The organism is Streptomyces sp. NPDC002054 (assembly GCF_040296685.1).
Classification (GTDB): domain Bacteria; phylum Actinomycetota; class Actinomycetes; order Streptomycetales; family Streptomycetaceae; genus Streptomyces.
Genome location: NZ_JBEOXT010000030.1, coordinates 1 through 55,166, shown reverse-complemented (window position 1 = coordinate 55,166; position 55,166 = coordinate 1). Strand labels below are relative to the sequence as shown.

The 55,166-nt window shown below is 70.2% G+C and carries 52 protein-coding genes (1 of these 52 running past the window's edge); 24 read left to right on the top strand and 28 right to left on the bottom strand.

What is annotated here, in order from left to right; genetic code table 11:
- On the bottom strand, window positions 1–384 hold the 5' portion of the coding sequence (locus tag ABT123_RS25705; RefSeq protein ID WP_351318765.1) for an SMI1/KNR4 family protein. The gene continues 309 nt to the left of window position 1, outside the view; 384 of the gene's 693 nt are visible here — the first part of the coding sequence; it begins with the start codon at window positions 382–384; its stop codon lies off the left edge, out of view.
- 231 nt (window positions 385–615) lie between these two features.
- Here ABT123_RS25705 and ABT123_RS25700 point away from each other — a divergent pair, with 231 nt between their 5' ends.
- Window positions 616–2,241, top strand: a complete 1,626-nt coding sequence (locus ABT123_RS25700; protein ID WP_351318763.1) for an alpha/beta hydrolase — start codon at window positions 616–618, stop codon at window positions 2,239–2,241.
- A 33-nt stretch (window positions 2,242–2,274) separates the two neighbouring features.
- Here the strand turns inward: ABT123_RS25700 and ABT123_RS25695 are convergent, their stop codons facing one another.
- Window positions 2,275–3,033: a metallophosphoesterase gene (locus tag ABT123_RS25695; protein WP_351318761.1), complete on the bottom strand. Its 759-nt coding sequence runs from the start codon at window positions 3,031–3,033 to the stop codon at window positions 2,275–2,277.
- An 86-nt stretch (window positions 3,034–3,119) separates the two neighbouring features.
- On the opposite strand from ABT123_RS25695, the gene pdxR reads away from it, so the two are divergent.
- Complete coding sequence (gene pdxR, locus ABT123_RS25690; protein ID WP_351318759.1) at window positions 3,120–4,544, top strand: MocR-like pyridoxine biosynthesis transcription factor PdxR; 1,425 nt, start codon at window positions 3,120–3,122, stop codon at window positions 4,542–4,544.
- Between the two features lie 28 nt (window positions 4,545–4,572).
- On the opposite strand, the gene ABT123_RS25685 is transcribed toward pdxR, so the two are convergent.
- Window positions 4,573–5,064 carry a MarR family winged helix-turn-helix transcriptional regulator gene (locus tag ABT123_RS25685; protein WP_351318757.1) on the bottom strand — a complete coding sequence of 164 codons (492 nt, stop codon included), beginning with the start codon at window positions 5,062–5,064 and terminating at the stop codon, window positions 4,573–4,575.
- Between the two features lie 109 nt (window positions 5,065–5,173).
- On the opposite strand from ABT123_RS25685, the gene ABT123_RS25680 reads away from it, so the two are divergent.
- The gene (locus tag ABT123_RS25680; protein ID WP_351318755.1) at window positions 5,174–5,929 is read left to right on the top strand and encodes a dienelactone hydrolase family protein; all 756 of its coding nucleotides are present in this window, start codon (window positions 5,174–5,176) and stop codon (window positions 5,927–5,929) included.
- 20 nt (window positions 5,930–5,949) lie between these two features.
- On the opposite strand, the gene ABT123_RS25675 is transcribed toward ABT123_RS25680, so the two are convergent.
- From ABT123_RS25675 to ABT123_RS25660, 4 genes are all read right to left on the bottom strand, one after another.
- Entirely contained in the window at window positions 5,950–6,342 is a 393-nt protein-coding gene (locus ABT123_RS25675; protein ID WP_351318753.1) for a VOC family protein, read from the bottom strand.
- Window positions 6,343–6,423: 81 nt separating this feature from the next.
- Window positions 6,424–7,416, bottom strand: coding sequence for a TrmB family transcriptional regulator (locus tag ABT123_RS25670; RefSeq protein WP_351318751.1), 993 nt, complete (start codon window positions 7,414–7,416; stop codon window positions 6,424–6,426).
- Window positions 7,417–7,553: 137 nt separating this feature from the next.
- Window positions 7,554–11,312 (bottom strand): S8 family peptidase, encoded by a 3,759-nt coding sequence (locus tag ABT123_RS25665; RefSeq protein WP_351318749.1) that lies wholly within the window; start codon window positions 11,310–11,312, stop codon window positions 7,554–7,556.
- Window positions 11,313–11,434: 122 nt separating this feature from the next.
- Window positions 11,435–12,280, bottom strand: a complete 846-nt coding sequence (locus ABT123_RS25660) for an alpha/beta fold hydrolase (RefSeq protein ID WP_351318747.1) — start codon at window positions 12,278–12,280, stop codon at window positions 11,435–11,437.
- A 217-nt stretch (window positions 12,281–12,497) separates the two neighbouring features.
- Between ABT123_RS25660 and ABT123_RS25655 the strand changes: the two genes are divergently transcribed.
- Both ABT123_RS25655 and ABT123_RS25650 read left to right on the top strand, forming a co-directional pair.
- A complete protein-coding gene (locus ABT123_RS25655) occupies window positions 12,498–12,899 on the top strand; it encodes an SMP-30/gluconolactonase/LRE family protein (RefSeq protein ID WP_351318745.1) in 402 nt (133 codons plus the stop codon).
- A gap of 78 nt (window positions 12,900–12,977) precedes the next feature.
- Complete coding sequence (locus tag ABT123_RS25650) at window positions 12,978–13,943, top strand: glycosyltransferase family 2 protein (protein WP_351318743.1); 966 nt, start codon at window positions 12,978–12,980, stop codon at window positions 13,941–13,943.
- Between the two features lie 11 nt (window positions 13,944–13,954).
- Here ABT123_RS25650 and ABT123_RS25645 read toward each other — a convergent pair whose 3' ends face one another.
- The 3 genes from ABT123_RS25645 to ABT123_RS25635 form a co-directional block, all read right to left on the bottom strand.
- Window positions 13,955–15,172: a putative hexosyltransferase gene (locus tag ABT123_RS25645; protein WP_351318741.1), complete on the bottom strand. Its 1,218-nt coding sequence runs from the start codon at window positions 15,170–15,172 to the stop codon at window positions 13,955–13,957.
- Between the two features lie 18 nt (window positions 15,173–15,190).
- Entirely contained in the window at window positions 15,191–16,426 is a 1,236-nt protein-coding gene (locus ABT123_RS25640) for a PP2C family protein-serine/threonine phosphatase (RefSeq protein WP_351318739.1), read from the bottom strand.
- Window positions 16,427–16,679: 253 nt separating this feature from the next.
- Window positions 16,680–20,711 carry an nSTAND1 domain-containing NTPase gene (locus ABT123_RS25635; protein WP_351318737.1) on the bottom strand — a complete coding sequence of 1,344 codons (4,032 nt, stop codon included), beginning with the start codon at window positions 20,709–20,711 and terminating at the stop codon, window positions 16,680–16,682.
- A gap of 243 nt (window positions 20,712–20,954) precedes the next feature.
- Between ABT123_RS25635 and ABT123_RS25630 the strand changes: the two genes are divergently transcribed.
- The 5 genes from ABT123_RS25630 (at window position 20,955) to ABT123_RS25610 (ending at window position 25,140) form a co-directional block, all read left to right on the top strand.
- A complete protein-coding gene (locus ABT123_RS25630) occupies window positions 20,955–21,797 on the top strand; it encodes a hypothetical protein (RefSeq protein WP_351318735.1) in 843 nt (280 codons plus the stop codon).
- Window positions 21,781–22,995 carry a TolB-like translocation protein gene (locus tag ABT123_RS25625; RefSeq protein ID WP_351318733.1) on the top strand — a complete coding sequence of 405 codons (1,215 nt, stop codon included), beginning with the start codon at window positions 21,781–21,783 and terminating at the stop codon, window positions 22,993–22,995. Before ABT123_RS25630 ends, ABT123_RS25625 begins: the two co-directional genes overlap by 17 nt.
- Window positions 22,992–23,417, top strand: a complete 426-nt coding sequence (locus ABT123_RS25620) for a spore-associated protein A (protein WP_351318731.1) — start codon at window positions 22,992–22,994, stop codon at window positions 23,415–23,417. Before ABT123_RS25625 ends, ABT123_RS25620 begins: the two co-directional genes overlap by 4 nt.
- Window positions 23,418–23,625: 208 nt before the next feature.
- Window positions 23,626–24,015: a cupin gene (locus tag ABT123_RS25615; RefSeq protein ID WP_351318729.1), complete on the top strand. Its 390-nt coding sequence runs from the start codon at window positions 23,626–23,628 to the stop codon at window positions 24,013–24,015.
- Between the two features lie 87 nt (window positions 24,016–24,102).
- Window positions 24,103–25,140 carry a winged helix-turn-helix domain-containing protein gene (locus ABT123_RS25610; RefSeq protein WP_351318727.1) on the top strand — a complete coding sequence of 346 codons (1,038 nt, stop codon included), beginning with the start codon at window positions 24,103–24,105 and terminating at the stop codon, window positions 25,138–25,140.
- A 15-nt stretch (window positions 25,141–25,155) separates the two neighbouring features.
- Here the strand turns inward: ABT123_RS25610 and ABT123_RS25605 are convergent, their stop codons facing one another.
- Both ABT123_RS25605 and ABT123_RS25600 read right to left on the bottom strand, forming a co-directional pair.
- Complete coding sequence (locus ABT123_RS25605; protein ID WP_351318725.1) at window positions 25,156–25,821, bottom strand: M15 family metallopeptidase; 666 nt, start codon at window positions 25,819–25,821, stop codon at window positions 25,156–25,158.
- A 7-nt stretch (window positions 25,822–25,828) separates the two neighbouring features.
- Complete coding sequence (locus ABT123_RS25600) at window positions 25,829–26,788, bottom strand: GlxA family transcriptional regulator (protein WP_351318723.1); 960 nt, start codon at window positions 26,786–26,788, stop codon at window positions 25,829–25,831.
- 122 nt (window positions 26,789–26,910) lie between these two features.
- Here ABT123_RS25600 and ABT123_RS25595 point away from each other — a divergent pair, with 122 nt between their 5' ends.
- A complete protein-coding gene (locus ABT123_RS25595; RefSeq protein WP_351318876.1) occupies window positions 26,911–27,834 on the top strand; it encodes an NAD-dependent epimerase/dehydratase family protein in 924 nt (307 codons plus the stop codon).
- Here the strand turns inward: ABT123_RS25595 and ABT123_RS25590 are convergent.
- Both ABT123_RS25590 and ABT123_RS25585 read right to left on the bottom strand, forming a co-directional pair.
- Window positions 27,809–28,201, bottom strand: a complete 393-nt coding sequence (locus ABT123_RS25590) for a hypothetical protein (RefSeq protein ID WP_351318721.1) — start codon at window positions 28,199–28,201, stop codon at window positions 27,809–27,811. The genes ABT123_RS25595 and ABT123_RS25590 overlap by 26 nt on opposite strands.
- On the bottom strand, window positions 28,198–28,734 hold the full coding sequence (locus tag ABT123_RS25585; protein ID WP_502971044.1) for a DUF5990 family protein: 537 nt from the start codon (window positions 28,732–28,734) through the stop codon (window positions 28,198–28,200). The genes ABT123_RS25590 and ABT123_RS25585 overlap by 4 nt, the downstream gene beginning before the upstream one ends.
- 139 nt (window positions 28,735–28,873) lie before the next feature.
- Here ABT123_RS25585 and ABT123_RS25580 point away from each other — a divergent pair, with 139 nt between their 5' ends.
- Entirely contained in the window at window positions 28,874–29,659 is a 786-nt protein-coding gene (locus ABT123_RS25580) for a hypothetical protein (protein WP_351318717.1), read from the top strand.
- A gap of 6 nt (window positions 29,660–29,665) precedes the next feature.
- On the opposite strand, the gene ABT123_RS25575 is transcribed toward ABT123_RS25580, so the two are convergent.
- Window positions 29,666–30,886, bottom strand: coding sequence for a cytochrome P450 family protein (locus ABT123_RS25575; protein ID WP_351318715.1), 1,221 nt, complete (start codon window positions 30,884–30,886; stop codon window positions 29,666–29,668).
- Window positions 30,887–31,141: 255 nt separating this feature from the next.
- On the opposite strand from ABT123_RS25575, the gene ABT123_RS25570 reads away from it, so the two are divergent.
- The 3 genes from ABT123_RS25570 to ABT123_RS25560 all read left to right on the top strand — a co-directional run bounded on the left by ABT123_RS25570 (window position 31,142) and on the right by ABT123_RS25560 (window position 33,575).
- Complete coding sequence (locus ABT123_RS25570; protein ID WP_351318713.1) at window positions 31,142–31,597, top strand: hypothetical protein; 456 nt, start codon at window positions 31,142–31,144, stop codon at window positions 31,595–31,597.
- Window positions 31,598–31,711: 114 nt separating this feature from the next.
- Window positions 31,712–32,269, top strand: a complete 558-nt coding sequence (locus ABT123_RS25565; RefSeq protein WP_351318711.1) for a pyridoxamine 5'-phosphate oxidase family protein — start codon at window positions 31,712–31,714, stop codon at window positions 32,267–32,269.
- Between the two features lie 139 nt (window positions 32,270–32,408).
- Window positions 32,409–33,575 carry an alpha/beta hydrolase family protein gene (locus ABT123_RS25560; RefSeq protein ID WP_351318709.1) on the top strand — a complete coding sequence of 389 codons (1,167 nt, stop codon included), beginning with the start codon at window positions 32,409–32,411 and terminating at the stop codon, window positions 33,573–33,575.
- 66 nt (window positions 33,576–33,641) lie between these two features.
- Here ABT123_RS25560 and ABT123_RS25555 read toward each other — a convergent pair whose 3' ends face one another.
- The 4 genes from ABT123_RS25555 to ABT123_RS25540 all read right to left on the bottom strand — a co-directional run bounded on the left by ABT123_RS25555 (window position 33,642) and on the right by ABT123_RS25540 (window position 37,040).
- Window positions 33,642–34,148: a hypothetical protein gene (locus ABT123_RS25555; protein WP_351318707.1), complete on the bottom strand. Its 507-nt coding sequence runs from the start codon at window positions 34,146–34,148 to the stop codon at window positions 33,642–33,644.
- Entirely contained in the window at window positions 34,145–34,384 is a 240-nt protein-coding gene (locus tag ABT123_RS25550; protein WP_351318705.1) for an amphi-Trp domain-containing protein, read from the bottom strand. Before ABT123_RS25550 ends, ABT123_RS25555 begins: the two co-directional genes overlap by 4 nt.
- 121 nt (window positions 34,385–34,505) lie before the next feature.
- The gene (locus ABT123_RS25545; protein WP_351318703.1) at window positions 34,506–35,864 is read right to left on the bottom strand and encodes a diacylglycerol/lipid kinase family protein; all 1,359 of its coding nucleotides are present in this window, start codon (window positions 35,862–35,864) and stop codon (window positions 34,506–34,508) included.
- Window positions 35,865–35,909: 45 nt separating this feature from the next.
- Window positions 35,910–37,040, bottom strand: coding sequence for an endonuclease/exonuclease/phosphatase family protein (locus ABT123_RS25540; RefSeq protein ID WP_351318701.1), 1,131 nt, complete (start codon window positions 37,038–37,040; stop codon window positions 35,910–35,912).
- A 222-nt stretch (window positions 37,041–37,262) separates the two neighbouring features.
- On the opposite strand from ABT123_RS25540, the gene ABT123_RS25535 reads away from it, so the two are divergent.
- Together ABT123_RS25535 and ABT123_RS25530 are read left to right on the top strand one after the other, a co-directional pair.
- Window positions 37,263–37,940: a macro domain-containing protein gene (locus ABT123_RS25535; RefSeq protein WP_351318699.1), complete on the top strand. Its 678-nt coding sequence runs from the start codon at window positions 37,263–37,265 to the stop codon at window positions 37,938–37,940.
- Between the two features lie 44 nt (window positions 37,941–37,984).
- Window positions 37,985–39,604, top strand: coding sequence for an ADP-ribosyltransferase domain-containing protein (locus ABT123_RS25530; RefSeq protein WP_351318697.1), 1,620 nt, complete (start codon window positions 37,985–37,987; stop codon window positions 39,602–39,604).
- Between the two features lie 86 nt (window positions 39,605–39,690).
- Here the strand turns inward: ABT123_RS25530 and ABT123_RS25525 are convergent, their stop codons facing one another.
- The 3 genes from ABT123_RS25525 to ABT123_RS25515 all read right to left on the bottom strand — a co-directional run bounded on the left by ABT123_RS25525 (window position 39,691) and on the right by ABT123_RS25515 (window position 42,392).
- Window positions 39,691–40,461, bottom strand: a complete 771-nt coding sequence (locus tag ABT123_RS25525) for a CAP domain-containing protein (protein WP_351318695.1) — start codon at window positions 40,459–40,461, stop codon at window positions 39,691–39,693.
- Between the two features lie 408 nt (window positions 40,462–40,869).
- The gene (locus tag ABT123_RS25520) at window positions 40,870–41,781 is read right to left on the bottom strand and encodes an SDR family oxidoreductase (RefSeq protein WP_351318693.1); all 912 of its coding nucleotides are present in this window, start codon (window positions 41,779–41,781) and stop codon (window positions 40,870–40,872) included.
- Window positions 41,778–42,392 (bottom strand): TetR/AcrR family transcriptional regulator, encoded by a 615-nt coding sequence (locus tag ABT123_RS25515; protein WP_351318691.1) that lies wholly within the window; start codon window positions 42,390–42,392, stop codon window positions 41,778–41,780. The genes ABT123_RS25520 and ABT123_RS25515 overlap by 4 nt, the downstream gene beginning before the upstream one ends.
- Window positions 42,393–42,589: 197 nt before the next feature.
- On the opposite strand from ABT123_RS25515, the gene ABT123_RS25510 reads away from it, so the two are divergent.
- Window positions 42,590–43,237 (top strand): RNA polymerase sigma factor, encoded by a 648-nt coding sequence (locus tag ABT123_RS25510; RefSeq protein WP_351318689.1) that lies wholly within the window; start codon window positions 42,590–42,592, stop codon window positions 43,235–43,237.
- Window positions 43,234–44,370: a CU044_5270 family protein gene (locus ABT123_RS25505; RefSeq protein ID WP_351318687.1), complete on the top strand. Its 1,137-nt coding sequence runs from the start codon at window positions 43,234–43,236 to the stop codon at window positions 44,368–44,370. The genes ABT123_RS25510 and ABT123_RS25505 overlap by 4 nt, the downstream gene beginning before the upstream one ends.
- 73 nt (window positions 44,371–44,443) lie before the next feature.
- On the opposite strand, the gene ABT123_RS25500 is transcribed toward ABT123_RS25505, so the two are convergent.
- Window positions 44,444–45,481 (bottom strand): PucR family transcriptional regulator, encoded by a 1,038-nt coding sequence (locus ABT123_RS25500; RefSeq protein WP_351318685.1) that lies wholly within the window; start codon window positions 45,479–45,481, stop codon window positions 44,444–44,446.
- 118 nt (window positions 45,482–45,599) lie between these two features.
- On the opposite strand from ABT123_RS25500, the gene ABT123_RS25495 reads away from it, so the two are divergent.
- Together ABT123_RS25495 and rox are read left to right on the top strand one after the other, a co-directional pair.
- The gene (locus ABT123_RS25495; RefSeq protein WP_351318683.1) at window positions 45,600–46,499 is read left to right on the top strand and encodes an alpha/beta hydrolase; all 900 of its coding nucleotides are present in this window, start codon (window positions 45,600–45,602) and stop codon (window positions 46,497–46,499) included.
- Window positions 46,500–46,655: 156 nt separating this feature from the next.
- Complete coding sequence (gene rox / locus ABT123_RS25490) at window positions 46,656–48,083, top strand: rifampin monooxygenase (protein WP_351318874.1); 1,428 nt, start codon at window positions 46,656–46,658, stop codon at window positions 48,081–48,083.
- Here the strand turns inward: rox and ABT123_RS25485 are convergent.
- A complete protein-coding gene (locus ABT123_RS25485) occupies window positions 48,080–48,646 on the bottom strand; it encodes a dihydrofolate reductase family protein (RefSeq protein WP_351318681.1) in 567 nt (188 codons plus the stop codon). The genes rox and ABT123_RS25485 overlap by 4 nt on opposite strands.
- A gap of 319 nt (window positions 48,647–48,965) precedes the next feature.
- Here ABT123_RS25485 and ABT123_RS25480 point away from each other — a divergent pair, with 319 nt between their 5' ends.
- Together ABT123_RS25480 and ABT123_RS25475 are read left to right on the top strand one after the other, a co-directional pair.
- Window positions 48,966–50,069, top strand: a complete 1,104-nt coding sequence (locus tag ABT123_RS25480; protein WP_351318679.1) for a radical SAM protein — start codon at window positions 48,966–48,968, stop codon at window positions 50,067–50,069.
- 6 nt (window positions 50,070–50,075) lie between these two features.
- Window positions 50,076–51,230, top strand: coding sequence for a hypothetical protein (locus ABT123_RS25475; protein ID WP_351318677.1), 1,155 nt, complete (start codon window positions 50,076–50,078; stop codon window positions 51,228–51,230).
- Between the two features lie 18 nt (window positions 51,231–51,248).
- Here the strand turns inward: ABT123_RS25475 and ABT123_RS25470 are convergent, their stop codons facing one another.
- Genes ABT123_RS25470 through ABT123_RS25455 form a run of 4 tightly spaced genes read right to left on the bottom strand, consistent with a single transcriptional unit; the run spans window position 51,249 to window position 54,197 of the window.
- Window positions 51,249–52,424, bottom strand: a complete 1,176-nt coding sequence (locus tag ABT123_RS25470; RefSeq protein WP_351318675.1) for a UDP-N-acetylglucosamine--N-acetylmuramyl-(pentapeptide) pyrophosphoryl-undecaprenol N-acetylglucosamine transferase — start codon at window positions 52,422–52,424, stop codon at window positions 51,249–51,251.
- Window positions 52,425–52,478: 54 nt separating this feature from the next.
- Window positions 52,479–53,207, bottom strand: a complete 729-nt coding sequence (locus ABT123_RS25465; RefSeq protein WP_351318673.1) for a hypothetical protein — start codon at window positions 53,205–53,207, stop codon at window positions 52,479–52,481.
- On the bottom strand, window positions 53,204–53,521 hold the full coding sequence (locus ABT123_RS25460; RefSeq protein WP_351318671.1) for a PadR family transcriptional regulator: 318 nt from the start codon (window positions 53,519–53,521) through the stop codon (window positions 53,204–53,206). Before ABT123_RS25460 ends, ABT123_RS25465 begins: the two co-directional genes overlap by 4 nt.
- Before the next feature lie 52 nt (window positions 53,522–53,573).
- A complete protein-coding gene (locus ABT123_RS25455; protein ID WP_351318669.1) occupies window positions 53,574–54,197 on the bottom strand; it encodes a class I SAM-dependent methyltransferase in 624 nt (207 codons plus the stop codon).
- Window positions 54,198–54,505: 308 nt separating this feature from the next.
- On the opposite strand from ABT123_RS25455, the gene ABT123_RS25450 reads away from it, so the two are divergent.
- Entirely contained in the window at window positions 54,506–55,015 is a 510-nt protein-coding gene (locus ABT123_RS25450; RefSeq protein ID WP_351318667.1) for a lamin tail domain-containing protein, read from the top strand.
- Window positions 55,016–55,166: the final 151 nt, after the last annotated feature.

Sequence of the window (55,166 nt, the reverse complement as noted above, 5' to 3'; positions counted from 1 at the left end):
GATCAGCCGATCGAGCCAGTGCGGCAGCGAATCGGCCTCGACGAAGAGCCCACCCTCGCGGTACTGCATCAGCACCTGGCCCCACCGGCCGTCGGCCTCGATGTCGACCCAGGTCACACCGCCGCCGCCATCGTCGGTCACCAGCCAGTGGGGGTGCGGGAGGCCATGGTCGCCGGCCTGGCGGGGGTGGCCGGTCAACGCGAACTCCACCGGCGGCACCGCGAAGCCACCCAGTCGGCCCAGCAGTTCGCGAGCCTCGGCCGGCACCGGAACGGGCCACCGGTCGAAATCGGCGTCCGTCGCACCGGGTTGTACGGCGATATCGAAGGGGACTCGGGCGGCCAGCGCCCGCAGCCGCTTGACGAGGGCGTCACCGGAGATCATCCGACCACGCTACCGGAGCGGCGCCGGTCCGCCGAAGCCGCAGCCGCAGCCGCAGCCGCGCCGGCCGGCAGGGCCGCCTGCCCGGCTACCCGGCACCCGCTGGATGGGGCATCGGCCGGGGCGCGTCTGCCGGGAGCGTGCAACGCTGGGTGTTGCCGGTGGGCCGACTCGGGTGGCGGCCGGCGGCTTCGTTGTCGTCCGTTCCGCAGCACCCCGACGGAGGATCGCCGCATGCAGACCCGTTCGGCTGATGACGCGCAGAACCGAGTGGTGTGGGGCATATCCCTCGTCCTGATCGCGGTCACCGCGCTCCTCGGGGCCGCGCCGCCCGGGGCCACCACGGCGACCACCCCGGCCGCCCCACCCGTCCCACCCGTCCCCGTCCTGTCCTGGGGTCCCTGCGACGGCCCGGGCCCGGGGGACGGTTTCGAGTGTGCGACCGCCCGGGTGCCGCTGGACTACCGCGAGCCCACCGGGCGTACGATCCCCCTCTCCGTCACCCGGCGGCTCGCGGCCGACCGGGCCCACCGCACCGGTGTCCTGCTGCTGCACCCCGGCGGACCCGGCAACTCCGGCGTGGACTTCGCCCGTAACAGCTACGACGCGCTCCCCGCCTCCCTCCGTGACGCCTTCGACGTCGTCGGGTACGACATGCGCGGCGTGCAGCGCAGCGGACAGGTGGAGTGCTGGAACGACGAGGAGTACTCCGCCGCCGTCGATGGCGCCCGTGGCGCACCCGGCCCGGGAGCCCTCCAGGGCGCCGTCCGGCAGGGCCTCGACTTCGCCACCGCCTGTCGGCAACGCTCCGGAGACCTCGTACCGTTCGTCGGCACCGGCTCGAACGCCAAGGACATCGACCTGCTCCGCCAGGCCCTCGGCGAGGAGACGCTCTCCTTCTACGGCCGTTCCTTCGGCAGCTATGTCGGCACCGTCTACGCCGCGCAGTTCCCGCGGCGCGTCCGCGCCATGGTCCTGGACGGGGCCTACGATCCGCGGCTCTATGCCGACGTCCCCTACGCCTACGACGCCGAGCAGTTCGTCGCCCTGGACGCGGCGGTCGGCCGGTTCCTGGACTGGTGCGCGCAGAACGCCACCACCTGCGGATTCGGCGAAGGCCGGCCGCGACAGGCCTTCGAACAGCTCAAGCGGGCACTGGACGCCGATCCGGTCATCACCGCGAGCGGACGCCCGGCCACCGGCTACACCCTCGCCTACCGCCTGATGTTCAACATCAACGCGGGCAAGGTGATCTGGCCCGGACTGGGACAGGCCCTGCGGGCGGCCCAGGCACGCCAGGGTTCGTTCCTGCTGTCCCCGCCCTCGCCCGCGTCCTTCGACTTCCTCAACGTCAACATGGCCGTCGAGTGCGCCGACCGCGTCTATCCCACCAGCCCCCTGCTCCTGGACAAGCGGGTCAGCTCCCAGGCCGCCGCCGCTCCGCTGCTGGGACCCCCCATCGGTCTCGGACCACCCACCTACGACCACAACCACGCGCCCACCTGCGCCCAGTGGCCGGTGGAGCGCTCGAGCCGCTTCGAGGGCTCCTACCGGGCGGCCGGTTCCGCCCCGATCCTGGTCCTGGGGACGACCGGGGACCCGGACACCCCGTACCGGGACGCTGTGACCCTCGCCGGGACGCTGGACAACGGACGGCTGCTGACCTTCGCCGGTGAAGGACACACCGCGTACAACCGGAGCGCATGCGTCAGCGCCCTGGTCACGGACTACCTCGCCACCCTGGCGCTGCCCGCACGGGGCACCGTCTGTGCGGACGAGAAGCCTCCGGGATCGCTCGGCCGCAGCACCGCGGGCATCGAGGTCGACGAGACGCGCGATGTAATCCCCGTCCTCCGCTGAGCACTGGCACCGGCACCGGCACCGGGCTCTCCGTCAGCTGACGGCAACGCTCCGGTAGTGGGTGGTCAGCCGTCCTGCGTCGTCCAGAACGTGGAAGGCGAGGGCCGGAGGCAGGTCGAGGTGAACATGATCTGCCGGGTGGGAGTAGCGCTCCCAGGGGAGTCTGAGGGTGGAGACGACACCGGGTGCGACGACCAGAGGCTTGCCTGCGAAGGTGGTCGTTGCTGCGGTGTGGGCGTGGCCGCAGATGAGTGCGGCGATGTTGGGAAAGCGGTCGACCAGGGCGGCGAGCCGGTGTTCCTCGAACTGGCGGAGGCTGTCGATGTAGGGACTGTGCAGCAGGGCCGGCGGGTGGTGGAAGCCGAGGAGTACGGGCACATTGCCCGGCGTTCGGGTGAGAACGTCCTCCAGCCAGAGCAGGGTGTCGTCCTCGATGAACCCTTCGTCCTTCCCCGGCACTGAGGAGTCGCACAGTGCGAGGACGAAGGCGGTCGTGCGATGAACCCGGTTGACGGGAGCCGTCGAGGCGGGCTCCCCGAGCAGGTACCGGCGGAAGGCGCTGCGCTCGTCGTGGTTTCCCGGGCACACCAGGACCGGGTGCCGGGAGTTCAGCAGTTCCCGGGCCTGTTCGTACTCGGCCGGCAGTCCGTGGTCGGCAATGTCGCCGGTCACCACGACGGCGTCGAGATCGTAGGGAAGGGCGTCCAAGTGGTCCATGACCGCCCTGGTGCGGTCGATGCTGCGCTGCCGGCCGTCGATATGGGTGTCGCTGAGATGGGCTATCACGATCACGGGTCGGGCCTGTCCCTTCCGAGAGGCGGTCTGGGCTGGTCCGGTGAACCTAACCGGCGACTGGACCACACGTAAGATCCGGTTTCATGCCGAATGATTGGTCCAGTTTCGGATTCGACCTCCATATCGACATCGCCATCGGCACCGGCACCGGGGGCGGCCGGCGTTCGGGGTTGGAGTCCGCACTGCGCCAGGCGGTTCGATCGGGACGCCTGAGACCGGGGACACCCTTGCCGTCCACCCGTGGGCTGGCCGAGGAGCTGGGGCTCTCGCGCGGCACGGTGAGTGCGGCCTACCAGCAGCTGGCCGAGGAGGGTTACCTGGCTGTGCGCCCCGGGTCGGGCACGCGCGTCGCCGACGTACCCGGTGGCGATCCTTCCCCGGCCGTCCCGGCCACCCCGGCCACCCCCGAACAGCCGCCCCGTTACGACCTGCGACCCGGGCTTCCCGATGTGAGCGCCTTCCCCGTCCAGGCCTGGCTCCGTGCGTGCCGCCGCGTACTGGGGTCCGCTCCTGCCCGGATCTTCGGTGCCGGGGATCCTCAGGGGCAGTATCGGCTGCGTGCCGCGGTGGCCGACTACCTCGGCCGGACCCGGGGAGTGCTGACCACACCGGACCGGGTCGTGATCACCTCGGGTTTCCACCAGTCCGTGGGACTGCTGAGCCGAGTGCTGAAGGCGAGCGGCATCACTGCCGTTGCCATGGAGGACCCGGGCCACAACGCCTATCGCGAGGTCGTCCAGCGCTCCGGACTGGCCACCCCGGCTCTGACCGTCGATGCGTGGGGGGCCCGCGTCGGCTCGCTCGGGCGGGACATCGGGGCAGTGGTGGTCACTCCGTCGCACCAGTACCCGACCGGAGTGCCGCTGCATCCCGACCGCCGTCAGTCGCTGTGCGAATGGGCACGGACCACCGGCGGCCTGGTCGTGGAAGACGACTACGACGGAGAGTTCCGCTACGACCGGCAGCCTGTCGGGGCCCTCCAAGGCATCTCTCCCGGCCAGGTGGTGTACTGCGGCACCGTATCCAAGACCCTCGGTCCCGCCCTCCGGTTGGCGTGGCTGGTTCTGCCGCGCCACCTGGTCGGCCCGATCGTGAAGGCCAAGGCCGAGGCCGATCTGTACACCGAGACCATCGGCCAACTCGTCCTCGCCGAACTGATCACCACGCACGCGTACGAGCGCCATATCCGCGCAGCCCGCCTGCGGTACCGGCGCCGCCGTGCACTACTCATCGAACGGCTGGCCGACTTCCCGGCCCTCGTCCCCCACGGCGTCCCGGCCGGCCTGCACACCCTCGTCACCCTCCCGCCCGGCGGAATCACCGAACGCCGGCTGCTGGCCGACTGTGCAGATCGGGGCATCGCATTGAGGGGCCTCACCGAACTGCACCACCGGCCCACGGCAGACACACCGGAGGGTCTGCTGATCGGCTTTGCCGCTCCCTCCGAGCACGGGTACCCCATCGCCTTGGGTGCCTTGTCCTCGGCCTTGGCGGACGCCTTGAGCTGACGCTCATCTGACGCCGCTGTGCGGCGGCTCAGGAGGTCCGGGTGTGGTGGTCCAGCAGGCGGGTGAGCAACTGCACGAGCTGGTCGCGTTCGACCGGACTCAGCGGCGCGAGCAGTTCGTCGTGGAGGTCGTCCACGACCTTGTCGAGGAGGCGCAGGTGGCGGCGGCCTCGGGGGGAGATGGTGATGATGTTGCGGCGCCGGTCGTCGGGATCCGGTGCCCGCTCGACGAGGTCACGCTCGGCCAGTTCGTTGAGCACCCCGACCATATCGCTGCGGAAGATGCCGGAGCGCCTGCTCAGCTCCGCCTGGCTGCCCGGCCCGAGGTCCTGCAGTGAGGCGAGCACGGCGTAATGCCAATTGCGGGCGTCGGCCCGGGCCAGCCCCTCGGCGATCAGGCGGTCCGACCGCATGGTCAGCTGCGACAGCAGTCGGCTCGCCCGCCGGCGCAGCCTGTCGGGCGTCCCAGGTGCGCCGGGCGCGCCGGCGTCGGGCCCGTCCGCGGCTTCGTCTCCGATCATGGCACCCACTCTACCCGTTGCGTTAGTTCGACTAACGATATACGTTCACTCGTGCCGAAAACGTTAGTGGAATAAACGTTTATCGAGCGAACTCCAAGGAAGGACGATCTTGCCCACCAAGACCAAGCCCGTGCAGATACCCACCGCAGACGGCCAGGCCGACGCCTTCGCCGCCTTCCCCGACCGTGCCGAGCAGCACCCGGGGGTGCTGATGTACCCGGACGCCTTCGGCCTGCGGCCCGAGCTGGAGGCGAAGGCCCGCGAACTGGCCGGGCACGGGTACTACGTGCTCGTCCCCAACCTCTACTACCGGCACGGCCCCGCACCGGTGACCGAACTTCCCGAGCACATCGGAGCAGAGGTCCGGCCCGCGGTCTTCGCCCGGCTGATGCCCCTGGTCGAGGCGCACACCACCGAACGCGTCCTGCGCGACGCCGACGCCTACCTCCGGTTCCTCACAGCCCAGCCCGAGGTCAGCGCGGGACCGGTCGCCACGATCGGCTACTGCCTGGGCGCCGCCCTGGCGATGCGCACCGCAACGGCCCACCCCGACCGGGTGGCCGCCGTCGCCGGATTCCACCCCGGCCTCCTGGTCACCGACGCGCCCGACAGCCCGCACCGCCTTGTCTCCGAGCTCACCGCCCAGGTCCACCTCGGTCTCGCCGAAGGAGATCTGACGCCCGAGGCCATCAGCGAGCTCAACAAGGCCTTCGACGCCGCGGGGGTCGGCTACTCCACCGAGGTCTACCCCGGCACCGTCCACGGCTTCACCATGTCCGACACCGACGCCTTCAACCCCGCCGCGCTGCAGCGCCACTGGGACCGTCTGCTCGCCCTGCTGGACCGCACCCTGGCCACCGGCTGACGTACCCCGACGGCGACGCGCTACTGCGACAGGGTCGCGATCTGGATCAGGTTGCCGCAGGTGTCGTCGAAGACGGCGGTGGTGACCGGGCCCATCTCCATGGGCTCCTGGGTGAAGCGGACGCCGAGGCCGCGCAGGCGCTCGTACTCCCCCGCCACGTCGTCGACGGCGAACTGGGCGAGCGGGATGCCGTCCTTGACGAGCGTGTCGCGGTAGGTCCTGGCGGCCGGGTGGCCGGCGGGCTCCAGGAGGAGTTCGGTGCCGCCGGGCTCGTCGGGCGAGACCACGGTCAGCCACCGGTCCTTCTCGCCCACCGGGACGTCGTGCTTCTTCACAAAGCCGAGGATCTCGGTGTAGAAGCGCAGGGCCTCGGCCTGGTCGTTGACGAAGACGCTGGTCAGACGGATCTTCATGGGGTGCTCTCTCCTCCGGTCCGGACGGTCGTGGCACTGTAGCGGCCCTCCCGGCTCCGGACCCTCAGTGGCACAGGACCGTCAGTGTGACTCTGTCCAGCCGTGCCGGACGGCGTAGCCGCCGAGCTGCATCCGGGTCCGGACTCCGGCCATGTCCATGAGGCGGCGCAGGCGGCGGTGCAGTGTGCGCGGTGACAGGCCGAGTTGGGTCGCGGCCGTCTGGTCGGTCAGGCCGGCCAGGAGGAGGGCGAGGATCCTCCGGTCGAGGTCGGTCGGGCCGTTCCGGCCGACCTCGACGGTGGGTTCGGGTTCTCCGCCGGTGCCCGACAGTTCGAGCGGGTGGGCGGATCGCCATACCGTCTCGAACAGCGCATCCAGCGCGTCCAGCAGGCCGCTGCGGTGCAGCAGTACGGCGCCGGGCTCGCCGCCCGGTGTGACCGCGAGGGGGACGAGGCCGAGGTCGGCGTCGGCCAGTACGAGTTTCATCGGCAGCTCGTCGGCGACCCGCAGCTGCACTCCCTTGTGCAAGGAAGCGATCGCGTCGGCGATGATGCCCGGCTCTGCCAGCACGGCCCGGTCCAGGACCGCCCGGAATTGCACGCCGCGGCCGAGGGCCACGGGCTCGGCCGTGTTCTCGTCGGGCGGCAGAGCGATGAACGGTGCGGTGATGAAGGAGCGGACCTGCGTGCGGGCCGCCTGCTGCACCTGGAGGAAGCGATGCCGGATGGCGTCGATGCCCGTCACGACCTCGATCAGGTCGCCGATGCTGTTCCCGGTCATCGCCGCCCGGTGTTCCTCGGCGAAGGTCACCAGCGCCTGCTCGGCCATGCGCAGCCCGTACCGACGCTCGCTGATGAGGGCGCCGAGGGCCATGGCCGGCGGCGCGGCGGTGAACTCCCCGTCCGCCGACCTGGTCACGAGGCCCCACCCGACCAGGCGGGACAGCGCCTTGTCGAGGTGGGCCTCCGACAGGGCGAGCAGGTCCGACAGCAGGGTCGCGGTGGAATTCGGCCGTCCGAGCAGCGCCCGGTAGACGCACTCGTCATCGGGTTCGAGGCCCAGTACATCCAGCATCGGCGACCGACTCTCTTCCGCTTGCCGCTGCGGGAAGACTATCCGCCATGGCGGCAGACCCTGAAGAGTGCCTGCTGGGAGCGGGTGCGACGGGAAGGGCCCCGGGGAGTCGCCGCCCCGGGGCCCAACGGTGTGGTTCATCGCAGGCCGTACGCCCGGATGATCTCGTTCTTGACGCTGAAGCCGCGGTCCGTCCCGGCGCTCGCGCGGAGGGAGACGAAGCCGCCGGGCTTCCCGGCCGTTCGGAACGATCCCTTCCAAGTGCCCTTGGGGCCCTTGGTCAGGGTCACCTTCTGCCAGGTGCCGCCGTCGTCGTAGGAGACGTCCAGCTTCACCGTGGTGACCTTGCCCGGCACGGTGCCGCGGTCCGTGGACACCGGCTTGAGGGCGATCTCCTGGGGCGCGTTCGCCTTGACGTCGCCGCGGAGGTCCGACTCCAGCTTGTAGTCCAGGTTCAGCGCCGAGAAGGGCTCGAAGGAGTCCGAGTCGACGGTGTCGGACATGAAGGTCCACTCGGTGTGGGTGCGGGTCGACAGCCGGAAGACGTCACCGGGCCGTTCCACGTCGAGGACGGCGCGGTAGGGCAGGTTGCCCGCCGGCACCTCCTGCCACTGCATGTCTCCGCCGACCCGGTTGTCGTGGATCAGCCGGTCGCCCTGGAAGACCTGCAGGCGGGACGGTGTCTCACCCCACGGCAGGTAGCCGCCGAGCCGCATGGAGTCGCTGGCGGAGGCCCATGCCTGCACGTTCCAGGTCATGTAGTTCTGCCAGCGGGAGTTGTACACGCCGAAGGCCTCGCTCTGGCCGGGCCGGATCGCCGGGGCGAACCAGTCCAGCCGGGTGGTGCTGCCCTTGGCGTACGTGTTGTCGCCGGACACCATCGACCACGGCAGGGCTCCGTCGATGCCCTGCGTGTGGAACTCCCGCCAGACCTGGCCCGGGGTCACCCACTCGGTGCGGGTGCCCGGGTGCCACTCCAGCTCGGGGATGTTGACCGACGGGCTGAGGGTGAAGTCGGCCCGGTAGCCTTCCGCGAGCCGGCCGCCCGCGGCCTCGTAGTAGCGGGCGTCGATCCGGGCGAGGTCTGCCTTGGACGGCTTGTAGACCAGGGCCCGGTCCGGCACCTGGCCAGGGTAGTTCCGGGTCAGGTCGTAGACGAACGGCGTGTGCTCGGTCTGCTTCGCGGTCAGTTTGACGACGCCGGCCTTGGCCATCGCGATGAGGGCCCTGCCCTCGCCGCGGTGCACGGTGGCGACCGGGATGGCCGACTGGCCGACGTACTCCATGAGGACACCGACACCGTCGTTGACCACGATCAGCGCCTTGGCGCCGGCCGCAACCGCGGCCTCGGTGCGCTCCTGCGGCGAGACCTCGTCGCTGCGCTCGATGACGGCGATCTTGCCCTTGGCGTTGATCTTCTCGTACGCGGCCTTCGCGCCGTTGCCCGCGTAGACGGCGTGCACCGTGTCCGTGGCGGTGCCCAGGGCGCTGCCCGCCTGCACCCGTGTCTCGAAGTGGACCCGGCCCGCCAGTGCGCTCAGGCCGAACTGCGGCTCGCCCTTGCGCCAGCGGGTGGTCAGCATGAACTCGCCCTGCTTCATCGCCTCCGTCGGGGCGACGTAGACGTCGTCGTACGTCGGCGGCAGCACGTACGCGCTGCGGTAGTCCAAGTACGGGTCGAGGCCCCGGTAGTGGACGTTGAAGTCGACCTTGCGCTGGCGGTCCTCGGTGCGCTCCGGCGCCTCGGTCTGCAGCAGGCGTGCCTTGCTCGCGTCCAGCACGACGTCCGCGGAGCGGTCCTTGAGTACGGTCTCCGGGTCGACCAGCACGGCCACACCCGAGCGGTCCGCCTGCTCGCCGGCCACGTCGAGGTGCGCCGCGACGGTGTACAGGCCGGGTGCCATGCGCATGGTGGTCGAGCCGTTGACCTGGACGGACCACGGCGAGCCGTCGCCGGCGAGGTTGATGGAGACCCGGCCGGTGGCGGGCTTGCCGTCCCGGCCGACCAGCTTGATGTTCAGGTCGTAGCGCTCGTCCTCCTCGATCAGTGCCAGGGAGGTGCGGGTCACCGGCTGTCCGGTGGCCGCGTCGGCGGCCGTCACGTAGCCGACCTGCCGGCCTGTGGAGGCGGCCTGCGGGTCACCGGTCACCGGGACGACGGCGGTGCCGCCCGCCGGGACGGTCACCGTGGTGGCGCCGACTCGGAACGGGCCGCCGCCGGTCAGCGCCAGGTTCAGCTTGACGTCGGCGGAACCGGTGTTGGTGAAGGTCAGGTCCTTGGTGACGGCGACGTCGCTCGGCTCGTGCGGCCAGGTGTAGTTGCCGAAGAAGAGCGATCCGGTGCCGCGGACGGTGGCGCGCACGGCGGCGGCCACGTCGAGACGGCCGGTGCCGACCTCGTACGGCGAGTAGCCGGCGTCCAGGCCCTTGGCCGTGCTCATCAGGTGTTCCTTGAGCTGTGCGCCGGTCCAGTCCGGGTGCTGCTGGGCCAGGATCGCCGCCGCGCCGGCCACGTGCGGGGTGGCCATCGAGGTACCGCTGATGGTGCGGTAGGGGCCCGTACCGCCGTCGGTCATCTCCTGCGAGCGGGCCGCGGTGATGTCCACGCCGGGCGCCGCGATGTCCGGCTTCATGCCGCCGGAGTGGGCCAGCGGGCCGGTGCTGGAGAAGTTCGCGAGCTGGTCCTGCTTGTCCGTGGCGGCCACGGTCAGCGCCGCGGCGGCGGCGCCCGGGGCGGAGATGCTCTCCGGGCCCGAGTTGCCGGCGGCTATCACGAACAGCGTGCCGTGCTTCGCGGACAGCGCGTCGACGGTCTGCGACATGGGGTCGCTGCCGTCCGTCGGATAGGAGTCGCCGAGGCTCATGTTGACGACGTCCGCGCCGGACTCGGCGGCCCACTGCATGCCGGCCATGACCCAGGAGTCCTGGCCGTAGCCCTCCTTGCCGCCGAGCACCTTGCCGACGAACAGGTCGGCGCCGGGGGCGATGCCCTTGTTGTCGCCTCCGGAGGCGGCGCCCGAGCCGACGATCGTGCCGGCCACGTGGGTGCCGTGCCCGTTGACGTCGGTGACGGCCTCGCCCGGTACGAAGCTGGCGGTGCCGTCGATCAGGCCGGCGAAGTCGGGGTGGTTGACGTCGATGCCGGTGTCGAGCACGGCGACCTTGACGCCCTTGCCGGTGTAGCCGGCCGCCCATGCCGCGGGCGCGCCGGTCAGCGGCACGCTCTCCTTCAGCTGGGCCTTCACCCGGCCGTCGAGCCACAGCTTCGCCACTCCGGCGCCCAGCGTTGCGCTGCCCTGCGGCGCGACGGAGTTCCAGAAGGTACGGGCCTGCCCCTTCTCGGTGCTGAGCACGGCGCCGTGGATGTCCTTGAGCTTCCGGGTCAGCTTGCTGCCCCGGGGTGCCGTCGGCTCGACGGCCGCGCGGGACTTCGACGGGGCGGGGTACATGGCGATCAGCGGGACCGCGGGCGACTTCGCGTCGTCGTAGCCCATCTCGATCAGGTCGGTGACGTTGAACAGCCGCCGGTCCAGCTTGTCCGTGCCCAGCAGCGGCGCGGCCTCGTCCGGGATGACGAACAGGTCGCCCTTGATCTCCTGGATCTTCACGCCACCGACGGCGCTGTCCGGCCGGTCGACGTCGGCCATCTGCTTGCCGTCGGCCATCGTGGTGACCGTGACGACGTCGCCGGTGACCAGGGTGACCTTGTGGGTTGCCGAGGGCTGGGCGGGCTGGGCGGGACGGGTGGGCGGGGTCGGCTTGCCCGGGGCGGCGTGTGCGGGTGCTTGCAGAACTGCGAGCCCCGACGCCAGCAGCGGAACCGCGGTGGCGGCCGAGATCAGCTGCCGGCGCCAGCGCCTGCGCCCGGAGGCGGAAGAGTGTGAGGAGGAGAACATGCCATGGGTCTATCGACCCGGTGGCGCCGACGTGAAGGCCAGACGGTGGCAAGTCTCCGCCATGGCAAGCATTTGTCAGCCGTAAGACCGAGAAAAGCCGACATAAAGGCAGAATTCGGGTGTCAGTCGAGGAACCTCGTGGTGGTCGACACAAACCGGTCCGCGTCATCCAGCCACGGGTAGTGGCCCGCGCCCGGCTGGACGACGAACTCGGCGCGCGGGAACAGTTCGGCGAAGCGGGCCAGTACCTGCGGGGGTGAGGCCAGGTCGAACTCCCCGGCGAGGACCAGGACCGGCGCATCGAGCGCGGCGATGGACGCCCGGGTGGCGTCCGGGGCGAAGGCTCCCTCGGATCCGAAGACTTCGGCCGCCGCAGCGTTCCACTGGACCTCTTCGGCGGCCCGGTGGGCCTGCGCGGCCTCGTCCCAACGGCCGTAGAGGAAGGGTGCGATGGTCACCCAGTCCTCGGCCTTGGCTTCGCCCGCATCGATGGCGTCGAAGGCTGCCGATGCCGCGGCGAACCAGGGCTCGTCCTTGCGGAGCAGCCCGACCTCGCGCCGGTCCTGACCGGTGACCGTCAGGCCGACGGCGTCGGTGCCAGGCGTGATGAGGGCGAGCCGGCCGATGCGGTGCGGGTACTGCTCCGCGTACCGCACCGCGAGGTTGGCGGCGGCGGAGTGCGCGAGCAGGTCCATGCGGTCGAGGCCGAGGTGTACGCGCAGCAGCTCGACATCGCCGACCAGGCGGTCGCAGCGGTAGCTGGCGGGGTCCTCCGGCGTCGCGGACAGTCCGGCGCCCCGCTGGTCGGCCACGATCAGCCGGCGGCGGTCGGGGAGTCCACCGAGGTCGCCGAGGTAGACGGAGTCCCGCATCGGTCCACCGGGCAGGCAGACCACGGGGGCGCCGGCGCCCTCGCCGAGGACGCGGTAGGCAAGCTCGGTGCCGTCGGGCGCGGTGAGAGTGGGCATGGTTGTGCTCCCAACAAGGTGTGCGAGGTCGCCAGAAACCTACTGGCCGTCAAGATCACTTGGCAACCGTTCAAGGCTCAACTGGCCATGTTCCAGGGCGAACTGCTGCGCGGCGGAGTCGAACACTCGGCTGAAGCCAGCAGGCAGGGCCCACGTCGTCAACTGGACCGACGGACAGCTGATCCCGGTCGACCTGCCGGGCGGTCAGAAGGGCACTATGGCCACCGGTCTGGGGCAGGGCATCGCCGGAGTGGCTCTGGACGGGCGCGGCAAGGCGTACGTCGGCCGGAAGGACGGCGGCGGCAAGCTGCACGAGGTCGACCTGGCCGACCGCACCCACCGCGTCGTGACGAGCCTTGCCGGGGCGAGCACCATCCGCGTCGCCCTCGACGGCGTCGGCCGGGCGTACACCATCGACCACGCGAGCGGGAGCCTGTACGAGAACACCCTGGCGGACGGCGCGCAGCGCGTGGTGGCCACCGGCCTGGGGACGTGCGAGGGCCTCGCGCTGGACACCGTCAACGGCTGGATCTACGTCAGCAACCGTGAAGGCCAGCTGTGGCAGATCGACCAGCGCGCCGCCCAGGCCCTGGGCGGCGTCGGCAAGGTCGTGCCCTAAGCCCGGGGCCGGGGCCCGTCTGTCGAGGCTCCACCGCTGCGGTTTCTCAGAATGCCGGTTTCAGCCGCTTCGCGCATCATGACTGCTGTGCAGGACACACGCAGGGAAGCGATCGCTCTGTCGGTCGTGGTGCCCATCTTCAACGAGGAGGAGGTCCTGCCTGTGCTGGCGGAGCGGCTCCGGCCGGTCCTGGACGCGTGCGGCGAACCGTACGAGGTGCTCGCCGTCGACGACGGCTCGACCGACCGGACTCCCCCGCTGCTGGAGGATCTGCACACGGTCTGGCCCGAGCTGCGCATCGTGACCCTCCGGCGCAACAGCGGCCACCAAGCCGCCCTCACCGCCGGATTGCACCGTGCCCGCGGCGCCCATGTGATCAGCATGGACGCGGACCTCCAGGACCCGCCGGAAGTCATCCCCGACATGCTTGCCCTCGCCCGCGCAGACGGTCTGGACATCGTCCACGGCGTCCGCATCGACCGCTCCACCGACACCGGATTCAAACGTCGGACGGCCTCCGCCTACTACTGGCTGATGCGCCGCCTGGCCGGCACCTTCGTCCCCGCCCACGCCGGTGACTTCCGCCTGCTGTCCCGCCCTGTCGTGGAAACCCTCAAGACCCTCCCCGACCAGCAGCAGATCTACCGTCTGCTCATCCCCTGGCTCGGCTTCCCCAGCGGCCAGATCGCCTATCGGCGCGGAGATCGGGTGGCCGGCACCACCAAATATCCCTTACGCAAAATGACCCTGTTGGCATGGGACAGCATCACCAGCTTCTCGGCAGTCCCCCTGCGCCTGTCCACGGTCATCGGAGCGTTCAGTCTCGTCGTCTGCCTCGCGTTTCTCGTCTGGACCCTCGTCGTCTACGCCACGGGAAGCACCCTGCCCGGCTGGACTTCCTTGATCATCACGGTCCTGTTCTTCGGGGCTGTCCAACTCTTCTGCCTGGGAATGCTCGGCGAGTACGTGGCCCGCATTTACACTGCCGTCCAGGCCCGGCCCACCTATTGCGTCGCTCGCGACACAGACGAAGACCAGCAGTGATCGGTTACCGGTTACACCAGCACACCGGCGAAGAACATCGCCCCCAAGAGCGCATACTGGATCGAGCAGAACCCCAACAGTGTCACCTGAATCCACCGGTGCATGTGCCTGACCAGAATCAGCGCGACGAACATCTGCGCATGGTTGCGGTACCAAGACATTTCCGCACCGGCGAAGAACGGCAGCGAGAAAATTGCCACCGTCAGGATCAGGGCGGCCCATTCCTCGACGGCGAGCCGATGGTTCCGGATGAGCAGAACCGCGGCCGTCGCCAGGACGAGCAGCAGGAAGGCGATGTTCAGCCAGAGCTGGGTCCGGTGCGCGGCAAGAGCGTGGTCCACCAGCCACGGCAGGTGCCCCTCGGGCCTGTACCAGTCGCTGAACGGGAACTCGTAGGCCTTCCGCATCTCGTCGAAGGGTTGACGCAGATCGCCCTGCTGGTAACTGGACTCCTGGATGATCTCGTACGCGTCCCAGCGGCCCGTTGCCTGCCACATCAGCCATTTGGCCCAGAACACGCCGCAGCCGGCGAGAGCTGCCGACGACCCGGCCTTCACGAACCGTACCGGCCACGTGTCCCTCTGCCAGGCGAAGAACGCGCTCAACAGCAGCATGCCGACAGCGACCGCGCCGACAGGATGGCAGGCAGTCGCCACAAAACCACCGGCAGCAGCCAATAACCAGGAACCGCGCTTCACTCCGGCGATACAGACGAGCAGCGCCAACGTTCCGGTGGCAATCGGGAACATCGCATGGAGATAAATACCGCCCGGGAATACGGTACCGATGGCGAGGGTGAGGCCGGTGGCCCAGCCGAGCCGGGCGCCGAGCAACCACCACAGCACCGCGAACATGCCGAACAGGGACACTTCGGTGACGACAACCGCAGATATCTCGTAGGAAAGCCCGGTGGCAGAAACCGCCCGGACGGACATGGGGTACCCGGGAAACCAGGCGACATTTCCGCACATGACATCGCGAAAATCCGGGTGGCGCTCCCGGCACCAGTACATCTCGTAGCCGGTCTTGGCGATCGACAGGTAATGTCCGGAATCCCAGCGGTGGCGACCGTCCGTGGACCAATAGGCCACATTGGCTGCTTTCGCGACCATCCAGGTGATGAGGTTGGTGACCACCCACGCGGCAACGGGCGGCAGCAGGCCACAGCGCCAATCGCGGCGCGCCGGCCGGGTGGGTTCCGCCAGTTCCGCCAACGCAGAGTCAGACATCGAAGAATCCCCCCGGGGTCAGAGGCGCACGACGACCAGGGCGATGTCGTCGCGGGCGCCGCCGGCCACGCCGAGGTGGGACAGCAGGGCGTCCGCGAGCTGTATGGCGCTCATGCCTGCATAGCGGGACAGGGCTTGGGTGAGCCGGTGCAGGCCGGCGTCGATGTCCTCGCTGCGGCGTTCGATGAGCCCGTCGGTGTAGAGGACGAGGGTGTCACCGGAGGCGTACGGCAAGGAGGCCTGGGGGCGAGGGACGTGTTCGGGGCGGGCACCCAGGGGCGGGTCGGTCGCCTGGTCCAGCAGGTCGAACGTGCCGTCGGGGTGCACCAGGACCGGCGGGGGGTGGCCGGCGCTGCTGTAGGTGATCCGGTGCCGACGGGTGTCGATCACGACTTTGACGGCGGTGGTGGCCAGTGCTCCTTCGACCGATCGGGCGTACAGCCCGAGGACCTCCAACGATTTGGCAGGCTCGAGGAGGGCCCTGGTGGCGGCGCTCAGTGCGCTGCGGAGCATGCCCATGACGGTGGCGGCCTCCAGGCCGTGGCCGACGACGTCGCCGACCGCGACACCGAAGCAGTCACCGGGCAGGTCGACCACGTCGTACCAGTCGCCGCACACATTCAGCGACCCGACCGCGGGCAGATAGCGCACCACCACGTTCCGGTGCCGGTCCAGGTCGGGCGAGTGCAGCATGGCCTCTTGCAGGGTCACGGCGACCTGGCGTTCCCGGGCATGCGCCTGGCGGAGTTCCTCGTTCAGTCGTTGCAGCTCCCGGGCGCGCGCGTACAACTCGGCTTCCATCACCTGCCGCTTGCCCGGCACGCCGCCGCGTAGGTGGCTGGGGCGGGAGAGGACAAAGTCGGTCACGTCCTCCACCCGGTGGATGATCCACGTCACCTGCCCGTCCGGCCCGAGCACAGGGGTGTTGATCGGGGACCACCAGCGCTCCTCGAAGGTCCCCGGCCGGGCAACCACGGGAATGTCGTACTTCTGCACCGCCATCGTGTCCGCATCCTTCGACCGCAGGACCCGGTGCAGTGAGGCCCCCAGGTTCCGTACCCCGTCCGCTTGGGGGTCCCCCGGATTGTCCGGGAAGGCATCGAACAGGTACTGCCCGACCAGCTCCGGCCGGCTCCGCTCGGTCGCTCTCAGGTAGGCGTCGTTGACATCGACGATCACCAGTTCGGGATCCAGCACCAGATACGGGCTGGGTGTGGCCGCGAACAACGCCTGGTAATCGATCTGCGCTACCACGGGCCCGTGCCGGTCCTTCCGCTGGTCGCGGGTGTTCCTGCCAATTTAGGAGTCCCGCGGCGTGCCTGCCTGCTGTCCTGGGCCATTGGTGCCGCGATGCACGGCGGGTGCGAGCTCGCGCCACTCCTGCTCCGGCAGCGCGGCCACCGCCTGCGGCACCGGCACCGGCACCGGCACCGGCACCGAGAAGACAGGTGCCGCCGGATCACAAGGCAAGCCCGCCGGCGCCGTCGGCGCCCAGCACCGAACGCATTCACGACCTCAAGCAGTCCGGCGCGACCAAGCGGTTCCTTCTCGACCTGCGCATCGACGGTGGCCGGCTCTGCCTCGAGGGATCGGCGGCCGGCGAGGAGACCACCGTCGACAAGTGCGTGGCCCCCGAGTCCGGACCGTTCACCCCGGGCAAGGGGAAGCAGTGAGCAGGCCGTGCTGCGGCGTCGCCGGGGCACGGTGGGACCGGGTCCGCGGGCCGTCGTACCGGCCGGCACGTGTCGCGATGGGGGACGTCGTGGATGTGGTCCGCCCATCGGTCCCGGGAGAGCGGTCCGCCGAAGCGGGTGCACAAGGCAGCGGCGATCGTCTCGGGATGGACGTCGTAGGCCAGCAGGGGCGTGTGCGCGCCTTGGACGTACAGGGTCCCGCCGTCCGCACTGAAGCCGAGTCCTCGAATGGGGTCGCCCGGGGTCGGCAGCGGGCCGCCGAGCGGGCGGAGGGTTTCCGTGTCCCACAGCCGGACGCGGCCCAGGCTGTCGCCGGTGGCGAGGGTCCGGCTGTCGGCCGAGAAGGCCAGCTCTTCCACGGCGGCGCGCCGTCCTGACAGTGCGTCTGCCGATTCCGGTGAGAGGATGCCCAGCACTCGATCGACCAGGCCGCTCCACATCATGACCCGCCCCGTGTCGTCGGCAGCCGCGAAGGAGCTGCGGTCCGGGCTGAAGGCAGCAGCCCCGCCGGGATTCACTGACTTCGGTCTTCGGAGCATGGTGCCGGTCGGCAGACTCACCATCGCCCCGTTGCCGAATGCGGCCAGATGGGAGTCGAAGGTGACGGCGAACGTGCCGGTCAGGGACAGCTCCGCGAGCCGCTTGCCGGAGGCGAGCTCCCACAGGCCCGAGTCGGTTGTTGCGTAGACGCCCGGTTTGCCGTCCCTCCAGAAGGGGTGGAGGCCCCCTGTCAGCGCCCCTCCGTCGGGGACGGGCAGTTCTGCGACGGTCCGGCGGGCTGTGAGGTCCCACAGGAGCACAACCCCCCTCTCCTGGCCGAACCCCTCGATGCCATAGGCAAAGAGCCTGCTGTCCGGGCTGAACCCGGCAACGACAGGCTCGTGCACCCGCCCGGTCCCGGTCACCAGAGGAAGCGCCGCCAGCTGCGCTCCGGTATGCAGGTCGTACAGGCCGAGGGTGACCGTCGCCCCCTCTTTCGCCCCGCGTATCACGTGCCGGCCGTCCGGGCTGACCGAGGCGAAGGGCTGCTGTCCCGTCAACCAGGGCGCGTTCAGCACCGAGCCGATGTCGACAGTGGCGACGGTCAGGCCGTCGGTCCGCAGGTAGCGCAGCGCCTGTCCTTCGGTGTCGATGGCGAGCCCGGACGGGGTCTCATTCGGCAGGTCGAGCGCGAATACGGGCGCGTCCTCCTGGTCGTCGGCGCCGTTGCCGTTGCCGTGCGAACGCCAGACGAGTACCGCGTCCTTTTTCAAGGCGGCGATGAAGTGCGAGTCCGCGCTGAAGACGAACTCCCTCAGCCCGTGTTCGGTGAACTGCCGGGAACGGCCTGAACTCAGGTCGATTCCCAAGATGCCGGAGTCCAGCATGACGGCCAGCATGCTCCCGTCAGGGCTGAAGACCAACCGGCCGCCCTCGCACTGCCGCGGATCGATGGCCAACGCGGCGTCCCAGTCCCCCCAGCTGAGTCTCCTCCGGTCGGCTGCCGACCAGACCTGGATCCGGCCGTCCTTCCCGCACAGCGCGATGCGACCGCCGTCGGCACTCACCGCCGCGGCACGCGCGTGCTCGTCCCCCTCAACCGCAAACGTTCGCTGCCCGGTGCCGGCGTCCCACAGCTCGACCCTGCCGTCCACGTTCAACGCCAGCCATCTGCTGTCGGCACCCCAGCTCACGTCGCCGAAGTTCGAGCTGTTCGGGCCCGGATGAAGCGTACGCCGTTCGCCCGAGGCCACGTCCCAGACGTGCACCTCCCCGGGCACCAGTACGTCGTTGCGTAACACGCCGCCCACAGCAGCGACGGCCCGCCGCCCATCGGGACTCAGCCGCAGCCAGTCGGTGAGGTCCTTGATGCGTCCGTCGGGATGACGGCGCGGGGCATTGGGGGCACCGGGCAGCACGCGGGAGCCGGTGCGGCGGTGCGAAGTGATGTCCCACTGCTCGAGGCGGTCCTTCTTGTGCAGGGTCAGGGTCCTGCCGTCCGGGCTCAGCATCCCGCCGTAGTCGCGGGTATCGCCGTCGAGGGGGGCGAAGTCCGGCTCCGGGCGGTGTGCCCGTGAGCCGAGGAGCGCGGCGCGGGTCTCGGTGGTGTCGGCCAGGTTCCAGGCCGCGATGCTGAGGCGGCCGGCGGTGACCGGGTCGGTTCCGCGCATGCTCTCGGCGAGGGCGGCCGTGCGGAGTGCGGCGTTCTGCACCCGGCGCCGGTCTTCGGAGCGGCTCTGCTGCCAGGCCGCGGTTCCGGCGAGGATGGCCAGTACCGCGAGCAGGGAGATCACGGTCCGTGCCGTCCGCCGACGGCGGATGGTACGGCGGTGGGTGGCGCTGCCGGCGGCGATGAAATCGGCTTCGAGTGCGGTGAGGGCAGTGCGGGCGGTGTGTCCGCTGCGGCCGGTTGCCGCCGTGGTGAACTCGGCGAGCCGGGCGAGGCGGACGGGCGGGATCCGCACGCCGGGGTCCCGGCCGACGGAGTCCCATGCGGCGGCAGCCTCGGTCAGCCAGCGGTGCAGGCGCAGGGTCTCGCGGTCCTCCTCGATCCAGTCGTGCAGCCGGGGCCAGGAGGTGATGAGTGCCTCGTGGGCGAGGTCGGCGGTGTCCTCGTCGAGGCTGATCAGGCGGGCCCGGGACAGGATCTCCAGGACGGTGTTCGCCTCGCGGACGGTTCTGATGGCTTCGAGTTCCGCGCGCGGGGTGGGGCGGCGGGTGTCGGCGACGCCCACGCCCGGGGTGATCATCCGCAGCATGATCTGCCGGGCGGTCTCGGCCTGGGCGGGGCCGAGCCGGGTGTAGGCGGCTTCGGCGCTCTGGGCGATGGCCCCGCGGATGCCGCCGGCCCGTTCGTACGCCTCCAGGGTGAGGGTGCGGCCCCGTCGCCGGCGCCAGGTCTCCAGGAGGGCGTGGGAGAGCATCGGCAGCCCGCCGGTGTGTGCGGAGACCTCTTCGACGAGGGCTTCGGTCAGCGCGCGTTCGACGATGAGCCCGCGGGCTGCGGCCGGCTTGGTGATCGCCTGGCGCAGCTCGGCCGGGGTCATCCGGCCGACGGGCAGGCTCGCGTCCCGGATGGCCGCCGCGAGGCCGGCGTGCTCCAGACAGCGGGCGTAGAAGTCCGCCCGGACGCCCAGGACGACACGCAGCCGTCGGCCCGGTGCCCCGGCTTCGAGGAGGGCGTCGATGAACCGGGTCCGCTCCGTGGCGTCGTGGCAGAGGGTGAAGAGCTCCTCGAACTGGTCGACGATGAGCCACGTGTCGCCGTCGCCCTCGGCGCCGGCCGGGGCCAGGAGCGGACCGTGGGTGTCGAGCGGGTGCTCGCCCGGGGTCAGGATGCGGATCGCGGCCGGGCGCGGCCGGCCGGGCCCGGTGTCGCGCAGCTGCGGGATGAGTCCGGCGCGCAGCAGGGAGGATTTGCCGCTGCCGGAAGCGCCGAACAGGGTGACCACCCGGTGCTCGCGTACGAGGGCCAGGAGGTCGGCCACCGCTCGGTCCCGGCCGAAGAACAGCTCGCTGTCGCCGGGCTCGAAGCGGGCCAGGCCCCGGTAGGGGGACGGCTCGTCGGCCTCGTCGTCGGCCGGGGCAGCGGTCAGTTCCTCCGACACCAGCCGCCACCGTGCCGCCCACTCCTGCGGGTCGCCCCCGCATGCCGCGACGTACGCGAGCACCACGGGCAGGGTCGGCAGCAGCTCACCGCCCGCCGCCCGGGACAGCGTGGCCACTGAGTACGCCCCGGCCCGGCGAGCCATCGCGCTGTAGGTGGGGCCGCCCGCCTCCTGCCGGAGCTTGCGCAGCGCGAACGCGAACTCCGCCACCGGTCCCGCCGCCGGATCCAGCGGCTTCTCCCGACGCCCCACACCCACCCCCGTGGCTGCTCCCCCACCGCGCCCGACCGGGCGCAGCCACAGCGACCCAACCGTCCCGCCGCCGTGCGAACAAGACGGTTTCGCGACGGGGCAGGGCGCGTATCCCGCCGCTGGCCCGCCGCTCGCAGGATTGTTTCGTCGCCCGGCCGGGGCCGCGCAACAACGGAGCAGCTGCCAAGACTCGTCCTCGGCGTGGACCACCACGGCCCACGACTGCAACCCCCGAAGGGAAAGAGGACCATGAGAATCACTGCGAAGGCCGGTACGACAGCGGTCCTGGCCGCTCTCCTGCTCTGCGGGCTCACCGCCCCGCAGGTCGCCTCGGCGGCCGGCCACCCCGGCGCCGGCCCGTCCGCGGCCTCCGGCACGGCGGGCACGGCGGGCACGCTGTCCGTGCAGGAGCTCGGCCTGGCCAAGGCCGCTGCGCACCGGCCGGACGACACCTCGTCGGACGGCTGGGGCTCCTGGAAGCCGAGCGCCGCCGAAGTCAAGCGGAAGAACGCGTTCCTGACTTCGTCCGGGCAGCGGTCCCGGCTGGGCACCATGGCCTACCCGAACACGTTCATGCTCCCCAACACCCACCAGGGGCAGTGGTACAACAACTACTGCGGCCCCGCGACCCTGGTCGCGGCCATGGGCATGCGCGGCAACTGGCTGCACGACCAGGGCTACTACGCGCGCCGGGTCGGCATCACCCCGAACAACGGCGGCACCGGCGTCGACATCATGACCAAGCTGCTGACCGAGCAGTCCGGCGACTTCGAGTACGTACGCGCCAACCTCCCCTACACGCCCAGCAGCAGCGACGTGAGCACCTTCAAGTCGCGGCTCCGCGGCAACATATACGGCTACCGCACCCCTGTGGTGGGCAACTCGATGGAGGTCCACAACGGCCCGCACCTGGTGGGCCACCCCAACAGCACCACCACCCTGTACCACTGGTTCACCTTCCAGGGGTACGACGGCGACTGGGCGGCCTACCTCGACTCCGCCAACACCGTGTGGTCCTCCGTGCCGCCGCGCTCCGGGATGCCCATCAGCACCCTGGTGACGATCATGGGCGGCCGTGGCTACCAGTGGTAGAAGACTGCTGATCGCAGTGCTGGGTGTGGCGCTGGCGAGCACCCTCGGGTGTTCGTCGGCGCCGCACCTGCCGACCGCGACAGCAGACTCTTCTGCCTCTCCCTCCCTCCATCCTCGGCCCACCCGGCCCGGGCCCGGAACCGGAACCGGCCCCGACGCCACCACGTTCTGCCGGGCAGCGCTGCCCGCAGACTGGCAGCGGGCCCAGACCTCCGGCGCACTGACCGCGGCCTCCGGCGAGACCCTGGATCCGATCGCGGTCGCCCCCGACGGGAAGTCGGTGTTCGCGGTCAGCCGGGCCGCAGGTGCGCCGGCACTGGTCTGGCTGCGTGAGCACGGCACCCGGCGTACGACCGTACACACCGCCGCCCACCCCGAGCGGGGCGGCTTCGGCCTCGCCGACTTCGACGGCCGGTGGCTCGTGTTCAGCGTCCTGCACTCGAACGACATCGCGTCCAAGTGGGACCTCTACGCCTGGGATTCGGTCTCCGGCGGCGCCCCCAGGAGGATCGCGCAGAGCGCCCTCGGACCGGACGGCGCCGTCGTCCCCGGGCCGTTCCTCTACCCCTGGGTCCACCGGGGCCGGGCCACATGGGTGCAGGCCGTCGGCGACGGAACCCGCAACCAGAAGCTCAGCGACATACAGCGCCAGGTCCACCTGTACGACCTGGCGACCGGCAGCGACCGGATCGTCCGCAGCGGGCACATGGCACCGTCGTTCTTCGCCGGCGAGACCGTGGTGTGGCCGGAGGCCTTCGCGATGGACACTCCCGTGAAACTGGCCGCGGCGGACGCGGCCGGCAACCCGGTGCAGCTGCCGGCCGCCCTGTCCGCCGCCGAGGGCTCACCGTCCCCGGCGAGCGACGGCACCACCTGGGCCTGGACCGGCGCGGACCGCCGGACCCTGTACGCCTGGCGGGCGGGCTGGGCCGCGCCGGCCGTGGTGGTCCGCGGCGAGAGCATCGACTGGGTGCGGGTCGCCAGCGATGTGATCACCTGGACCGACCCGGTCGCGACCTGGGGCGCGGACGTCCGCACCCGCGCCTACACACAGCTCACTGCACAGCACGGCGGAAGCATCAGCCACGGCCGGGCCGTTGCGGTCTCCCAGCCGGCGGCCGACGGCCGGCCCGCCGGCTACGTCCTGTCCGGCGCGGATCTGGCGCCGCTCTCCTGCGACGATGCGAGGACTCCATGACGAAACGACTGCGGCGCGGCCTCACGGTGCCGGCCGCCCTCGCCACCCTGGCCGCAGCGGGCGCGGCTGCGGCCCCGGCCTCGGCCGCCGGATACAACGGCGCCTGCGGCACCGGCTACACGGTGATCGACTCCCGCTCCCTGGGGGACGCCACCACGGTCTTCCTGACCTGGAACCGTGCCACCGGCAAGAACTGCGTGGTCCACCAGATCACCACCGACAACGGCGGATGGCCCTGGTTGATCGGCGCCTGGGTGCAGCGCACCGCGGACGACAGGAAGTCCCAGGACCACGGCGAGTACACCCGCTACGCCGGCCCGGTCTACGTCAACGGGCGCGGCACCTGCATCAACTGGGGTGGCCGGCTCGGCAGCGATCCCTCTCAGCACAACGTGGCCGAGTACGCCAGCCACTGCGGCTGACCCTGCGGTCCGGTGGTTTCCCCCGCAGCACATGCGGGGGAAACCCGCAGCGGCAGGAGGCGGACAGCTCGAGGACCGCCGTTCGGTGCGCGATCCGGGCGGGATGCCCGACGGTCGGCGGATGATCCTGGACCGGCCGGCGGTGAGGATGGCCCGCATGGATCCCGAACTCGGGATCGAAACATCACCGCAGAAAGGACGTCGCGACATGACGGTCGCCCCGATCGACCTCTTCGCCTCCTTCATCCAACTCCAGCAGGATGGCCAGGTACACGCCGTACAGCCTGTGTTCGACATGGAGTGGAACGGCTGGCAGGTGATGGCCTTCCGTGTGGAGACCGACGCCGACGTCCACGCCGACCACTGGGAGGTCCACTCCGAGGCGGACGAGGTCGTCTCATGTCTCACCGGCGGGATACGCCTCTACTTCCGCCCGGAGCAGCCGGGGGAAGAGGAGGAGGAGATCAGGCTGGCGGCCGGAACCGCGGCCATCGTCCCGCGCGGACGATGGCACCGCCTCGCACTGGACGGCCCCAGCGACATCATGTCCGTCACCCGGCCGAGTGGCAGCCGCCTGGAGAAGCGGACCGAAGCCTGAGGCACATCGGCTCGTTTCGGTCTGCCCCCGAAACAACGGCAGCGGGAAGCATGGGGCCCGGGGGCAGGTGGGTGGGGGGAGGCTGGTGTGCTGCGTCTGCACTTCACCGCGGAGGACATGGCTCAGGTGAGAGTCTATGTGCTCGGTCCGCTCGCGGAGACGTCCCTGAGCCTGTGGAACCTTCAGCGGCGTGACGGCAAGGCGCTGTTCGGCGGCTGGCGTGCGCGCACGGGCCCGCTCGTCACGGGCGATGGTCCGCTCACCGCGCGGTTCCTCAGCTCACCGGCCGGGGGGCTGGTTGATCTGTTCACCCTGGTGGGCGCTGCCGGCTGCATGGGCGAGGGGCTGGAGCGGCTGCTCAGTGCGCCGGAAGGCCGGCTGCGCGAGGAGTTTGCCGTGTGTACGGGCTCGAGCAGGCAGCGGGCGCAGTGGCTGTCCGAGGTGATGACGGCTGACCGGCGCTCCGTACAACGGCTTGCCGCGGCGCTGCAGGACTGCCACGAGGTGGCAGTCGCCTCGTACTGGGGGCGTATCCACCACCACCTGGACGGCGAGGTGGCGCGCCGGGGGCGCCTCATGGTGCAGGGCGAGGTGACGGCGCTGCTGGAGATCCCAGGCTATCGGCCGCTCCTCCACCCGGCCGCCGACTTCCACTTGGCGGGTCGCCCACTGATCCTGGCTCCGTCGGTGTTCTGCGGGCCGGTTCCTCAGCTGTTCGCCGGCCCGCAGGCCGATGCCGTGGTCATGGTGTATCCGGCTCTGCACAGTCCGGTCGACGCGGCCGGCCTGTGGGCTCCCCCTGCTGATGCACGCCGGGTCGATGCTCCGGTGCCACCGGCTCTGTCCGCGCTTCTCGGCCGTACCCGGGCGGTCGTGCTGTGTGTGATAGCCGACCATCCCGCGTGCACGACGACGCAGCTCTCCCAGCAGGCGAGGATCTCACCGGCGAGCGCCAGCGAGCACGCCGCCACACTGCGCAGCGCCGGCCTGACCACCGTCACCCGGGAGCGCAAGACCGCCCTTCACACACTGACCCACCTGGGCCTCACCCTGCTCAACACCAACGGCTCGGCTCCACCGCGCGCCTGCGAAGCGGCCCGGAGGGCGGCAGGCGAAGGCTGGTGACGGCTTGGCCGCCGGTCAACGGGACGGGGAGAGCTCCTTCGGGCCGTAGCGGGCTGCGGCCTCCTTGGTGATCAAAGCCCAATAGCGGTCGCCGAAGGACCAGTGCCACCACTCGGTGGGGTAGTTGACCAGCCCGGCGGCGGTGAGCACAGCCCCCAGCAGCTTCCGGTTGGCGCGGGCGTTCTCGCTGATGTTGACGGCATGGGTGTAGCAGGCGCCGTTGCTCTCCTCTGGGTCTGCGTTCATCCGTGTACCCAGGTCCAGCTCGCGCCCGCCGGCGTCGGCGAGGGTGAGGTCGACGGCCGCACCGGCGCTGTGCGGAGCGATGTCGGGCGGCGACACGTACCGGCTCGCCGCCGCGTGGATCTGCTCGTCGGACCATTGGGTATGGATGTCTCGCAGTCGGCCGGCGTACTCCTCGAAGTACTCACGCTGAAGCGAGGGGGGCCGGTATCCCTCGACAAACAGCAGCCGCAAGCCCGGCGGAAGCATCGCCTGGGCCGTGAGCAGTCGCTCCAGCACTCCCTCCCGGAGGTGGGCGAAGGCATCGGCCGGGTCCTGCTTGCGCGTGTCGACGAGCAACGAGCCGCCATCGCGGCGGACGTCCACGAGACGCTCACCGCACTCCGCAACGGGTATGGCGGCAACCTTCGGGTCCGACATCAGGACGATCTCATTCATGACGCGATCATCCCGCACGGCCGGGTTTCGTGAGTGTGAAGGCAGCGCGGTAGGCGCTGGGTGTGAGTCCGGTTCGTCTCGAGAGGTGTTGGCGCAGGGAGTCGGTGGTTGCGAGGCCGCTGAGACGCGCGACCTGCTCCATCGGCAGGTCCGTGGTCTCCAGTAGCTCCTGCGCCCGGTTCACCCGCTGGTGGAGGAGCCATTGCAGGGGGCTGAGGCCGGTCTCGGCATGGAACCTGCGCGTCAGGGTGCGGACGCTGGTGCGGGCGTGGCCGGCGAGCGCGGTGCGCGTGACTGGTTCGTGGAGTCTGCCGAGCGCCCACGCGCGGGTGTCGGCCAGTGAGGTGCCGTTCTCGGGTGGCATCGGTGTTTCGATGAACTGGGCCTGTCCGCCGGGGCGGACCGGTGCCGCGACGACCAGTCGGGCGACGGCGTTGGCTGCCGCAGCACCGTAATCCGTACGGACCAGGTGCAGGCACAGGTCGATGCCGGCGGACAGTCCGGCGGAGGTCAGTACCTTGCCGTCTTCGACATACAGCACGTCGGGGCGCAGGCTGACCTCGGGGAAGCGGCTGCGGAATTCCTCGGACTTGGCCCAGTAGGTGGTGGCCGTGCGGCCGTCGAGCACTCCCGCCCGGGCCAGGACGAACGCTCCGGTGCAGATCGAGGCGACGCGCTTGCCCGCGGCCGACGCGCGGCGCAGGGACGCCAGTACGCGTGGGTCGACGTCCTCCCGGGCGCCGGTCCCGGTGACGATGACGGTGTCGGCGTCCTCGACGGCGTCCAGCCCGTGCGGGATGGCCACCTGCAGGCTGCCGCTGGTGGCGACGGGCCCCGGCCGGGCCGTACAGATGCGTACCTCGTAGCCGGGCCGGCCGTTCACGGTCGTCTCGCCGAGTACCAGTTCGGGGATGGACAGGTCGAACGTGGTGGCCGGTGGGACCGCGATGACGGCGACTCGATGCATGGCCCGAACCTCCGGATGTATGGCATTCGGGCCACTACCTTACGGATCACTCCGCGGGCAGGGTGGTGAGACCTCACCGCACCTCACCTCACCTCAACGCTCAGGGAGAGAACACCGTGTCCATGCACGTCATCATCGGTGCCGGAGCCACCGGTTCGGCGACCGCCCGTCTGTTGGCCGACTCCGGTGAGCAGGTCCGTCTCATCACCCGCCGCGGCAGCGGGCCGGTACACCCCCGGATCGATCGGGTCGCCGCCGACGCCACCGACACCGCCCGCCTTGTCGGGCTGGCCACCGGGGCCGGCGTCCTGTTCAACTGCGCCATGCCGCCCTACGACCGCTGGCCGGCCGAGTTCCCGCCCCTGGCAGCCGCTCTGCTGACCACTGCCGAACGCACCGGCGCGGACTACGTCATGCTCGGCAACACGTACGGATACGGGGCGGTCGACGGCCCGGTCACCGAGGGCCTGCCCATGGCGCCGACCAGCGAGAAGGGCCGCGTCCGCGCACAGATGTGGCACGATGCCCGCGCCGCCCACGAAGCCGGCCGGGTACGGGTGACCGAGGTCCGCGCCAACGACTACCTCGGTGCCGGCGCGTACTCCCCGTTCACGCTGATGGTGGGGGCGCAGGTGCTGGCCGGCGCGCCCGTGGCGTACCCGGGTGACCTCGATGCCCCGCACAGCTGGTCCTACACCGTCGACGTGGCGCGCACTCTCATCGCCGCTGCCCGGCACGACGCATCCTGGGGGCGGGCCTGGCACGTGCCTTCCGTCTCCGAGGCGTCCGTCCGCGAACTGGCAGCGCGCCTCGCCGAGGCATCCGGCGCGCCTGCCCCGCAACTGCGCCGCATGACCGTGCACGAGCTCCAGGACATCGGGCGCACCGATCCGGTCATGGCGGAGTTCCCCGAGATGCTGTACCTGTACGACCGGCCCAACATCCTGGACGCATCGTCGGCCACACAGGCCTTGGGCATCACGCCCGCCCCACTCGAGGAGGTTCTGGCCGAGATGACACTCAGGACGCCCGGATCGCCCGGGTGATCGCTTCCCCGGTCGACGCGACGACGACAGACCACTCGTCTCGCATGTTCGGCGGCAGGTGCTTGCCGTCCTCATCCCGGTTGATGAGCACTGTCCCGCCCGGAAGCAGGAGAACGGCCTCCAGCCGTTGGAGCAATTCGGAGATGAGGTCCATGATCCTCTCTCCGCCGAAGTGGCTGATCATAAAGCTGCTCTCGGTGCCGAGATAGACATCCGCTTCCTGGTACTCCCCCGCGGCAAGCTGCAGGAACGTGCCCTCAGGATCACGCGCCGTCACGTACGGACCGAGAACCTCGAGAGCGATATCCCTGTCCAGCGGCGCCGGCTCGCCGTTCACGTACCGGCAGGGAAATATGTCGTAGCTCATGTGTCTCTCCAGGACCGATGGGCGCGATCCGGCTCCGCGGTGGCGCCGTCAGCCGGCGGGGGTGCCGTCCAGGTGATGTGGGGCGGTACGACCCGGGCGCACAGGGGTTCGCCGCAGGCGTCGGTCAGGCTCAGGCGTCCGACCAGCAGACCGCTGTCCGCAGCGGCATCGAGGATCTGTGTGGGGACGGCGTCGAGCATCAGCTTGGCGCGGCGGAACATGGTGAAGGCGCCCGAGCCGTCGACCGTGCCCCATGAGAGGTAGATGAACCGGCTGCCCGGGCGGCCCTGTACGTACGGGCCCTTCACATCGGTCCCCGTCGCGGAAGCGGTGGTCGTGCACTCCAGGGTCCAGGTGGCGCTCGTCGCGTCACCTGGCTGCGGATCAAGGAGTTCGGCCGGGCGGTCGCGGCGCTGGACCGCGACATGAACGTTTCGGTAGCCCGGCTCCGGCTCACTGCCGTCGACAGTAGACACGGGCGGGCAATTGGAGCCGGGCAGGTCGACGGCGTCGATGCGGATGCTGATGCGCATGGTGGCCATTCTTCCGCGTCGGCGGGGGCAGGGCTGTGGCGCAACCCGTGCGGGCCGGAAGGTTACCTCCCGCTCTTCGGATGGGGTAGGCATGGATGACGGGCCGTTGGCCGATCGCCCCACGAGAGACGGAGCAGTCATGCCCGACTTACCGCGCCTCTTGCTCCTGCCGGCGCTCCTGATAGCCGGCATCTGGTTCCGAAGCCAGAACATGATGGCCTGTTTGATTTTGACCGTCTTGCTCGGAGTGGGGCTTGTGTCGTCGGTCCTCCGGAGACGGCTGGCCGCTGATCCGTCGGCCGCTCAGGTGGCTTCGCCCCGTATGACCTTCTTTGACATGGGATGCATGGGACTGGTGGCGGCAGTCGTATTCGTACCGATCATCCTGGTGGCGGACCGGCCGTGGAACGCCCCCTGGTGGCCCGGACGCCATGAGGCCTCGCAGCTGCCCGATCCGTGCGCCGCAGGAGCAGCCGCCGCCGTGCGGCTGACACCGGCCGGCATTGCAGAGCGCAAGGACGGCAATGGCGGCTACGGGCCCGGTTCATCATGCGTGTGGCGGGACGATGAGAACGGCGGCACCTTGTGGCTGGAGTACGTCCGTGGCGAGTGGGAGGGGTCCTTCGGTGGCAGTGCAACCGCCAAGGCACGCAAGCAGCACGCCTTGAACCTGCGCGGTGCCGAAGGCCGTACATCGCGCACCATCACCCTGGACGGACTGGACGGAGTGAGCGACGAGGCCCTGCGGGTATGGCAGCCCGGTGGTGATGTGACCGTACTGGCCCGCCGCGCCAACGTGACGGTGAAGGTGTGGTACTTGCCACCACCCAGCACCGGTCAGGACCCCACCCGGGTGGACTCTTCGTCGTTCCCTGCGGCAGAGCAGGCTGCCCGAGAGGCCCTCGCCTCCATAAAGGTCGATTGACAGATGTCAGCCGCCGGGGGTGAACGTCACCGGCAGGCTCTGGGGGCCGCGCAGTCCGCCGGGACGCCAGCGGATCTCCTCCGGCGCGACGGCGAGAGCCAGCCCGGGGAGCCGGCGCAGGGCGGTGCCGATGGCGATCTGCCCCTCCAGCCGGGCCAGCGGCGCACCCAGGCAGTAGTGGATGCCGTGCCCGAAGGCGAGGTGGGCATTGTCCTGCCGGGTGATGTCCAGGCGGTCGGCGTCGGAGAACCGTGCCGGGTCGCGGTCGGCGATGGCCGAGGCGATCAGCACGGTCGCCCCGCGCGGGATGGTCACGCCCGCGATCTCGACGTCTTCGCGCGCGAACCGGGCGATGCCGGGGCTGACCGGGCCGTCGTAGCGGAGGAACTCCTCAATCGCACCCGGCAGCAGCTCGGGGTCGGAGCGCAGCTGGTCGAGCTGGCCGGGGTGGGCCAGCAGCATGGCGATGCCGCCGCCGATCAGGTTGACGGTGGTGATGTAGCCGGCGGCCAGCAGCAGGAACACCATGGCGATCAGCTCGTCCTCGCTGAGCTGCTGTTCCTCGTCCCGGGCGGTGATGAGGCCGCTGAGGAGGTCGTCGCCGGGCGCCGCCCGTTTGGCGTGGATGAGGCCGGTGACGTAGGCGCGCATGTGCTGCCAGGCCTCGTTGACCACGGCGGGGTCCGGCGGCTCGGCGCCGCGCATGATCATGCGGTCCGTCCAGCGCTGGAAGTCGTGCTGGTCGTCGACCGGTACGCCGAGGAGTTCGCTGATCACGGTGACCGGGAGCGGCAGCGCGAAATCCGCGACAAGGTCGGCGCGGCCGGCCGGGACGACCGCGTCCAGCAGACGGTCGGTGACGGACTGGATCCGGGGCCGCATCCCGGCCACCCTGCGGGCGGTGAACGCCTTGGAGACCAGGCGGCGGAGGCGGGTGTGGTCGGGCGGGTCGCTGCGGAGCATATTGCTCAGCATCGACTCGCGCTCTGTCTCGGGCAGCTGCCGCAGGAGCCGGGTGTCCGAGGCATCACGGATGTCACTGCTGAGGCGGGGGTCGGACAGGGCCGCGAGTCCGTCTTCGTAGCGGGTGACGAGCCAGGCGTCCAGGCCGCCCGCGATGACGGCGCGGTGCACGGGGGCGTCCTCGCGCAGCTGCCGGTACAGCGGGAAGGGGTCCGCGACGAAGGCTGGATCGGCGTAGGGCAGAAGGACCGGGCGCTCGCTCATGTTGCCTCCAGGAGTACTTCGCCCTCGCTGTGAAGAGTGAGGATATATGCCTAAGCCTCCAGGAATGCCGCTTTTCGGCCATGCCTCCGGCGGCATCTGCTGTCACACAGCGTCACCGGAGGCTGCGCGTATGTATGGCCTATGTAAACCGGAGGGCGAAAAGCGCAGAATCGTTTGTGTCACATCACTCACTGCTCTCACCCCGGTGGGGGCCAGGAGGTGGGATCGATGTCCGTTCCCGTTCGCTTCCGGAGGATGGCTGTCGCGACTGCCGCCGCGGGCGTCCTCGCCGGTGGCACCGCCCTCGGGGCTGCGGCCCCCGCCATGGCGGCGCCCCCGCAGGGGGCCGTGACGGTCTCCTCCTTCGTCGAGGACCCCGGCAAGCGGTGCGAGTGGAAGAAGGGGCACTGGCAGAAGACGTGGGTCAAGGGGCACTGGGAGAAGAAGTGGGTGAAGGACCATCGCGACGGCCGGCACGACAACAGGAGTGACTGGAACAGGAGTGACTGGAACAGGGGCGACTCCCACAGGGGCGACTCGCACAGGAGTGACTGGAACAAGGGCGACCGGAACAACGGTGACCGGTACGACGGCGGGGGTGGCCGGTCGAGTGACCGCGACGGCCACTGGAAGTGGATCTACGTTCCCGGGCACTGGGAGAAGCACTGGGTGAAGGGCCACTGGGACTGCTCCTGGAAGAGCCGCTGGTAGCGGACGGCGGCCGTAGCCGCCCCTGATCGGGCGGGCAGACGGGCGCAAACGGGCGCGGCGATGATTTCGGCGCGGGTATCCGGTCTATATGGGTGGAGACGAAGGAGATCCGCCATGCCAAGACAGGGATCCGCAAAGCAACCCACGACCGAACTCGACGCCCGCTACAGCTCCGCGCTCAATCCCCGCCCGGGCGCCGAGGACGTCACCGCCACCGAGTGGGCCGACGCCCAGCGGCAGCTGGCGGCTGCCGAGATCTTCTGGGTGTCCACGGTGCGGCCGGACGGCCGACTGCACGTCACTCCCGTGATCGCCGCCTGGCACGACGGAGTGCTGTACTTCTCCACCGGCAAGACCGAGCAGAAGGCGAAGAACCTCGCCCATGACGGGCACTGCGCGCTGACCACCGGGGGAAACTCCCTCACCGAAGGCCTCGACCTGGTGGTCGAGGGCACGGCGGAGCCGGTCGCCGAGCCGGCGGTGCTGGAGGAGGTGATCGCGGCGTACGAGGCGAAGTACGGGGCGCACATCACCTCGCCGGAGGGCACCTTCCACGGGATCGGGGACGCGTTCCGGAAGGGCGACGCGGTGGTCTTCGCGGTGGCCCCGGACACGGCGTACGGCTTCGGCCGGGACGACGGGGTCTACTCGCACACGCGGTGGGTGTTCTGAGCAGGCAACCGGCCCATGGAGAGCCGGAGTGCTACTCCGGGGTGCTACTTCTGAGGGGTAGGTGCCTCTGGGGTATGAGGGCTTTGATCGCTCGCTATGGGGACGACGGGGTGGGTGGGCCCCGCATAGCTTTGGGTGCATGAAGTCATCGCGAACTGTCCTTGCGGCAACTGCTGTTGCCCTTGTCCTGCCGTTGGCCGGTGCGGTTGCGAGTCCCGCCGCGGCGGCGTCCGCTCCGGCCGTCTCCGCCGTGGACCAGAAGTCCGGGCTGAGTCTGCCGGCGCCTGCGGGGCGCTTCGGCGTCGGGCTGGAGACGCTGCACCTGGTGGACCGGGCGCGGACGGATCCCTGGGCGGGGTCGGGGCCGCGGGAGCTGATGGTCACCCTCCGGTACCCCGCGCACCGCGGTACCGGTGCTCCCGTGGGGTACCTGCGGACCGACGAGGCCCGGTTGCTGATCGAGGACCGTGGGCTAGAGGGGGTGGTGGCGCCCGAGGTGCTGGCTGCCACGAAGTCGTACTCGCGGGCGGGGGCGGTGCCGCGCGGCGGACGGTTCCCGCTGGTGGTGCTCTCGCCCGGGTTCACGGTGCCGCGGGCGACGCTGACCGCGCTCGCTGAGGACTTGGCCTCCCGCGGCTATGTGGTGGCATCCGTGGACCATGCGTACGAGGCGTCCGGCGTGGCCTTCCCCGGCGGGCGGGTGCTGACCTGCCGGGCGTGCGAGCAGATCAAGGAGAAGGCGGACTACCGGAAGGTCAGCGACGGCCGGGCCCGGGACGTGTCCTTCCTGCTGGACCGGCTCACCGGCCGTCACCCGGCGTGGCGCCATGCGCGGATGATCGACGAGCGGCGCATCGGGATGGCCGGGCATTCCATAGGCGGGGCCTCGGCGGCAGCCGCCATGGCCGCCGACCCGCGGATCCGCGCCGGGGCCGATCTCGATGGCACCCTGTTCACCCCGGTGCCCGGGAACGGGCTGGGCGGGCGGCCGTTCCTGCTGATGGGCACGGCCGAGAACGATCCCGAGCACGACAAGAACTGGGCGGAGAACTTCGGCCGGCTGGACGGCTGGAAGCGCTGGCTGAAGGTCGAGGGGGCCGGTCATTTCACGTTCACCGACCTTCCCGTCCTCGGTGACCAGTTGGGGCTGCCTGATCCCGAGACCCCACTGCCCGGTCAGCGTTCCGCCGCCCTGACCAGGCAGTACGTAGCGGCCTTCTTCGACCTGCAGCTGAAGGGGGTGCCACAGGCGGTGCTGGAGGGTCCCACGGCGGAGAACCCGGAGGTCCGCTTCCATACGCCGTGACGCCTGGCGGGGGCGCGGTGCGACAGCCGGGGGCCCGGCCGCGCCCCTGGCCCTGTCCCCCGGCCCTCAGTGCTGGAGCGCCACCTTGAGAAACACGATGATCAACCCGAGGAAGAGGTTGATGGCACCGGCGATCGCCATCAGACCTCGTGAGGCGCCGGCGCGGCCGGCGGCCACGGTCGCCCAGCCGACCTGTCCGACCAGGGCGACCGCGAGCGCCAGCCATGCCGTTTCTTGCTCGCCCATTCCGAAGAATGGGCTGATGGCCACGGCAGCGGCCGGTGGGACGGCCGCCTCGATGATCGGGCGCTCCTCCTTACCCGTACGGCGGACCGCGCCCCAGCTCAAGTGGTGCACCATCCGGAGCCCGAAAAGGCGGGAGAAGACGTGTGCGGCCCAGAACACCACACCGGTGCACAGCAGCAGCGCGATCAGGTGCAGCCGTGGAAAGGAGCCGGCCGTCCCGGCGCCGACCACCACGGAGGCGGCGAGCAGCGAGCCGTAGATGGCGCCGGTGTAATCGGCATGGGCCTCCGAGGTCACCGGGGCATACTCAGAGCTGCTGCCGTTCATGTCTCCGTCCGTGCGGTGGGCCACTTGAGTTCGATCTCCAGCTCGATCTCCCCGTCGCCGACTTCGACCTCGATTTCGGTGCGGAGTTCGTCGGGGATCCGGAGACTCAGCGTCCCGGGGCCGAGTTCCAGTTCGGCATTGCCGCCGTGCCTCAGCGCCTCCGCGAGCGCGGAGAGCTGATCAGCTGCCTCAAGGCGTGACAGGGATGCCTTCTGCTCAAACTTGAGGTCCTTCACGGTGTCTCCATTCCGCTACGAACACTACGAACAGGGGGAACACCAGGTAAGGCTCATTGTGACCCCGCACGGCAGGTCGGGCATCCAGCCGGGCCCGGGCCCGGTGTCCGGGAGTCCGGAGTCACGAGGCGCGCGCCCGGCCGGCCCGGTTGAAGGCCAGTGCGAAGATCTCACGCCATTGGACCGGCGGGAGGGACGCCGGAGAACCCGGGCGGAGCCTGGGTACCCGGACCCGCAGCACGCCCGGGCGGATGGAGCAGACGACGGGTGCAGGCATGATCAGCGCCTCTCCGTCCACCGCGACGGGGATGCTCTCCGTGTCCGATCCGATGCTGACCCGGTGGGAGGTCAGGGACCGGAGGCCGGCCGACCTGGCGCCTCGGAGTGCGACCGCTGCCGCCTGGGCCGCGTTGTTCACCCGGATCCCGACCACACCCAGCACTCCGAGGTCGAGCCGGGGTCTGCGGCCACCTGCGGCCATCGGCTCGGGGGTGGCGTAGGGGTTGTTGCTGACCAGCAGCGCCTGCTGAGCCTCCAGACGCGTCTCGTCCGTCACCACGTCGAGCCGGTGGCCGGCGTATCCGAGCAGCAGGTCGGGGAGTGCGTCCAACGCTGTTTCCGCCTGTGCATCCCGATATTCCGGGCGCTGCACGACCTCGGCGTACACGCCGAACGAGGCCGTGTTGACGAAGGCGCGACCGCCCACGACGCCCAGGTCGATCCTGAGCTCCTCCCCGTCGGCCAGCGCGTCCAGGCACCCGGCCGGGTCCTCGCGGTCCAGCCCGAGGTCCCGGGCGAAGTGGTTCCTGGTGCCCGCGGAGACCACCAGGAACGGCAGGTCGTACTCGGCCGCCACCTCGGCCACCCGGGCCTGGGTGCCGTCGCCTCCCGCCACCCCGAGCAGGTCAGCGCCTTCGGCCACCGCCTGACGGGCGATCGCGGCGACGTCCACCCTGACCGAGGTGTCCAGCAGCACGACCCGGGCACCCAGCGCCTCGGCCTTCTCGACCAGGCCGAAACGGCCCACCTTGCCGCCGCCGGACTTCGGGTTCATGATCAGCACCGGGTTCCGGGGCGGGGAGCACGCGACCGCCTGCATCCGGTCGGGTTGCCGTACGCTGCGCAGCGCCAAGCCCGCGCACACCACGGCGGCACCCCACAGCGCGACGGCGGCCAGCGCCGGGGGCCACAGGTCCTCCCGCGCATAGATGACCAGCACGGCCACCGGTACCCCCGCCATGAGCAGAGCCCCGGCCACCCGCACCACCCCGTGATGGGACAGGGCCCACCACGTCCCCATGGCCGTGAGCACCACGCCGGCCACGCCGACCACAAGGATGAGCAGACCGCCGCGGCCGGTCGCGGCCCCCAGCGCGGCCAGTGCGCCCAGGGCGCAGGCCAACGCCAGCCGGGCCAACCACCGGGCCGACAGCCGAGACCGTGCCGGTGCGCCGGAAGGATGCGACTGCGGCAGTGACATCGTCCTCACGTCCTCTGCCAGTTCTCGAGGATGCGGTCATACCGATCATCTCGTGATGGGGAGCTTGAGCACACTCCGGACACCCGCGTGGTCGGAGGGCCACAGTCCTGACGGGGTGCGGTCGGCCGGGATCTCTCCGACGCGCTCGGCCTTCACGGCCGCCAGGCCGTTGCGGAAGAGCACGTAGTCGATGCGCTGGCTCAGGGTGGAGGTGGCGTTTCGCAGGTCGGGGGCCTGACCGAAGGTGAAGCCCGGGTCGATGGAGTGGGTGTCCGTCCAGGCGTCGCGGAAGCCGGCGGCCCGGATGTTGGCGTACGTGGGTGTGTTGGTGCTGCCCGGCACGGCACCGACGCCGCCGGCAGCAGAGTTGAGGTCGCCCAGGAGCACGGTGGGGAGCTCCGTGTTGAGCGGGTCGGCGAGCAGTTCGCCGCCCTGCTGGACCTGAACCCCCGGATTGGCGCCTTCCAGGTGCGTACTGACCACGCGCGTGGTGCGGCCTCGTACGGTGGCATCGACGGCGACCCAGCCGCGCAGGAGGGTGAAGGATCCGCCGGGGACCGGGACGACGAAGCGGGCCCGGTAGCGGCCTTCCTGCGGGTTGGCGACGGAGAAGGCCCTCTTGGGCAGGTCGGTGCGGGCCAGGAGCACGTCCCGCTCGGTGAAGCGGATGTTCTGCAGGCCGCTGGGCGTGGACCGGGGGGCGACGTGGTCACCGTTGATGACGGTTGCCACGGGTGCGTAGTGCTTGCCTCGTGCGGCCAGCTCGCGAAGCAGGGTGGTGAGGAAGTCGTACTCCACATGGGTGGCGCTGAGCGTGCCGGGCGTCTGGCTGCGCCAGAGCACGGCCTCCTGGAGACCGACGAGATGGGGATCGGTGTCGGCGATCTCGTCGGCCAGAGCCTTGGCCCGCTCGGGGAAGTTCGTGGCTTGGACCTGGGCGAACACGCTCGTGACGGCGGCGATGAGCGACGGGCCGTCGGTGGCCCTGAGGACGGGCGCGAGGTCGGCGCCCAGGTACAGGTTCCGGGTCATGACCTTGAGCTCGACCGACGGGTTGTGGGGCGTGGTCGTGGCGGTCGCGGTGACCGGCCCGGACGCAGCCAGCAGGAGGGCCGCCAGGACGGCCACGAACCAGGCACGGGCCTGCCGCCCACCGCTCGGGATGGCTTCGGGCATGGCAGAGCGGACCTTTCGGCAGGAGGGAAGTCAGGCAGGCGTCGGGAAGCCGTGACGCTGCGGGTGATGCTGACACGCGGCCCCGCCATTCCTGCGGCACCACGCCCGCGCCGGGCCCGCTCAGCATGACGTTGGGTCACAAACTGCTGGTCACAGCCGCGTTGTCAGTGGGTCGCTATAGCGTCGTGGGCAGTGGAAGAACCGCCTCTCGACTGGAGTGTCATGACCGTGAACCGCGTGCAGTCGCCGCTCAGGGTAGTGCTGACTGACATCAACCCGGACGTGGTGGAGGCGTGGCGGGCCGCGTTCGCCGACAGCCCCGGGATCGAGATCCGCAAGGGGTCGATCCTCGATGAGGAGGTCGATGCCTGGGTCAGCCCGACCAACTCCCGGGGCCGGATGGACGGCGGGGTCGATGCCGTGATCAAGCGGTATCTCGGAGCGGGCATACAGCTGCGCGTGCAGCGGGCGATCCGCGATGGGTTCGCGGGAAGCCTCCCGGTAGGGAGTGCGGTGTGCGTTCCGTCCGGGGCGACCAACCCGAAGTTCCTGATCTCGACGCCGACGATGGAAACGTCCGTGCAGAACGTGAGCGAAACCCTGAATGTGGCGCTGGGGTGCGCCGCCTCGTTCCAGGCGATCCACCGACAGAACAAGGTGGCGCCGGGCAGCATCCGGTCGGTGGCCCTGGTCGGCATGGGCGCCCGGACCGGCAAGGTGCCGGCGCGGGTGTGCGCCAACCTGATGTGGACGGGCCACACGTTGTTCACCGAGCACCACTTCGAGGACTACGACGACCTGCGCAGCACGATCGTTGCGCAACTCGACGACATCGAGAACGCGCCCGAGGAGACGCGGGTCCGCATCGCCCCGCCCAAGCGGCCCGCCGCCCGTCGCTGAACCCCTGAATCCCTGAATCCCTGAGCCACGGAGTTCCCTCCAGAATGAGCGATTCCAACACCCCGGCCACGTTCGACCCGAATGACCCGCTGGCCCTCGCCGATCTGTTCAAAGGTGGCGGTGAACCCTGGCTTCCGCTGCTGAAGCCGGTCATCGAGGCGCAGCCGGACGCAGCCTCGTTCATCGGCTCGGGCCGGGCAACGGATGTCGTCCCCGTCCGCGAACTGACCTTCCAGGCGCTCAAGCCCCACCCGCCGCACAAGTGGAAGGTCGTCGTCTTCGGCCAGAACCCGTATCCGCGGCCGGAGAGCGCCACCGGCATCGCCATGTTCGACAACACCTTCCACGACTGGAAGGACAGCCAGTTCGGCCGGGTTGTCAGCATCCGCTGCATCATCAAGGCAGCAGCGATGTGGAAGTACGGCATAGCCAAGAAGACCCCGATTGCCGACATCCGTGCGCTGTTGAAGGAGCAGGACACCGTCCAGCCGCCGGAATGGTTCCAGGCGATGCTCACGCAGGGCGTGCTGCTGCTGAATGCGGCACTCACCGCCAGCAGCGGCGGGGCCACCGGGCCCGACCGGCACACTTCTTTCTGGCGGCCGGTCGCCGAGCGGATCGTCGAGGACATCCTCAAGGCCAAGCAGAACGCCGACGAAGAAGACCGTGGAGTGGTCTTCGCATGGTGGGGCGCGCACGCGCGCAGCCTGAAGAAGGTCGTCCTCCGGCTGGAGAAGAAGTACCCCGAGGTCGAGGTCCGGCACATCGACCACGCCAATCCCGCGGCGCAGGGTGACATCTTCTGCGAAGGCGACCACTTCTCCATGGTGAACGCCGCTCTCGCATCACTGAGCGCGGATGAGATCGACTGGCTGCCGAGCAAGGGGTGGAAGGCGTCGCCGACAGAGGGCGGCGGGGCGGACAGGGACGGCACTGCCGAGCGCATGGGCGCCTTCATCGCGTCCACCATGGAGCTGCACCAGCTCTACCTCGAACGGCTCGCCAGCGTCAAGGACGAGGGGCTCGTCCTCCCCGCGATCACGGGTGTGTTCGACACCCCGCTCTGGGACTTCCGGGACGCCGTCAGCCCGGTTGCCGATCTGTTGTCGGGTCTCGACCGGCACGTCAAGCGGTCGCATGATTTCGGCAAGAGGCGGGCGGACGAAGCGGCCGACGGCCTGTCCGCCGACGCCATTGCCGCCCTCTACCTCTACACCTGCGAGTCCGCGTTCTACCGGGAGATCAACGCAGTCCTGCGCTCCCCGGACCGGGCCAGAGTCGTCCCGTACCTCCCGTATCTGCGGCTGCTGTTCTCGGCGGTCTCGCAGCTTCCCGCCCGCACGGAGCCGCTGTGGCGCGGGGTGTCGCTGGACCTGCGCGCGCAGTACCCGCTCGGCCGGACCGTGACCTGGTGGGGCGTGTCCTCGTGCACACCCGATCTGGGCGTGGCACGGACATTCCTCGGCAGCCGCGGCAAGCGGACGCTGTTCGAGGTGGTACCCCGCCGGGCGGTGGGCATCCGGAACTTCTCCGCGTTCACCGACGAGGACGAGTTCATCCTCTCACCGGGCACGCAGCTCAAGGTGACGGACGTCAGGGCCGAGCGCGGCGGTCTGTGCACCGTGCGGCTGACCGAGCTGGAGGAGCAGCCCCTCGTGTCCTGAGCAGAAGCGAGCCGGCCCCTGGTAGGTCCCCTGGTGGGGCCGGACCGGACCGGTCGGCCCCACCGGGCGTGGACGGGGCGGTTCCGTCAGCGGGCCGCGCCGAAGGCCTGCGTCCAGTAGGAGTTCGGCTGCGCGAGGCCGACGCCGATCTCCTTGAACGAACAGTTGAGGATGTTCGCCTTGTGGCCGGGGCTGTTCATCCAGCCCGTCATGACCATCTCGGGCGTGCTGTAGCCGTAGGCGACGTTCTCGCCGTACGTGCGCCAGGTGTAGCCGGCCCGCGTGATGCGCTGGCCCGGGTCGGAACCGTCGGAGCCGGTGTGCGACATGTTGCTGTTGGCGGCCATGTCCTTGCTGTGGTTCTGGGCGGCCGTCGTCAGCTTCGCGTTCACCGTGAGCGGCGAGCACCCGACCTTGGCGCGCTCCTTGTTGGCGAGGGCCACGACCTGGGCGGCCACGCCGGTCGGCACCGCCGGGGTGGTGGGCTTCTTCGTGGCGGTCGGGACCGTCGGCTTGGGCGCCGGCGGGGTGCTCGGGTTCGGCTTCGGCTTCGTCGTTGCCGTTGGCGGCTTCGGCTGCTGCGGGGTACGCGTGGCCTGCCCTGCGGGCGGCCAGGTCCGGTCACGGCGGTCCGTGACGGTCGTCTGGCTCTCCGTGCCCGTCAGGCTCGGGGCCTGCACGTCCAGGGGGGAGGCGCCGTCGTAGGGGCGCAGGTTCTCCTGGCTGCTGACCCGGGAGGCGCGCGGCTCATCCGTGTCCAGGCATGCCATTGCGGTCGTGGGGATGCCCACGATGCCGACCGCGACTGCGCCGATGGCTATTTTCTTGTAGTGAGTCTTCTTGCGGTGCTTTTGCATGCGTGACCTCACTCGGTGTCTGCGAAGCGTCGACGCCCGTGCCGCTCCAGCGCCGGGCGGGCCGCCATTCTTAGAAGCCTCCTCATGGCCTGGCAAGTCGCGGTGCGAGTCCGCACAGCAGTGCCCGACGCACCACTTGAAAACGGCGTCCGGTCGTGCCGAAGGCTCGGCAGTCACCGGCGGGAGCACACGTGACGACCCTTCAGAATCTCTCTGACCTGGCATGTTGCCGATTGTCGCCACGCCCGCTTGGTGGACATTTCGCCGGATAGGGGCATGTCGAAGCCCAACCGACAAATCCCGAGATGTCGGCGAGGCATTAGCGGTCGTGATGGTTCCGTAACCCGCTAAGCCGCCGTGATGCATGTCACTGTTTCCCGAGGGAACCACTGGTCTGCGGGCAGGTGCTCAGAGGGGGTCTCCGAGCGGCCCGTACTCCTGTTCCAGGTTCTTGGCCCAGTGGGCCGCGAAGTCCGGCTGGGTGCCGTCGGCGTCGGTGAACCCGTACTCCCGGTACAGGCCCCAGGTGGCCAGCGCCCGTCCGGTCTTGGCCATGATCTCGGGGTCGGCTGCCAGCGCCGCCACCGCCCGGCCCAGATAGGCCGGGGTCTCGGAGTGGGCGAAGTTCGGGTCCTGGGCCGCCCCGTCCCGCCAGTTCGCCTCGGTGACCCCGAAGTGCTCCAGCAGTGCCTCCGAGCACAGGAAGCCGGGCGTGATCGCCACGGCCGCGACACCGTGCGGCTTCAGCTCGGCGGCCTGGGCCACGGCGAGACGGATCACCGTCGACTTCGCCAGGTCGTAGAAGAACGAGCCGCGGTAGCGGGCGGTGTTGCCGTCGGTGACCTCCACGACCAGACCGCTCTTGCGCGCGACCATCAGCGGCAACGCGAACCGGCTGGTGATCACATGGGTCTCCACCGCCTGCCGCATCAGCCGAAGCCCGGTCTCCAGGTCCTGCTGCCACAGCGGACGTTCCCAGTCGGTCAGGGGGTCTCCACCCCACACGGAATTGACCAGGACATCGAGCCGTCCGTCCTGTTCCGCGGCGATCCGGTCGACCAGGGCCCGGACCTCGTCAGGACGGCTGTGGTCGACCCGGACAGGGATGCCGAGGCCGCCGGCTGCGGTGACCTGCTCGGCGGTCTCCTCGATGGTCTCCGGGCGGTCCAGGGCGGAGCGCCCGGCAGTGCTGCTGCGGCCGGTGACGTACACCGTCGCGCCGACTGCCCCGAGCTCGACGGCGATCCCCCGGCCGCCGCCCCGGGTGCCGCCGGCGACCAGGGCCACCGTTCCCGCCAGCGGGCGTGCGCTATTCGTCATGATTCCTCCGGGTTGTGGCCGTGTTGGGGCTGGATATGCGGGGACAGCACGGCGTGGAGTTCCTGGCGGAGCCGCTGCTCGAGAGCGCCCTCGCGTTCCAGGGCCCAGGTCAGGCCTGCACCGGCGGTGATCGCCTGCACGGTGCCGGCCAGCGCCGCGAGGTCCGTTCCCACCTGGAGCTCGCCCGCCTCGGCCGCCTCCGCAAGGAGTGCCTCGATGGCCCGTTTCCGGGCCCGGTGAACGGCCAGGGCGCGTTCATAGAGCTCCGGATCATTGAGGTCCATGCACAGGAACGCCAGATGATTGGCGAAGCTCTCCGGTGTGGCCATCACGGCGGCCGATTCCACCGTCAGCGCCTCCAGGGCCCCGAGCGCCGACTCGTACGATGCCCGCACGCGCCCAGCCGGCTCGATCGCGTCCTGCGCGGACCGGTCGGCGAGCGCCAAAAGCAGGCCGCGCTTGGAGCCGAATCGCTGCACCAGGGTGCCGGGCACCAGCCCGACCTCGCGCGCCACGGCGGCCAGCGTGAGCCCCGCGGGACCCACCCGGCCCATGACCTCGACCGCCGCACGCAAGATCGCCGCATCCTCGATCCCCCGGGGACGTGCCATCACCGCCACCTACTCCCATTAATAAATGCACGTTCATTTATTACAAGGGCGCGGCTCTGCCCACGTCAACCTCGACACGGGTTCTGCGAGAGACTCCAGGGGCGATCACGCATCCCGGGTCCCGCCGCTCGCAGCTGTGATGCGCGTCACGGGAACCCGCCCCTCGCCCCGGACAGCCGACAGGAGTGACCACAGATATGCGAACCCGGGTGCGGGCCGGGGATCCCGATGCCTTCGCGGAGCTCTTCGACAGCTACGCCCGCACCGTCTACAACCATGCCTTCCGGCTGACCGGGGACTGGTCCGTCGCGGAGGACGTCATGTCGGCGGCCTTCATGGAGGCGTGGCGGCTTCGCGACAGGGTGGAACCCGAGGGAGGTTCGCTCCGGCCGTGGCTGCTGGGCGTTGCCACCAATCTCGCCCGCAACCACTGTCGCGGCAACCGGCGCTACAAGGCCGCCGCTGCTGCCGCCGCTTCCGCAACCACCCCCGTGCCCGACCACGCCGACGAGGTGGCCGGCCGCTTGGACGACCGGCGGCGCATCACCGTCACGCTGACGATGCTGGGCTCGTTGCGTCCGGCCGAGCGCGAAGTCCTCCTGCTGTGCCTGTGGGAGGGACTGGAGTACGCCGATGCCGCCCAGGTCCTCGGCATCCCGATCGGCACCGTCCGCTCCCGGCTGTCCCGGGCGCGGACGAAGCTGCGCAAGCTCACCGACGCGGAACTGAAGGCGGAAAGGAAGGCGGAACTGAGGAAAAACAGACGGGAACTCGCCGCCCGCCCGCGACAGACACATGGCGACCGCACGAACGCGGTCCGGTCCGCCCAGGAAGGAATCCGATGAACGCCAACCCCTCCCAGCCCCACCCGGCTGAGCAGGAGGAGACCGTGCGTCTCCTCCCGCCTCTGGAGCGGGAACTGCCGGCGGGCCGCCACCAGTTCCACAAGGAGCGCCTCATGTCCACGATCCGCGACGACCTCCGCGCCGCCGACACCACGTCCGTCCCCGCCCGGCCCACCAGCAACAGCAGCAGCAGCAGCAACAGCACGAAGCAGCGCAACCCGTTCCTGCGCCGTGCGATCCTCCTGCCCGCCCTGGCATGCGCTGTGGCCGGCACGATCGCGACCGGCGCCTACCTCTTCGCCGACCAGGGTGCCACCGGCGGCACCGGCTCCGGGATCGCCACGGGCCCGGTCCTGACCACCCGTATCGGCGCTGCCGACCCCGCCGGCGCGACGCAGCTGCTGGACCGCATCTCCCTGGCCGCCGCCGATGTCTCCCGACCGTCCGTGCGCGCGAACCAGTTCGTCTACATCGGCTCGACCACGGCCGGCACGTACGTGAAGACCGTCAAGGGCAAGAGCACCCTGGTCAGCGAGAAGCCGCACCTGCGCGAAACCTGGCAGTCCCCGGACGGCACCAAGGGCTGGCTGATCGAGCCTGGCAACACCGGCCCCGAGGGCATCACTCTGGAAGGGCTCACCGAGACGGGCCAGGTCCCCACGGCGACCATCGGCGCGCCCACGTACGACTACCTCGCCGCCCTCCCCACCGACCCCGACGTACTGCTGCAGAAAATCTACAAGGAAACCGCGGGCCAGGGCAGGAGCCGCGACCAGCAGGCGTTCACCACGATCGGTGACCTGCTGCTCGAGAGCTACCCGCCGGCCGGACTCTCGGTCGCCCTCTACAAGGCCGCAGCGAAGATCCCCGGCGTGGTCGTGGTGGACGACGCGGTAGACGCCGCGGGCCGCCACGGGGTCGCCGTTGCCCGGCTGGACGAGACCTCCGGCGAGCGCACCGAATGGATCTTCGACAGGAAGACCTCCGCGTTCCTCGGCGAGCGCACCGTCCAGGTGCAGGGCAACTCCGGCGAGAAGGGCCTGATCACGCCCGGTACGGTCGTGTCCACCCGCGCCGTCATGACCCGTGCGATCGTGGACGGGATCAAGCAGACCCCCGCCCAGGCGGGTTGACCGACCGGTCCGTGGAGCTGGCGTGCGCGCCGGCTCCGCGGACGGGTGCCCGTCGCGAGGCGGGTGTTGTTCCTCAGTCCTCGAGCAGCCGCCATGCGGTGAGCGCGAGGGCGGCCCGTACCAGTCCGGTGGGTTCGGTGAGTTCGATGCCCAGGGCCTTTGCGATCTGCTCCAATCGGCGGGCGACGCTGCTGTGGTGCAGGTGGAGGAGGTCGGCGGCCCGGCGCAGGGAGCCGGTGGCGCAATAGGCGTCCAGGGTCTCCAGATCCTCCGGGTTGCCTGCGACGCGGGCGATCGCGGCCACGTCGGCGTTGTCCCGCGCCGTCTCCCTGGGCACCTGGGCGAGCAACGCCAGCGCCCCCAGGCCGTCGTAGTGGACGACCGGCCTGCGTGGGGTGGTGAAGCGGAGCGCGGTACGGGCCTGCTGCCAGCATCGCTCGGGGCTGTCGGCGGCGCCGATCCCCGCGCGTACGCCTGCCGGAAGCCGGGTCCGGTCCACGGTGGTCGCCAGGATGACGCCCACGTCGGCGAGGAGTGCCGCTTTCATCGGGCGGGCCGGGCAGACCAGGGCGCCGACCTGGTCGAGCGGCAGTTGCGAGCGTACGGCCACGACGCGGACGGGCAGGTCGGCGGCGAATCCGAGGAGCCGTAGCGCCCGGGCTCTGGCCGCCTCGTCGCTGTCGGCGCTGATCACCAGTTCGACGAGGGCGGGGTCCGCCATGGTGGTGCGGGCCGGTCCGTACCGCTCGGCGACGGCCGCGGCGGCGATGGCGAACCGCTCCAGGAGGGCTTCGTCGAGCGGGCTCGGCGGGCCGGGGCGTTCCAGCCACACCGTCCCGATCTCCTCCTCATCGAGCACAACGGGCGCCGTACTGGACGCCGGTGCCGGCGGAACCGAGGAGGCCGGCCTGCCGTCGGGGAGGACGCGGACCACCTGCCCGGTGCCGTGGAGCCGGACCCCGGCCGCGCACTCGGCCAGGCCCGCCGAGGCCCGGGCGAGCGCCGGGAGGTCCACCCGCCGGCGCATCAGCGTGTCGTAGAACGAGATGACGCGGATCACGCCGTCGACGTACGGATCCAGTCCCGACAGCCGTACCGCCAATGCCTCCATGCCTGGAGGATACGGCGCCACGGCGGGGCGGTCAGGCGCCGATCGGTGCGCGATCCGGGCGCGATGCCCGACGGTTGGCGGATGATCCCGTGGGCGGCCGGCGGCGAGGATGGCCGGCATGGATCCCGAACTCGAAGCATTCATCCCCCTGCTCTCCCGTACCGACCTGACGGACCCGGTCGCCTACCGCACGATGTACGCCCAGCTGGCCGCAACGAGGCCGGCTGCGGACACCACGGGACTGGAGATCGAGGACCGTACGGTGCCCGCCGGTCCGGGCGTGCCGGTGCGGATCAACCGTCCGCAGCAGGCAGTCCAAGGCGCGCTCATCTGGCTGCACGGCGGCGCATGGGTCGTCGGCGACCTGGACGTCGAGCAGCACTGGGCCGCCCCGATCGCACAGCTCTCCGGCGCGGTCGTCATCACCGTCGACTACCGCCTGTCCCCCGAGAACCGGTTCCCGGCCGCTCTGGACGACGCGTACGCCGTACTGGCCTGGACATACGAGCACGCGGCCGAACTCGGCGTCGACCCGGCCCGGATCGCGGTCGGCGGCCACAGCGCCGGCGGGAACCTCGCAGCCGCGGTGGCGTTGCGGGCCCGTGACGAGCAGGGCCCGCCGATCCGCTTCCAGCTGCTCAACGAGGCCATCCTCGACGACCGGCAGCAGACCTGGTCGGCGCGGAACTTCACCGATACCCCTTGGAACACGCGCGCCGTTCGGGCCGCAGCCTTGGACCACTACCTGGGCTCCCAGGCCGCCACGCCGTACGCCGCCCCGGCCCGGGCCACCGACCTGTCCGGCCTGCCACCGGCCTATATCGCCACCGCGGAGTTCGACCCGAACCGTGACGAAGGCATCGACTACGCGCTGCGCCTGCTCCAGGCGGGCGTGTCGGTCGAGTTGCACCAGTGGCCCGGCACCTTCCACGGGTCGCAGGCGATCACGTCCGCCGGGGTGTCACAGCGACAGATTGCCGCACTCGGTGCCGCCCTGCGGCGCGCACTGGCCGACTGAGGCTGAGTAACAAAGGCCGAATGACAAAGGCAAGGAGGTTTCCCACTCCTTGCCACTCTCAACTTATAGCGCACCGGGGGGCTTGCGGCAAGGCCCTGGTCGTACCGCAGAATCACCGACCTAAGCCAAATCTGCGGAAGTCAATGGGGGAACATGATGATCGACGTGATCGTCGTCGGTGGTGGACCGACCGGGTTGATGCTGGCCGGCGAGTTGCGACTGCATGGTGTGCACGTGGTCGTGCTGGAGAAGTTGACCGAGCCGACCCGGCAGTCCCGGGGGCAGGGCCTGCACACGCGCAGCGTCGAGCTGATGGACCAGCGCGGCCTGCTGGACCGGTTCGTCGCGGTCAGTGAGAAGTTTCAGGTCGGCGGTCTCTTCGGCGGCATCATGAAGCCGTGGCCGGACCGGATGGACACGGCGCACCCGTACGGCCTCGCCACTCCGCAGCCGGTCACCGAACGGCTGCTCAACGAGCGTGCCCTGGAACTCGGTACCGAGATCAGGCGCGGCTGCGAAGTGGTCGGGCTGAGCCAGGACGCGAACGGGGTGGGCGTCGAGCTGGCGGACGGTACGCAGCTGCGTTCGCGCTACCTCGTCGGGTGCGACGGCGGACGCAGTGCGGTGCGCAAGCTGCTCGGCGTCGGTTTCCCCGGCGAGCCGGCCACGGTCGAGACGCTGCTGGGGGAAATGGAGGTCACCGAGGACCCGGCGACGATTGCCGCCGTCGTCGCGGAGGTCCGCAAGACCCAACTGCGGTTCGGTGTCGTCCCCAACGAGGACGGGGTGTGCCGCGTCGTCGTGCCTGCCGACGGGGTGGCCGAGGACCGTGCGACCGCGCCGACCCTCGAGGAGTTCAAGCAGCAGCTGCGGGCGTTCGCGGGCACCGACTTCGGTGTGCACTCGCCGCGCTGGCTGTCCCGGTTCGGCGATGCCACTCGGCAGGCCGAGCGCTACCGGGTCGGCCGGGTGCTGCTGGCCGGCGACGCGGCGCACATCCACCCGCCGACCGGCGGGCAGGGGCTCAACCTCGGGGTGCAGGACGCGTTCAACCTCGGCTGGAAGCTGGCCGCCGCGGTCAACGGCTGGGCGCCGGAGGGGCTGCTGGACAGCTACCACGCCGAACGGCACCCGGTGGGGGCCCGCGTACTGGACAACACCCGCGCGCAGATCACGCTGCTGGGGACTGATCCGGGGGCGACCGCGTTGCGGGAGCTGTTCACGAAGCTGATGGACTTCGAGGAGGTGAACCGGTACGTGACCGAGATGATCACAGCGGTCGGGGTCCGCTACGACTTCGGCGAGGGCCACGACCTGCTCGGCCGACGGCTACGGGATGTCGAACTGAAGCAGGGACGCCTGTATGGGCTGATGCACGGTGGCCGCGGGCTGCTGCTCGACCAGACCGGCCGGCTGTCGGTGGCGGGCTGGGCGGACCGGGTCGACCACGTCGTGGACGTCAGCGAGGAACTGGACGTGCCGGCGTTGCTGTTGCGGCCGGACGGCCATGTGGCCTGGGTCGGCGAGGACCAGCAGGATCTGCTCAGCCACCTCCCGACATGGTTCGGCGCGGCTGCGGCCTAGGTTCGCGTCACGCGGTGGCGAAGGTAGACGACTCCTGAGCTGAAGGTGCGGGTCTCGACGAGTTCGAGGTCCACCCGGCGCTCGTGCCGGGGAAAGAACGGAATGCCGCCGCCGACGAGTACCGGGTAGACCACGGCCCGGTACTCGTCGATCAGGCCCAATTCGGCTGCCTCGGCGGCGAGGGTCGCGCCGCCGATCGCGATGTCGCCCTCCCCCGGCTCGGCTCGCAACCGCTCGATCTCCTCCGCCAGGCCGCCGGAGGCCAGGCGGGCATGGCCCTGCACCGCCGACAGGGTGGTGGAGAACACCACCTTGGGCAGCGGATTCCAGAGGGCGGCCCACTCGAGCATCGAGTCGTCGAACGATGGATCCTGGTCAGCGGTCTCCCAGTACAGCATCGTCTCGTACAGCCGTCGCCCCAACAGGTGGACTCCGACCTCTCGGATCTCGTCGATCCAGAAGCGAAAGACCTCCTCGTCGGGCCCCGTCCAGTCGAAGTTGCCGTCCGGCCCGACGATGTAGCCGTCAAGGGAGACGTTCATCGAATAGGTCACGCTGCGCATCAGAAGCCCTCCTCGGTAGCAGGTTCCGACCGTACGACCGCCGGACGGCCGCAGCCCGACGAGGAGCCTGACGAGGTCACTCCGACGGCCCAGTCCGCGTGGCCGGCTCCCCCGCGCAGGCCTAGTTTTGGCCATAGCTCCGACATCGGAAGGAGAGAGACATGGCCGACACGAGCCTTTCAGAGGCCTTGGCCGGACTGACCGCCGACGACATCAGGGTCGATGACGAAGGTCGAGTCTCCGTACAGAATCCGGAGGTCGCCAAGAGGATTTCGGAGGTCGTCACCGGTACGGCCAGGGCGACCCCCACCAATACCGGATGCAACACAGGGTGCAGGCCCAACGGTTCGCGGTGCCGTCCGACGTGACCTCGAAAACGGAAGCCCACAGCGAAAGCGCGGAGCTGTTTGCCGACGAGCTCACTTCTTCGCTGCGCGACGACAGCCTGCACCTCATTCTGCTGCCCACAGAGAAATGCAACTTCAGATGCACTTATTGCTACGAAGATTTCTCGATCGGCAGGATGGGGCCTGAGGTCGTCGAGGGCGTCAAGCGCCTGATCGACCGGCGCATCGACGGCCTGCGTTCCCTCTCCATCTCATGGTTCGGCGGAGAACCGTTGTTGGCCCTGCCGGTGATCGAGGACATCTCCACCCATATCATCGAGCGCGCAGCCGCAATGCCGGACCTGACATATTCGGCCGACATGACGACCAACGCCTATTTGCTCGACCATTCGACTGCGGAGCACTTGAGTCGACTGGGGATCAGCGAACACCAGGTGTCGCTCGATGGACCGCAGCCCCTGCACGACCGGACGCGTGTGCAGGCAAACGGCGCCGGATCGTTTCATCGGATCTGGGAGAATCTGCTGGCGATCCGCGACAGCGACCTACGGGTCGGTGTCGTGCTCCGGGTACACGTGACCCCGGCCAATGTGCACTCGATGCCGGAGTTCCTGAGCGAAATCCGGGAGGTTTTCCTCCGTGACTCGCGATTCTCCGTCCTCCTCAAGCCGGTGGAGCGACTCGGCGGGCCGCGCGACGGAGAAATGGAAGTGATCAGTCACGACAGCTGGCCGGCCATCCTGGAGAATTTGGAGAGGATTGTTTCACCCGAAGGAAGCGGGCCCTCCCTCCATCCGACTCCCGAGGTCTGCTACGCCTCCCGCCCCAACTCACTCATGATCCGCGCCAACGGCGTTGTCGGAAAGTGCACGGTCGCACTGACCGACCCGAGGAACGCCGTCGGGAAGATCCGCCCGGATGGCACGGTGGAAATTGACCATCACCGTTTCCGCACCTGGCTGCGCGGGTGGGAAAGCCGCGATTGGGATGTCCTGAGCTGTCCTGCGGACGGGCTCCCCGGAACGGGCAGCGCGCTCCTGAACATCGGCCCCACCCGGCTCGTATCGGACACGTAGGTGTACATGGAGACGGTCAACGTCGACTTCATGACCGACTGTGAGCGCCAGCTGCGGACGCCCCTCGACGTCTGGGCGGGCGATCTTTCCGCCAGCCTGGAGTCCATCAGTCGGGACGGATGGAACCAGAGCCGCGTGAAATCGGCCGCGGCACATATGAACCTGGCCGCTCTCGTGATGGCCAACGCAGGCGACCTCGGATCCGCCGAGCAACTCTGCCGGACCCAGTTGACCTGGCTGGCACAGTTGGCATCGGAATCCGGAGACGTGTCCGTCCTGGGAAGCGCCGTGCAGCCGTGGATCAACCTCGGGAGGCTCCACGTGCTGACCGGGAACGTCGAAGAATCCCTTCCCCACTTCCGGCTCGCCGAGCATGTGCGCGACGGGAAACCTGCGCGTCTCGGGCCGTGCCGCATTGAAGCCGACATGTGGCAACCGCTGGTGGCTGCCGATCCGGAGCTGCCCGAGGTCCTCTGGAACGTCTTCGTACTGGACCAGCTGAAGGCACATTTTCGGTCCGGTGACCCCGCCCGCGCACTGTCCGCCGCGGTCACCCTTCGCGAAGCGGCGCCGCCAGGGACGTACCGGTACATCGTCGAGGGTGAGATCGTCGCCCTCCTCCGCTCCGGACGAGCGGAGGAGGCGCTCCGGTTGGTGGCCCGGGCCGGCCCTGCGACGACTTCCGACGAGATCGCGTTCCTCCTGCATCAGATCGCTGCCGCGACCAGCCTGCGGCGGTCGGAAGACGCGCGACGACTCGCGACCGGCCTTTCGGCTTTTATGACACAGTCGGATGTTCCGTCTGCCGAACCCGCCACCTTCCTCCGCCAGCTGAAACAGCTGGCCTATCTCCTTGAGCGGCTCGCTGAGCCCCATTACGCGCTCGCGGTACATCTGCACGGGATGAGGACCTGCCACGAGCGGATGGACGAGCCCCTGTTCCTGCACTTCATCGAGGCTGCGTTGCGACTGGCTCCGGAACACGGTTCCGCGAGTCACTGGCGATCCGCGCGAGAGGACCTTCTCGCATCGTCTCTGTATGCCGAAGTGCGCAGGAGACGGGGCGCAGGTGCCGCACTCGATCACCCGTCCCTACGCGAACTGATCGTTTCGGTGGAAACGGCTGCCACGAGGGTCGGGCCGTACGTGCCCGCGGTCTGAAGCCCGACCTAGCCCAACCTATTGGCCCGAGCCGGCCGACAGGATCACGTCCACGAGCCGGTCCGCCGCGTCCGGCCGGCCGTACGCCCGGGCCCGTTCCGCCATCGCCATCCGCCGGGCGGGGTCCGTGAGGAGCGGACCGACCGCGTCGCGGAGGGTGTCGGCGTTGACCTGGTCGAGGAGGGCGACGGCGGCCCCGGCGTCGGCCAGGTGCCGGGCGTTGTGCGCCTGCTCGTTGCCGGCCGAGGAGGCGAGGGGAACGAAGACGGCGGGCTTGCCGAGTGCGGTGAGCTCGGCCAGGGTGCCGGCTCCGCTCCGGGACACCACGACGTCGGCGAGCGCCAGGACGTCGGGCAGTTCCGGACCGACGAACCCGGTGAGGTGGTAGCGGCCGGCCAGCACCGGGTCCAGGCCGGCGGCGGCCTGCCGGAGCTCGTCCACGTTCGCCGGGCCGCACTGGTGGATCACGTTCGCGTGGCTCAGGAGCCAGGGCAGCACGTCCCGGACCGTGCCGTTGATCTGCTGCGCCCCCTGGGCGCCACCGGTGACGTAGACCGTCGGCAGCCGCCGGTCGAAGCCGAAGAGTCCCAGGGCCGCAACCGCCTTGTCCGCATGCCCGGTCAGCACCTCCGGCCGTACCGGGTTGCCGGTGACGACCGCGATGTTCCGCACGGACTCGGGCAGCAACGGCAGGGAGGACTCGGACGACACGGCGATCCGGGTGGCCGAGCCCGCCAGCTTCCGGTTGGCCAGGCCCAGCCGCACCGTCTGCTCGTGCAGCACCAGCGGGCGCCGGCACAGTCGCGCCGCCAGACCGGCGGGGACGGCCACGTACCCGCCGGTCGCGAGGACGACGTCCGGCCGGAAGTCGGACACGATCTTCCGGGCCTGCGCCACGCCGAGCGGCACTCGCGCCATGTCCTTCATGTTCGCGGCCGACATCATCTTGAGCGGGTTGCTCGACCGCCGGATCTTGCCGGTCGCGACGGTGGTGAAGGCGATGCCTTCGGCCGGCGCGACGCGGGCCTCCAGCCCGTCCGGGGTCCCGATCCACAGGACGTCCAGGGTGCCGCCCGCGGCGGCGAGCCTGCCCTGCAACGTACGGATCGCGGTCAGGGCGGGGTAGGTGTGGCCTCCGGTGCCTCCCCCCGTCACGATCAGGCGGAAGGAACGCGGGAGCGGAGAAGTGTTCATCCAGGAAACCCTACTGGCTTCCCGCCCCCGACCGGCATCCGGAGCCCGCGCGGGTCATCCGCTGCGGTGGCGGGACTCGTCCTCGAGGGGGTCGTCGCGGACGGTCGCGAGTTCGATGCCCCGTACGCGCCGGAGCCATCGGGAGAGGACGTACAGGCCGCCGCCGAACAGGCCGCACGGTTCCCAGATCTCCGTGACCAAGGCAGGGATCCCACCGCTTCCGACGATGTAGACGGCCTGTCCGCCCACCGCCAGGGCGATGAACCGGTTCGTGCGGGACTCGACCGCCAGCAGCCAGTCCACCGGGCGCCAGCACGGTCGGGTCAGGTCGTGCACCCGGAGTCGGACCGCTGCCCACAGGAACCCGAGGGCGTAGGCCATCCTGCGGCGGGAGCTGAGGACCACGTCGTTCTCCGGCTCGCCGGCGAGCAGCGCGGCCCATTCCTCACGCAGGTGCGCCCGGCGTGCCCCCGCGACGAAGGTGGCGAATCCCAGCGTCCGGTCGGCGGCACGGCTCCCGACAACGGGCGACGCGGTGCGCAGCGCCGTGATGAGCAGGCCGAGCATCGCCACCAGCAGGCTGAGGACGGTAGCGCCGGAGAAGAGCCAGCCCATGAGCACCATGGTGGACGAGACGTCAGGATCGGGGGTCAGCAGGGTGAGGGCGTAGCCGACACCGAGAAAGATCAGCGCGGCCGTTCCGGTGAGCACCGGGGCAAGCACCGCGAGGACGGCGGCCATGCCCGCTGCCGGCGGTTCCACACCCTCCTCGGTCGCGCTCATGCCACTCCCCCTTCGCCGATCGTCCGGAGGCCGAAGAGGCGGGGCTTGCTCGCCCGTGCCCGCTCCGTCGCGAGCCGGCCGGCTGCGGTGAGTTCGTAGTAGTACCGCTTGGGCCGCCCCGGGTGCTCGCCCGTCTCCTCCCTCCGGGTCGCCCATCCGGCCTCGATCAGGCGCTCGAGGATCGGGTAGACGGTCCCGGATCCGAGATCCGCCTCTTCGCAGATCTTCAATCCCCATGGCGGGTTGTCGGGGCCGGCCGCCAGAAGCACCTTGAGTACCTCAAGTGTCGTGCGGGTCAGTCGAATTGGGGCCATGTCTACGAGTGAAGCACCCGCTCGACCGTATGTCGAGAACGAGATACCCGGCTCACCGCACGGCCTTGAACACGTCCACGCTCCGGAGTTCGATGCGGGTGACCTCGCCGAAGATCTTCCTGAGGGCGTCTTCGATGCGGTCCAGCTTGTCGCCGGGCAGGCGGAGTCGTCGGGCGATGCGCCCGGGCGAGTACCCGCCGTGCCAGGCGATCACCACCGTGCCGCCAGGACGTACTACCCGGTGCAGCTCGCGGAGCCCGGCTTCCAGGTCGGGCCAGATGGCCACGTTGTTGACCGAGACGACACGGTCGACGCTCTGATCGGCGAGGCCGGTACGGTCCGCCGTGCCCAGGCCCAGGGTGACGCGGCCTGCGCGGACCGCGGCGCGGTTGGCCCGGGTTGCCGCCGCACGCATTTCGGCCGACGGGTCCACGCCGCGGATGACGGCCGCCTCGGTGCGGGTGGCCAGCAGCCGCAGGAGGCCGCCAGGGCCGTACCCCACCTCCAGCACCCTGTCTTGCGGCCGGATGTCCAGGGCCCCGAGCACGTCCTCCTGGTGCTGCTTGTTGGTCCACCACATGAAGCGTCCGGCGGCCCGCCCGCGCATACCGCGCGGACGGGCGAACGGCGAGGTCACGGGCCCGCCGGTGGCCCAGGAAGCCGGGTTCGATGCCATGGCAACAGCCTGCCCCTCGCACGGGGCTGTGAACGGCGCCGCGCCCGGGCGGAGTTGCGGCTGTTACACGGTGGTGAATCCATTCGGCTCAATGCCGAGCCGCAGGGTGGCGGCCCTGTCTCCGGAGCCGGGGCGCCTCCTCGGCTCCCCGGCGTCAACACGGCCTTGACTCGTGCCCCTTGAAGGCAAGAGTTACAGGAATATCCGGATTTAGAGACACGAAGCCGTTTTGCTGAATTTGCGGGTGGATGGGCGCCAGAGTGTGGATCCCCGGCAGGACGCCGGGAACCGTTCGAAAGGGCGTCTACATGTCTGTCTCTCGCACCACGCGCCGTGTCCTCGCCGCATTCCTCGCCGCCGGAACCCTGGTCGGCGTGGCCGCTCTGCCGGCCACCGCCGACGACGACCACCGGCGCGACCACCGGGGCGACCACCGGGGCCCGAGGTCCTCGGTCGTCATCGGCGACGTCCAGTACGACAGCCCCGGCCGCGGCGACGACCGCTCCAACCGCGCCCTCAACGGTGAGTGGGTCGAGGTCCGCAACACCAGCCGTCACAGCGTCAACCTGCGCGGCTTCACCCTCTCCGACCGCGACGGCAACCGCTACCGGTTCCACGGCTTCCGCCTCGACGGCCGTTCCAGCGTCCGGGTCCACACCGGCGAGGGCCGCGACACCCACCGCGACGTCTACCAGGACCGCCGCCACCAGATCTGGGACCGGCACGACACCGCCACCCTCCGCGACCACCGCGGTGACGTCGTCGACAGCGAGACCTGGGGCCGTCGCGGTCACCACGGTCACCGCGACGGCCGCTGACCCGAACCGGGCAGCAGGTCATCACCGGCTACCCCGGTGACCTGCTACCTGCTACGCACGACCACGTTGCCCGGCTGCTTGCGCCGTACCGGCAGCTCGTTCTCGTACGAGTCGGCTGCGGCGGCACCCTTAGGTTCGTTGAGGATGCTCA

What these genes read in the sequence shown, in the direction of transcription:
- ABT123_RS25540 (WP_351318701.1), bottom strand. Translation starts at nt 37,040, where the DNA reads ATGCCCGAAGCCATCCCGAGCGGTGGGCGGCAGGCCCGTGCCTGGTTC.
- ABT123_RS25450 (WP_351318667.1), top strand. Translation starts at nt 54,506, where the DNA reads ATGTCTGTCTCTCGCACCACGCGCCGTGTCCTCGCCGCATTCCTCGCC.
- ABT123_RS25655 (WP_351318745.1), top strand. Translation starts at nt 12,498, where the DNA reads ATGGCCACCGGTCTGGGGCAGGGCATCGCCGGAGTGGCTCTGGACGGG.
- ABT123_RS25615 (WP_351318729.1), top strand. Translation starts at nt 23,626, where the DNA reads ATGACGGTCGCCCCGATCGACCTCTTCGCCTCCTTCATCCAACTCCAG.
- ABT123_RS25475 (WP_351318677.1), top strand. Translation starts at nt 50,076, where the DNA reads ATGGAGACGGTCAACGTCGACTTCATGACCGACTGTGAGCGCCAGCTG.
- ABT123_RS25585 (WP_502971044.1), bottom strand. Translation starts at nt 28,734, where the DNA reads ATGCGCATCAGCATCCGCATCGACGCCGTCGACCTGCCCGGCTCCAAT.
- ABT123_RS25535 (WP_351318699.1), top strand. Translation starts at nt 37,263, where the DNA reads ATGACCGTGAACCGCGTGCAGTCGCCGCTCAGGGTAGTGCTGACTGAC.
- ABT123_RS25485 (WP_351318681.1), bottom strand. Translation starts at nt 48,646, where the DNA reads ATGCGCAGCGTGACCTATTCGATGAACGTCTCCCTTGACGGCTACATC.
- ABT123_RS25510 (WP_351318689.1), top strand. Translation starts at nt 42,590, where the DNA reads ATGCGAACCCGGGTGCGGGCCGGGGATCCCGATGCCTTCGCGGAGCTC.
- ABT123_RS25630 (WP_351318735.1), top strand. Translation starts at nt 20,955, where the DNA reads ATGAGAATCACTGCGAAGGCCGGTACGACAGCGGTCCTGGCCGCTCTC.
- ABT123_RS25620 (WP_351318731.1), top strand. Translation starts at nt 22,992, where the DNA reads ATGACGAAACGACTGCGGCGCGGCCTCACGGTGCCGGCCGCCCTCGCC.
- ABT123_RS25530 (WP_351318697.1), top strand. Translation starts at nt 37,985, where the DNA reads ATGAGCGATTCCAACACCCCGGCCACGTTCGACCCGAATGACCCGCTG.
- ABT123_RS25575 (WP_351318715.1), bottom strand. Translation starts at nt 30,886, where the DNA reads ATGAGCGAGCGCCCGGTCCTTCTGCCCTACGCCGATCCAGCCTTCGTC.
- ABT123_RS25670 (WP_351318751.1), bottom strand. Translation starts at nt 7,416, where the DNA reads ATGCTGGATGTACTGGGCCTCGAACCCGATGACGAGTGCGTCTACCGG.
- ABT123_RS25480 (WP_351318679.1), top strand. Translation starts at nt 48,966, where the DNA reads ATGCAACACAGGGTGCAGGCCCAACGGTTCGCGGTGCCGTCCGACGTG.
- ABT123_RS25595 (WP_351318876.1), top strand. Translation starts at nt 26,911, where the DNA reads ATGCACGTCATCATCGGTGCCGGAGCCACCGGTTCGGCGACCGCCCGT.
- ABT123_RS25570 (WP_351318713.1), top strand. Translation starts at nt 31,142, where the DNA reads ATGGCTGTCGCGACTGCCGCCGCGGGCGTCCTCGCCGGTGGCACCGCC.
- ABT123_RS25590 (WP_351318721.1), bottom strand. Translation starts at nt 28,201, where the DNA reads ATGAGCTACGACATATTTCCCTGCCGGTACGTGAACGGCGAGCCGGCG.
- ABT123_RS25660 (WP_351318747.1), bottom strand. Translation starts at nt 12,280, where the DNA reads ATGCCCACTCTCACCGCGCCCGACGGCACCGAGCTTGCCTACCGCGTC.
- ABT123_RS25495 (WP_351318683.1), top strand. Translation starts at nt 45,600, where the DNA reads ATGGATCCCGAACTCGAAGCATTCATCCCCCTGCTCTCCCGTACCGAC.
- ABT123_RS25560 (WP_351318709.1), top strand. Translation starts at nt 32,409, where the DNA reads ATGAAGTCATCGCGAACTGTCCTTGCGGCAACTGCTGTTGCCCTTGTC.
- ABT123_RS25455 (WP_351318669.1), bottom strand. Translation starts at nt 54,197, where the DNA reads ATGGCATCGAACCCGGCTTCCTGGGCCACCGGCGGGCCCGTGACCTCG.
- ABT123_RS25555 (WP_351318707.1), bottom strand. Translation starts at nt 34,148, where the DNA reads ATGAACGGCAGCAGCTCTGAGTATGCCCCGGTGACCTCGGAGGCCCAT.
- ABT123_RS25520 (WP_351318693.1), bottom strand. Translation starts at nt 41,781, where the DNA reads ATGACGAATAGCGCACGCCCGCTGGCGGGAACGGTGGCCCTGGTCGCC.
- ABT123_RS25525 (WP_351318695.1), bottom strand. Translation starts at nt 40,461, where the DNA reads ATGCAAAAGCACCGCAAGAAGACTCACTACAAGAAAATAGCCATCGGC.
- ABT123_RS25515 (WP_351318691.1), bottom strand. Translation starts at nt 42,392, where the DNA reads ATGGCACGTCCCCGGGGGATCGAGGATGCGGCGATCTTGCGTGCGGCG.
- ABT123_RS25500 (WP_351318685.1), bottom strand. Translation starts at nt 45,481, where the DNA reads ATGGAGGCATTGGCGGTACGGCTGTCGGGACTGGATCCGTACGTCGAC.
- ABT123_RS25465 (WP_351318673.1), bottom strand. Translation starts at nt 53,207, where the DNA reads ATGAGCGCGACCGAGGAGGGTGTGGAACCGCCGGCAGCGGGCATGGCC.
- ABT123_RS25645 (WP_351318741.1), bottom strand. Translation starts at nt 15,172, where the DNA reads ATGTCTGACTCTGCGTTGGCGGAACTGGCGGAACCCACCCGGCCGGCG.
- ABT123_RS25665 (WP_351318749.1), bottom strand. Translation starts at nt 11,312, where the DNA reads ATGTTCTCCTCCTCACACTCTTCCGCCTCCGGGCGCAGGCGCTGGCGC.
- ABT123_RS25545 (WP_351318703.1), bottom strand. Translation starts at nt 35,864, where the DNA reads ATGTCACTGCCGCAGTCGCATCCTTCCGGCGCACCGGCACGGTCTCGG.
- ABT123_RS25600 (WP_351318723.1), bottom strand. Translation starts at nt 26,788, where the DNA reads ATGCATCGAGTCGCCGTCATCGCGGTCCCACCGGCCACCACGTTCGAC.
- ABT123_RS25675 (WP_351318753.1), bottom strand. Translation starts at nt 6,342, where the DNA reads ATGAAGATCCGTCTGACCAGCGTCTTCGTCAACGACCAGGCCGAGGCC.
- ABT123_RS25650 (WP_351318743.1), top strand. Translation starts at nt 12,978, where the DNA reads ATGACTGCTGTGCAGGACACACGCAGGGAAGCGATCGCTCTGTCGGTC.
- rox (WP_351318874.1), top strand. Translation starts at nt 46,656, where the DNA reads ATGATCGACGTGATCGTCGTCGGTGGTGGACCGACCGGGTTGATGCTG.
- ABT123_RS25505 (WP_351318687.1), top strand. Translation starts at nt 43,234, where the DNA reads ATGAACGCCAACCCCTCCCAGCCCCACCCGGCTGAGCAGGAGGAGACC.
- ABT123_RS25580 (WP_351318717.1), top strand. Translation starts at nt 28,874, where the DNA reads ATGCCCGACTTACCGCGCCTCTTGCTCCTGCCGGCGCTCCTGATAGCC.
- ABT123_RS25470 (WP_351318675.1), bottom strand. Translation starts at nt 52,424, where the DNA reads ATGAACACTTCTCCGCTCCCGCGTTCCTTCCGCCTGATCGTGACGGGG.
- ABT123_RS25700 (WP_351318763.1), top strand. Translation starts at nt 616, where the DNA reads ATGCAGACCCGTTCGGCTGATGACGCGCAGAACCGAGTGGTGTGGGGC.
- ABT123_RS25460 (WP_351318671.1), bottom strand. Translation starts at nt 53,521, where the DNA reads ATGGCCCCAATTCGACTGACCCGCACGACACTTGAGGTACTCAAGGTG.
- ABT123_RS25565 (WP_351318711.1), top strand. Translation starts at nt 31,712, where the DNA reads ATGCCAAGACAGGGATCCGCAAAGCAACCCACGACCGAACTCGACGCC.
- ABT123_RS25605 (WP_351318725.1), bottom strand. Translation starts at nt 25,821, where the DNA reads ATGAATGAGATCGTCCTGATGTCGGACCCGAAGGTTGCCGCCATACCC.
- ABT123_RS25685 (WP_351318757.1), bottom strand. Translation starts at nt 5,064, where the DNA reads ATGATCGGAGACGAAGCCGCGGACGGGCCCGACGCCGGCGCGCCCGGC.
- pdxR (WP_351318759.1), top strand. Translation starts at nt 3,120, where the DNA reads ATGCCGAATGATTGGTCCAGTTTCGGATTCGACCTCCATATCGACATC.